Consider the following 45,817-nt stretch of genomic DNA (forward strand, 5'->3'; position numbering starts at 1 on the left):
GCGCCGAGACCGCCGACGCGGCCGCCCTCCAGGCAGAACGGGCTCGTGACGAAGCCCTCGAGCAGCTCCAGCAGGTCACCGCTCGCCGGGACGCGCTGCTCGCCGAGGTGCAGGCCGAGCGGGCGGAGGTGGCAGCTGGACGCGACGGTCTGGTCGGCGAGGTGGGGGCGGACCTGGTCGCTCTCTACGAGCGGATCCGAGCCCACAGCGGCACTGGCGCGGCCCCGCTGCAGGCCCGCCGCTGCGGAGGCTGTCACATGGAGCTCAACCCGGTGGTGCTGAGCAGGATCAAGGCCGCTGAGGAGGACGAGGTGCTGCGCTGTGAGGACTGCAGCCGGATCCTGGTCCGCACCGACGAGTCGGGGTCCTGAGGTGGGCCGGTCCCGCCGGCTCCTCGTCGAGGCGGACGGTGGGTCGCGTGGCAACCCGGGAGTTGCCGGCTACGGCGCGCTGGTGCGGGACGCGGGGTCCGGCAGGGTGCTCGCCGAGCGCGCCGCCCCCCTGGGGCGCGCGTCCAACAACGTCGCCGAGTACCAAGGCCTCATCGCCGGGCTGCAGGCCGTGCTCGACCTCGGTCTCGCGGACGGTGCCGAGGTCGCTGTCCGGATGGACTCCAAGCTCGTCGTGGAGCAGATGGCCGGGCGGTGGAAGATCAAGCACGAGGACATGCGACGCCTCGCGCTGCAGGCCAGGGACCTCGTGCGTCAGATCGAGGCGGCCGGTGGCGCGGTCTCCTGGACCTGGGTGCCACGGGCCGCCAACGGACCGGCGGACGCGCTGTCGAACGTCGGCATGGACGGGCGCACGGTGCATCACGACCACCGCGAGGACCTCGCGGAGAAGGACCCGCCGGACGGCGGCCCCGTCGCGGCGACCCCGACCTTCGGGGAGGGCCGCGCGCCGGTCGCCGATGTGGTGCTGTCGACAGAGACCACCCCGACCTTGGAGGGCTCCTGCCGCCTCGTGCTGGTGCGGCACGGGGTCACCGACTTCACGACGTCTCGGCGGCTGGACGGCCGCGGTGGCGCGGACCCCGAGCTCAACCGGCTGGGCCGGGCGCAGGCCGCGGCGGCGGCCGGTGCCGTGCGCGCCCTGCTCGAGCGTTCCGAGCAGGGACCGGTCAGCGTGATGACCTCTGAGCTGCGACGGGCTCGCCAGACCGGCGCGGCGCTGGCCCGCGAGCTGGGGGTTGAGCCGGAGACGGACCCGGACTGGGACGAGCAGGGCTTCGGCGACTGGGACGGTCTCACGATGGAGGAGCTGGCCCGCGACTTCCGCGAGGAGCTGCACCGCCTGCGGGTGGACGCCGACTACGCCAGGCCGGGCGGGGAGAGCCACCGGCAGCTGGCGGCGCGGGTCTCGGACGCCTTCGGCCGAGCGGTGCGTCGCGGGGGCACCGTGGTCGTGGCGACCCATCGCAAGCCCGTCATGTGCGTGCTGGCCCAGGTGCTCGGGATCGACCACGACCGGGTCTGGTCGGTCGCCACGGCACCCACGTCCCTGACCGCCTTCGAGGTCTGGCCGGACGGTGGCGTCCAGGTGGCCTTCGTGAACGACACCCACCACCTGCACGGCCTGGACGGCTCGTGACGCGCCGTTCGGCTGCCCGGGCAGGACGCCGCCCCACCCCGAGCACCGGAGGGCATGCGGCATACGACGGCCTGCAGGGTGTCACCAAGGCCGGGTTATGGTTGGCCCCGTCGTGTCACGGTCCGCGGCCCGCCCGCCCACGGCGCGCCGCACGAGCCTCCGCGACCCCGACCACCCTGCCCGCGACCGAGGACTGACATCGCATGCGCTACGCCGAATCCATCATCGACCTGGTGGGCCACACCCCCCTGGTCAAGCTCAACCACGTCACCGGTGACGTGCGGGCCACCGTGCTGGCGAAGGTCGAGTACCTCAACCCGGGTGGCTCGGTGAAGGACCGCATCGCGACGCGCATCATCGACGCCGCCGAGGCCGACGGGCTGCTCGGGCCCGGTGGCACGATCGTGGAGCCGACGAGCGGCAACACCGGGGTGGGGCTGGCGCTCGTGGCGCAGCAGCGCGGCTACCGCTGTGTGTTCGTGTGCCCGGACAAGGTCGGCGAGGACAAGCTCAACGTGCTGCGTGCCTACGGGGCCGAGGTCGTCGTCTGCCCCACGTCGGTCGCGCCGGACCACCCGGACTCCTACTACAGCGTGAGCGACCGGCTGGCCCGCGAGATCGAGGGCGCGTACAAGCCCAACCAGTACGAGAACCCGCACGGCCCGAGGAGCCACTACGAGACCACGGGGCCGGAGATCTGGGAGGACACCGAAGGGCGCGTCACGCACTTCGTGGCTGGTGTCGGCACGGGCGGCACGATCACCGGCACCGGGCGGTACCTCAAGGAGGTCTCCGGAGGCCGGGTGAGGGTCGTCGGTGCCGACCCGGAGGGCTCGGTCTACTCCGGTGGCACGGGACGGCCGTACCTGGTGGAGGGCGTCGGCGAGGACATCTGGCCCGGTGCGTACGACCCGTCGGTGCCGGACGAGATCGTCGCCGTGAGCGACGCCGAGTCCTTCGCGATGACCCGCCGGCTGGCCCGGGAGGAGGGGCTGCTGGTGGGGGGCTCCTGTGGCATGGCGGTCGTCGCCGCGCTGCGCGTCGCCCGTGACCTCGGCCCGGACGACGTCGTCGTGGTGATCCTGCCCGACGGCGGCCGTGGCTACCTCGGCAAGATCTTCAACGACACCTGGATGCGCAGCTACGGCTTCGTTCCGGCCTCGCAGGAGAAGACCGTGCGCGACGTCGTGAGCAGCAAGAGCGGCGACCTGCCGGCGCTCGTCCACGCCCACCCGACCGACACCGTGCGCGACGCCGTGTCGATGATGTCCCAGTACGGGGTCTCGCAGCTGCTCGTGCTCTCCGCCGAGCCACCCGTGGTGATGGGAGAGGTCGTGGGCGCGGTCAACGAGCGTGACCTTCTCGACGCGGTGTTCCACGGCGAGGTGCGGATGAGCGACACCGTCGCCACCGTGGTGGGCCCGCCGCTGGGGCTCATCGGGGTCGGTGAGACCGTGGCTGCGGCCCGCGAGGCCCTGGCCTCGACCGACGCCCTGCTCGTGACCGAGGACGGCAAGCCCGTGGCCGTCCTCACCCGACCCGACCTGCTGACCTTCCTCTCGGAGTGATCTGACATGACCGGTTTCGCCACCCGTGCCATCCACGCCGGACAGGCCTTCGACCCGACCACCGGGGCCGTGATCCCGCCCGTCTACCAGACCTCCACCTTCGTGCAGGAGCACGTCGGTGGTCTGCGGGCGGGCTACGAGTACGCCCGCGGCACCAACCCGACCCGTGACGCGCTGCAGGAGCTCATCGCCGACCTGGAAGGGGGCAGCCACGGGTTGTCCTTCGCCTCCGGGCTGGCTGCCGAGGACGCCGTGCTGCGCGGGCTGCTGCGTCCCGGAGACCACGTGCTGATGGGCAACGACGTCTACGGCGGCACACATCGGCTGGCCAACCGCATCCTCGCCCCGTGGGGCGTCGAGCTGAGCACCGTGGAGATGTCGGACGTCGACGCCGTGCGTGCGGCGATCCGACCCACTACCGCCATGCTGTGGCTCGAGACCCCCAGCAACCCGCTGATGAAGATCACCGACATCGAGGCCGTGGCGGCTCTCGGACACGAGCACGGCACGGTCGTGGTCGTCGACAACACCTTCGCCTCGCCGGCGCTGCAGAGGCCGCTCGCCCTGGGCGCCGACCTGGTCGTGCACTCGGCCACGAAGTACCTCGGCGGGCACTCGGACGTCCTGGGCGGTCTGGTCGCCACCGGCGACGCCGAGATCGCCGAGAAGGTGGGCTTCCTGCAGTTCGCGGCGGGAGCAGTCTCCGCTCCGTGGGAGGTGTTCCTCACCATCCGGGGCATCAAGACCCTGCAGATCCGCATGCGCCAGCACAGCGACAACGCCACCGCGGTCGCCGATGCCCTGCTGGGGCACCCGGCCGTGGAGCGGGTCTACTACCCGGGACTGCCCGAGCACCCCGGCCACGACGTGGCATCACGGCAGATGGAGCGCTTCGGCGGGATGGTCTCGCTCGCCCTGCACGGCGGTGCGCAGGCAGCACGGACGTTCGCCGAGTCGACATCGGTCTTCCAGCTCGCCGAGTCCCTCGGCGGCGTCGAGTCCCTGGTCAACTACCCGGCCGAGATGACCCACGCCTCGGTGCGCGGCACCGAGCTGGAGGTGCCGGACAACGTGATCCGGCTGTCCGTCGGCATCGAGGACGAGGCCGACCTGGTCGCCGACGTCCGCTCCGCGCTGGCGCGTCTGGCCTGACAGCCAGCCCCAGCGGCGCGCCGCCGGCGTCCGCAGACCCTCAGGCGCTGCGCGCTGTGGCGTCGAGCACCCACCCCGGTCGTCGCGGGCTCGGCGCCTCGAGCGCGACCTCGAAGTCCGGGCTCAGCAGGGCGGCCAGGGCCTGCGGCGTCCGCGGGTCGACCGCGGTCGTGCACAGCGCACGGGCGACCAGACCGCGGGTGTGCTTGGCCATGTGCGTCGCACCGGGCACACGCACCCTGACCCACCGGGCGGCCGGCTCGCCCTCCGGCACCCAGGCCGCCGCATACGTGCTCGACCGGCAGTCCACGACCAGGCCGCGCCCGACGAGCCCGGGGAGCACCGCCGCCAGGGGCCCGCGCCAGTGTCGGGCGAGCGGCCCGACACCGGGCAGGTTGACCGACATGGAGAGGCGGTAGGGCGCGACCCGGTCGGTGGTCCGCAGCGCTCCGTAGAGGGCAGAGACGACCAGGAGCCGACGGTGCGCACGGCGTCGGGCGCCGGCCTCGAGACCGGGCAGGTCGAGTGCGTCGTAGAGCACCCCGGTGTAGAGCTCGCTCACCCGCACGGCCGGTGCGGTGCGCAGCCGGGTGTTGCGAGCGACCTCCTCTGCGAGCGCAGGGCTCACGCCGAGCACGTGCGGCGCCTCGTCGGTCGCGCTCAGCCGGCCGACCGCGTCGACGACACCGCGGCGTGCCTGGGTGAGCTCGGGGAAGGACAGGCGGGACAGCTCCATCGGGGTGCCGCGGCGGCGGACGGTCTTGGTCTCGGAGGGGGGCAGCAGGATGAGCACGGTCGCAGCCTAGGTGGCCGGACCCCCAGGGTTGCTGCGTAGGGTGCCGTCCATGCTGGTCGACAGTGGTCTGCCGAGGGTGGTCGCGACGGACTGCGACGGGACCCTGCTGCGCAGCGACGGCACGGTCTCCGGACGCACCCGGCGTGCCCTGGCGCGCGCCGAGGAGGCCGGCATCACCGTGGTGCTGGTCACGGCACGGCCCCCGCGCTGGATGCACGAGCTCGCGGAGGTCGCCGGTGGCCACGGCGTGGTGCTGTGCGGCAACGGAGCCTTCACCTACGACCTGTCGCTGCGGGAGGTGACCTCGCACCGGCTGATGGACCCGCAGGTCGTGCTGGAGGTCGTGGCCGACCTGCGCTCGCAGCTGCCGGGGGTGACCTTCGCCCTGGAGAGCCTGCGTGGTTTCGCCCGCGAGCCCGACTTCGAGCGGGCCTCCGGCCGGCACGACGGACAGTGGCGGGTCGGACCGGTCGAGGAGCTCGTGGAGCACGCCCCCGGCAAGATCCTGGTCCGCCACCCGACCTGGGCCGTCGACGACCTGCACGACCGCGTCTCCGCGGTGGTGGCGCGGCGCGCCGAGGTGTCCCACTCCGGTGCCGTCGGCCTGGCCGAGCTGGGCCCGGCGGGGGTGACCAAGGGGCTGGCTCTGGCAACCTGGTGCACGGAGCAGGGGGTGAGGGCCGAGGAGGTCTGGGCGTTCGGTGACATGCCCAACGACCTGCCCATGCTGACGTGGGCCGGACGGTCGTTCGCCGTGGGCAACGCCCACCCCGCGGTGCACGCCGCGGCGACCGACCGGTGCCCCGCCAACGACGACGACGGCGTCGCGGTGACCCTGGAGATAGCACTTTCCCGGGTCTGACGCGCGGGACGCGCGCGGGACGAGCCGTCAGCGAGCGAGCCACCGGGTGTCGCGGACGTCACGGGACGGTCAGTGCGGTGGCACCCGGCCGCGACCGGCCTTCGTCTGCGACCGTCGCTTCTTGGCCTCCAGCCGTCGATGCTGGGACCCCCTGGTGGGGCGGGTCGGCCGTCGCGGGGGCGGCGGGGGTGCCAGTGCCTCTCGCAGCAGCGCAGCCAGGCGCTCCCTGGCCACCGCCCGGTTGCGCAGCTGCGAGCGTCGCTCCGAGGCGGCCACGGACAGCCGCCCGCCGACCAGGCGGTCGCCCAGCACGGCGAGGACCCGCTCCCGCTGGGCCGGCGTGAAGGCCGCCGACGCAGCCGGGTCGAACAACAGCTCGACCCGGCTGTCGGTCGTGTTGACGCCCTGCCCGCCCGGGCCGGCCGCACGGCTGAACCTCTCGACCAGCTCTCCGGCAGGCACGGTCAGCCCTCTCGGCAGGCCCGGGCCGGGTCGCAGCCGCAGGTCTCGCCCTGGCTCGGGGTTCACCTCCGGGTCAGCCGACCTCACGCAGGGTGCCGGAGGCGACGTCGTAGACGAAGCCGCGCACCGACTCCTTGTGCGGGATCGCGGGCTCGGCGTGGATGCGTGCGATGTTCTGCCGCACGTCCTCGTCGAGGTCGGTGAAGGCCTCCGCCGCCCAGGTGGGCTTGACCCCGGTGTCCTCGGCGATGGACTGCCGGAAACCGTCGTCGGCGAACGTGAGCATGCCGCAGTCGGTGTGGTGGATGAGCATGATCTCCGTGGTGCCGAGCAGGCGCTGGCTGATGGCCAGCGAGCGCAGCTCGTCCTGGGTCACCACGCCGCCGGCGTTGCGGATGACGTGGGCGTCACCCTCGGACAGGCCCAGCAGGCCGTAGACGTTGAGCCGGGCGTCCATACAGGCCACGACGGCGATCTGCCGTGCAGGCGGGAGGGGCAGGTCGCCCTTGTCGAAGGACGCGGCGTACTGCCGGGCCTGGGCGAGGAGCTCGTCGGTGACGGACATCGTGCCTTCTTTCGCAGGGGAGGGGCGCGGGGTGGGGACCCGGCTGGGTCAAGCATGACCGAACCGGCCTCGCGAGGTCGACCTGCGGTCCGGGCGTCCGCCCTGCACCGCGCAGGGGCTACCCCCCGTGGTGCCCCATGGGCTGCCCGGGCTGCACCGGCCCGATGCGGTAGGGCCGCATCATCTCGTTGTCCTCGTGCTCGAGGATGTGGCAGTGCCAGACGAACTGGCCGGGGGAGTCGAAGCGCATCCGGATGCGGGTGACCTCACCCGGGTAGGCGATGACGGTGTCCTTCCAGCCCAGCTCGCCGGCCTCGGGCCCTCGGACCTCCCCGTCGGCCACGACGCGCAGGTGGCCCATGCCCTCCTCGGTGACCGAGACGACCTGGCGTCCGAGGACCCGGAACATGACCTCGTGGACGTGGATCGGGTGGGCGTCCTCGGTGGTGTTGTAGACCTCCCAGGTCTCGACGGTGCCGACGTCGGGGTTCTCGCTCACCTCGTCGTGCCACAGGTGCGGGTGGACGAACCCGTCGTCGTCGACCGTGCCGAGGAGCGCTGCCACCGGGGCGTCGAGGCCCGGCTCCATCGACATCTCCTCCACCAGGGCGAGGCGCCGCACGGAGCCCGGTGGCAGGTCTGTCACCGTCGGCAGCTCGAGGAACTCCGGAGGTGTGCTGCGGTCCTGGCCCTGCCGCGGGACCACGCGGAGCTGCATGACCTGGCCGGTCGTGGCAGGGTCGGCCGCGTCGAAGTCCTCGTCCGGCTCGCCGCCGCCGAAGGGCTCGTCCGGGCCGAGGTTGCGCAGCACGTGCGCGCCGGTCGGCACCTGCGTGAAGTCCACGACGACGTCGGCCCGCTCGGCGGGTGAGAGCAGCAGCCGGCCGTCCGCTCCGGCGGCGGTGAGCGGCACCGGTGCGGCCAGGAAGCCGCCGTCCGAGCCGATCTGCCATGCCTGGGCCCCCGGGATGTCGCCGAAGGCCAGGATGAGGAAGCGCGAGTTGCAGCCGTTCAGCAGCCGGAAGCGGTAGCGCCGCTGCTCCACCTCCAGCGTGGGCCAGGTCGTGCCGTTGACGATGATGGCGTTGCCGAAGAACTCGGGGTTCCACACCGGCGGGATGTCGCCGGCGGGGATGTACGGCCCCGTGACCCCGTCGAAGAACTCCCGTGAGTCGGGGTAGAACAGCGAGCCGTCGGCGTTGAACGAGCGGTCCTGGATCGCCAGCGGGATCTCCCGGTAGCGACGGTTCGAGGGGTAGCGGTCGTTGCGTTCGGGGGCGGGGCCCGGCAGCACCGCGGGACGACCCGTTCGGGTGTCCCGGACGGCGTCGTCTCCGTCGGGACCACCGCGCACCAGGTAGAAGCCTGCGGGGCCTGCGTACACGTTCGCGCGCGTGATGCCCAGCGTGTGGTCGTGGTACCAGAGCGTGGCCGCCCGCTGGTCGTTCGGGTACTGGAAGGTGGCCCGGCCCGGGCCCCACTCCACCCCGTGCAGGTCGGCGGCCTTGCCGGCGAAGAAGTCGTACCAGGTGCCGCGGGTCGCGTAGTCCGCGGGGATGTCCACCGCGTCCGGCAGGTACCACGCCTCGGGGTAGCCGTCGCTCTCGTCACCGACACCCACCGCCCCGTGCACGTGCGTCACGACCGGGACGGGCCCGGTGTAGGCGCCCGGAGCCTCGGCGAAGGTCGGAGTGGAGTCCCGCCCGGCCTCACCACCACCGGGGTTGGCCCAGTGGAGGGTGGGGTCCAGGGGCAGCAGGTGAGGCAGCGCATGCCCCCCGTCGTCCACGAGGCCGTTGACCCAGGTGACACGCACCGGCCGGTCCCACCCGGCCTCGATGGTCAGGCTGGGCGCGTTGCTGATCTCCAGGTGCCTGAACTGCGGGTCGACCGGGCCGTAGCCCCACACGGTGGTGGCCGGCAGCGCCGGCGGCAGGACCTGCTGCGCGAACTGGCGCACCGCGATGACATAGTGCTCGATGTTCTTGCCCCCCCGGGAGGGGACCAGGGCGGTGCGCGGCATCACGGGCGGCACCAGGAGCGCCGCCGCATACTTCGGGATGGTGGCGGAGTCCATCGGCAGGCTCATGCCTGACTGGGACGGGACCTCGACCGCCACCGAGTCACCCCCGAGACGAGTGAGGAGGAAGAGCCCGAAACCGGCGCCGCCGGTCCGGAGGACAGTGCGGCGGCTGGGCCGGGTGGACCCGGGCATGCGGACGTCGTCGTCCATGATGAAGCCCCTTCGTTCACGGTGGTCCCCCGGCACTCTTCGACGACACCGCGTCGTGCTTCACCTGTCCAGGGACCTTCGGCCCTTGACATCAGGCGAAGGTGGTGAAGCCATGTGCCGGTGTCGCGCCTAGGCTGGCCGTCATGGCCCACCGAGCGACGACGATGCACACCGCACCGGACAGCCCAGGCGCCCGGCTCTCGGCGGTCTTCGCCCAGGTCCGTGCGGAGCTCGAGGTCCGGGAGGAGTTCCCCGAGCCGGTGCTCGCCGAGGCTCTCGCGGCGGTGGCTTCACCTGTGCTCCCCGAGCGTGACGCTACGGTCCTCGAGCTCGTCACCATCGACCCGCCGGGGTCGATGGACCTCGACCAGGCGCTCCACATCACGCGGGCCACCGACGCGGACGGGCCGGGCGCGGCATACCGGCTGCGCTATGCCATCGCCGACGTGCCTGCCTACGTGGCACCCGGGGGCGCCGTCGACGCCGAGGTCAGGCTGCGTGGCCAGACGATCTACTGCCCCGACATCCGGGTGCCCCTGCACCCGACAGTGATCAGCGAGGAGGCAGCGAGCCTGCTGCCCGGCCAGACGTGTCCGGCCTTCGTCTGGGACGTGCTGCTCGGCCCCGACGGCGAGCGGGTGGCGGCGCAGGTGTCCCGCGCCATGGTGCGCAGCGCGCGGCGGTACACGTATGCGGAGGTCCAGGAGCTCGTGGACGCCGGCACCGCGGAGGAGACCCTCCTGCTGCTGCGGGAGGTGGGACGGCTGCGCGTGCAACGGGAGTCGGAACGGGGTGGGGCCAGCCTGCCGATGCCCGAGCAGGAGGTGCACGAGCACGAGGGGGGCTACGCGGTGCGCCTGCGCCCGCTGCTGGAGGCGGAGGACTGGAACGCCCAGATCTCGCTGCTCACCGGCATGGTGGCCGCCGAGATCATGCTGGAGGGGGGTGTCGGGATCCTGCGCACCATGCCGCAGGCCGACGAGGGGGCGGTCCGTCGGTTCCGGCGTCAGGCGCGCGCCCTGGGGGTGCCCTGGCCGGAGGGGATGGCCTACAGGTGACTTCCTGCGCACCCTCGACCGGTCCGATCCGGCGCACCTGGCGGTCATCCACGACGCTACGGCACTGTTCCGCGGAGCGGGCTACACGCCCTTCGACGGGCGGGTGCCCGAGGAGACCGTGCAGGCAGCGATCGCCGCTCCCTACGCCCACGTCACGGCCCCCCTGCGCCGGCTGGTCGACCGGTTCGGGCTCGTCGTGTGCGAGGCGCTGTGCGCAGGGGAGGAGGTGCCGGGGTGGGCACGCCAGGCGCTGCCCGGGCTGTCCGAGGTGATGACGACCAGCGGCCGGCAGGCGGGCGCCGTCGAGCGGGCCTGCGTCGACGCCGTGGAGGCTGCGGTGCTGCAGCCGCTGGTCGGCGAGGTGTTCCCCGCCGTGGTCGTCGACTCCACCTCGCGAGGGCTGGTGGTCCAGGTGACCCATCCTGCGGTCACGGCTCACGCAGAGGGGCACGCCGAGCTGGGCGAGGAGGTCGAGGTCGAGCTCCTCGAGGCCGATCTCGAGGCCCGGCGGGTGCGGTTCGGCATCGTGCGGGGCGTATCCTGAGAGGTGTGGATGAGTCGGCCAGACGGCCGCGTCGAGGAGCCACCCGGGAGACCGGGTGACTGGCTCGCCGAGGAACGTCCGGGCTCCACAGGGCAAGGTGGTGGCCAACAGCCACCCGGGGCGACCCGCGGGACAGTGCCACAGAAAACAGACCGCCACCGGGCAACCGGTGGTGAGGGTGAAACGGTGGTGTAAGAGACCACCAGCACGCCAGGTGACTGGCGTGGCTCGGTAAACCCCACCTGGAGCAAGACCAGACAGCACGCGTTCGAGGGCGGCCCGCCCGAGCGTGCGGGTAGGTCGCTGGAGGTGTGCGGCAACGCACGTCGTAGATGGATGGCCGTCACCGTCGCAGTGCCGGCAACGGCGCGACGGCACAGAACCCGGCGTACCGGCCGACTCATCCACCAACCCCCGTCTGAACAGCGGAAACGCCGCTACAGCCCCGGGGTGGTCCGCAGGGGGTCCGCAACATATCCGAGGGCGAGGTCCACGGCCTCGCGGGTCCGGTCTTCAGAGTCCGGCCACAGGTGACTGTAGGTGTCTAGGGTCTCCGCCGCCGTTGCATGGCCGAGTCGCGACTGCACGACCTTGACGCTCTCGCCGTGTCTTATCAAGAGGGAGGCGTAGTAATGCCTCAGTGAGTGCATCGTCAGGGTCGATGGGACTCCCGCAGCCCTCCTCGCCTTGATCCATCGCTCGGAGAACGCTGACCGCTTCCACGGTGCACCACTTGGCCGGGTGAAGACCAAGCCCGTCTCTCCGGTCGGGAACCTTTGCAGGTGTGCCGCCAGTGCGTCCACCACAGTCTGAGGCAGGGGGATGGTGCGGACCGAGCTGGCTGTCTTGGGTGGACCGAACACACCACCGTCCACGATCTGCCGGTCGACGCGGACCGTGCGGCGCAGGAAGTCCACGCGATCAACGGTCAATCCGAAGATCTCCCCCTGGCGCATGCCCGTGCCTGCCCCAAGAATGAGCATTGCGCGCATCGCCTCTGGCACCGCGGCAACCATCGCCACGACCGATTCAGTCGACACCACCTCAATGCGCCGGGCTTCGCCCTTGGGCAGCCGCACACCTTGGCACGGTGAGACCGGGATGCGTCTATCGAGCACCGCTGCCTTGAAGATTCCCGATACGTAGCGCATCGCCACTCGCACCGTGGACGGTGCCAGCGTCATGCCCTTGACCATCGCCTGTACGTCGCTAGGCCGGATCGACTCGAGCGGCCGGTCCCCAATGACCGGGTAGACGTGCCGGGTCAGGACACCCTCGACCACGGTCGCCGTGCCGGGTCGGTGAACCTGGACCTTGCGCCACTCTTCGGAGTACTCGCGGAACGTCACTCGGCCGGCGCCAGGAGCCACGTAGGCCCCGGTCACGATGCTGGCTGTCGTCTCATCGAGCCATCGTTGCGCGTCGGTCTTCCGTGCGAAGTGCCGCGAGTGCTCGCGACCTGCGGAGTCTCGGTAGCGTGCCCTCCAAATGCCGCTAGGTCGCTTAGCGATGCTGGCCATCGGCTGCCTGCTTCTCCCTGTAGTTGCGCTGCTTCCGCGCATGACGTTGACGTTGACATTCGGCACGGGGACAGCAGCGGGTCTCTCCAAAGCGTAGGGGGCGGCCCGGGGTGTGTGGCCTGCGACAGAACTCGCAGACGAACAAGCTGTCCGGACCTGTGAGGCCCATACGAGCCATCGTGCCGAGGACGTACAGACCCGTGTTTGTCTTTGCGTGGACTCCGATCTGCGGGTGCTGCCTCTCTGCCGGCCACACGGTGCTTAGCGTGACTCCGCTCGAAGCCATGATCCCGCTGAGGCCCTCGCTCACCAGGTACCGCACCTGATCGGCGTTGAGGGTGGTGTCCTCTTCGTGTCCGGTGATCGATGAATCTACTGCGGGCGGCACGTCCATGCCGTCGCTGAGGTGAGGGATGAGAGGTAGTTGGTAGCTCCGCAGGTCTGCGACCGTGCGGCCGCGGACGGCTCTGGCACGCGCGAGTCGTTCGCTAGCTTCGCTCAGCGCGTCAAGGAAGTTGATCAGGCGTTCCACGTCGGCCAGACGCACGGCCAGTGAACCATGACGACCCGGCAGCCGAGCACGAGAGCAAGACATGCCCAAACAGGCGGGTTTAACGCCATGCAAGCGGTCGTAGAGGTGCGGCGCGAAGTGGAAACGCGGTAGTCCGTGCTCATGGCATAGCTCCGGCCTGCCGTACCGCTGAACATGAGCGCTCAGATGGGTAGCACGCTCCGCCGGTGACGGCAGGGTCGCGGCCTGCAGAAGGTCCTCCAGGATGTCGTCCAGTGAGACCTGCAGTCTGTGGATCTCTGTCGCTGGTCCCCACTCTGGATGCGCTAAGACATCTCTGGGCAGGACCGCCTCGCCGCGCCCTAGGCACTCGACCCACCAGTCGTCCCCAACCTGGACCGCGGTGGCCTCGGGGTAGCGCCAGGCCGGGTTCGCCAGGGGAAGGAAGCCCTGTGTCGCGCCCGTGTTCGCAAGCTCCATGAACCGCCCTCCGTGACCGCTGTGTGACCGGTGACGAGTTCTGATCCTCCCCCCGGTACTCAGACGCTGTCAATGGGCCTCAACCGGGGCCGCGACTGATGGAGGTTGGACATGGACAAGGAACTTCTCACCCTGTATGAGGTGGCTGAGCGTCTGGGTGTGCCCGCAGCCACTTTGCGGTGGTGGCGTCACGTCGGCACGGGGCCGCGCGGTTTTCGCGCTGGTCGGCGGGTGTACTACCGGCCCGTCGACGTGGACCGTTGGGTCGAGGAACAGTGGGCCCTGGAGAACGGGCGGGATGTCCAATGAGCAGCCCTGATCGTCCTGCGACAACTCAGCGCTCTCGGGCCAGGCTCGTTCCAGTTGCACCGTCGGAGCCCCGTTCTTCGGGAGTGGACGCATGAGCCCGACCAGACGGGATCTGCCGAGCCACACTCGATGGAGTTGGAACGGTGGCCTGAGGATCTATCTGGGCCAGGAGCCCCGCTCTGGTGATGTGGTGGTGTCCGGCCGAGGCGAGGTGTACCACCGTGGCCTCGACTGTCCCGCGCTGCTGCGCGGCCGGCAGAGAGCCGTCTCTCGAGGCTGGGGCAGTGGCGGATTCTATTCCGTCCCGCCATCGCTCGCGGCACGGTTCGTGGGACCTTGTCGAAGCTGCTGGACGGGCGAAGAGCAATGAGAGGACCCATCCGCGTGGACAACGCACCCAGACTGCTCGGGCTCAAGCCTCCGGCCGCGTCACCCGCCTCGCGCCTACTGAGCCACCGCAGTGCTATGGCGAGCGGTTGGCAGTACGACTCGGTCCGTGTCGGCGCACTGACACCGTGTCGGCTTCCTGCCCTGCCTGAGGTTGAGCAGGGTCCAGCTGCTCCTGGCGGGGCCTCGGGTCCTCGGGCGGGTGATCGTCTGTGAACCGGACCGAGGTTGCACCAGACGGTCGTTTGTCGATTCCTGATGTCAGAGGAGCAGACGTGGCGGACGCGGCGCTGCAGTACGCCCGGTGCGGCTGGTGGGTGGTCCCCGTAGCGGCGGGCTTGAAAGACCCCTCCTCAATTCTGGGGTCCGCGTGGGGTCGTTCGTCCTCGCGCGACCCCGGACAGATCCGAGCGTGGTTCGAGCAGTACCCGGACGCGGGAGTCGCCCTTGACCTCGGCAGGTCCGGGGCAGTGGCCTTCAACATCAACGATCCTGATCTTGCGCCCTACTTCGTGGTCGATCCGTTCGATGTGGGTGGCAGTTTTCAAAGGACGCGACCAGACGACCGCCGCTTCGTTAAGCCGGGGCATGCGGTCTACGCCCTACCGGATGGGATGCGCCTGCCCTCAGGGGTCTACGGACTCGGGCTGTACTGGGGGAACGTGCTCAGCGACGGTGCCAGCCTCATGGTGAGCCCCTCGCGGCACCCGGACGCTGAGGGGATCTACCAGTGGCAAACGGAAGGCGCGGTCCCGCAGCTAGATGATGAAGTCGCGGCCTGGCTGGAGCGACGACGCGACGAATCGGAGTCTGAGAAGCCTGAGGATCCCCAACCTCAGGCTCCGACGGAACCTGAGCGATCAGTGGTTGCCGAAGAGTCAGGCGCCATCGCTGACACCACCGACGACCTTCAGGATGAAGGGAGGGAACCGGAGCGCTCGAGCTGGGCACCTGTCGACCTCTCGTCGGTTGCTGAGGATGCGTCCGGCACGGTGGTACCCGCCTGGTGGACGCGCTCGGACGGGCCGAAGCTCATCTACCCCGGCATGGTTCACTCCGTCTTCGGCGAACCCGAGACGGGTAAGTCGTTGCTGATGCAGGCGCTGAGTGTCGAGGTGCTCAGCCTTGGCGGCCGGGTGTTGTACGTGGACTTCGAGTCCGATGCCAGATCGGTCACTGAGCGGCTGCGCCTGTTGGGTGCGGACACCGAACTCCTGGGACGAGCCTTCGTCTACGTGCGGCCCACCACCGGACACGAGACGCCGGCCGACCGGGCCCAGTGGGACGCGCTGCTGACCACTCAGTTCGACCTCGTTGTTCTGGACGGCATCACCGAAGCCTTCAGCCTCTTCGATGTGACCTCCACGGACAACGACGAGGTCACGACCTGGATGAGGGCCGTACCCAAGGCGGTGGCCGAGCGTACGTCAGCGGCTGTTGTCCTGGTGGACCATGTCGTCAAGAACCGTGAGGCTCAAGGGCGGTTCGCCATCGGTGCTCAGGCCAAGTTGATGGCCCTGACAGGCGCTGGCTACAGGCTGCACCTGCGCGAGTCCTTCGAACCCGGCACGAGTGGGCGGATAGCCCTCGAAGTCGTGAAGGACCGTCCGGGCCAGGTCCGCGCAGCTTCGGTGGCAGTAGACCGGTCAAACTCAAGGTACGCCGCCGACGCCATCGTGGACTCCACGTCAGGGTCGCTCAGCGTCGTTCTCGTGCCGCCCACAGGCTCGGAGCGCCGCGCACGGGGTGAGGAACCGGACCACCTCAAGGACCGCATCCGCCAGGCGGTCACCGCGCAACCAGGCATGTCGCAGACGGCGCTGTTCGACGCAGTAGGCGGCAACAAAGCCGCCTTCACGGGTGCTGTGAACGAGTTGCAGCAGGAGGGGGTGATCCGAGCCGATCGAAGCGGAAGGGCACTCTCATACCGGCTGACCGACAGCACTGAAGCATCCTCGACCGCGAACGCGACCGCGACCGATCCCCCCTTTAGGGATCGGTCGCGGTCGCGGTCAGCGACACGGCACGACGATGTCCCAAGGTTCGGGCGACTAGCGTCCTCGATGGACCCTGAGAGCGAAGACGACCGGTAGATCCGGGACTCTCGGCCCGACCCGACGTGGTCGCGGTTCGCATGCCACCATGAGCCATGGATCTGATGCTGAAGCGAGGCGAAAAGGTTGAGGTTAAGGACCGGCTCGTCACTGTCACCGACTTGGCGTATGAGTCGTTGCCCCGGGTCCGTGACCGGTTGATCGAGGTGGCCAAGGGGCGGGAAACGATCACGTACGGCGAGCTGCACGCAGACGTGAACCTTCGGTACCACCCGTCCGGCATGGGTCGACTCCTGGACCTGCTCTCGGAGGAGTGCCATCGACGCGGGGAACCTGATCTCGCCAGCATCGTCGTGAACGCCGCCACGGGTGAGGTTGGCGACGACTACGGGGGCGACCCCGTCTCTGAGCGCGAGGCCCTCTACCGACACTGGGCATAGTGGCTGTCACCTGGTCCCGCGAACCGGAAGTTCACCGAGTAGTCGGCATGCAGCCACGGAGGGGCCACCATGACTCTTGACGAGCTCCTGGACCGCGCGCTGCCGCTGAACCGCAAGGAGCGCTACTACACCGGCACCGTGCTCCCGGCGTTGCTGTGTGCGCACTCGATGTGTCATCTGTCCCGCCTCGGGAGGTCGGATCTGCTTGACCTGGGTGAACTCGACGTGCGAGCCGACCCCGATGACTGCACCGTGCTGTTCTTCACCGAGTACAGCCTGATCGAGTCTGCCGTCGGCAAGGCGGCCGAGCTCTTCCCGGGCATGACCGCGCTGGCCAAAGACACCCCGGACGTCGTCATCCTGGTCACCGAGCCTGAGCCGGTGCTCATCGCCCTCGAGGCCAAGATGTTCGACCGTCCCAGCAGTCCAGAGCTGCTCAAGCAACTCGCCGCGCAGAAGGCGCAGCTGGACGGTCTCTGCACGCACCTGGCCCGTCATCTGGACGTCCCGCGGGTGCGACTGGCGCACTGGGCACTGCTCCCGCGTGCCCTGGCCGACGCCATGCCCGACCTCGAAACCCCCGTCATCACCTGGGAGCAGATCCGCGATGCCTACGCCGACGTCGACCAGCACTACTTTCACGGCGTCCTGACCACCGCGCTGCGCCGGTACCCCGAGCTCGTGAGCAAGTGGGTCGGCTACCAAGACGGAGACCTGGCCGGCGCCAAGCTCGTCCAGCGCGCCCTCGCAGGCGACGACACCTGGCCCTACATGGGCGCCCAAGGCGGGGTGAAGGGTCAACGCGTCACCAAGAGCATCGCAGAAGGCACATGGTCCACGACCGTCTTCCAGTGCCGACACAAGCCTCTGCCTGGCAACAACAACTGGTTCGCTGTCGCGGACTTCATCACTACCCTGCGTGCTGCTGGTGTTGACGTCGACAGCCTGGCTCCCACGGCCAGCGACGAGGTGAGCGACCAAGGCAGCCGCACCGGCGTGATGGATCCTCAGGTGTGATGAGCGTGCCAACGTGGGTCTGTGCCCGGTCCGCCGCTGCACGGGCGACGCGGCACTGAACCCGTGCACTGACGGGACGTAGCGCACACGTCCCGGCGGCGCCTGGTGGCGCAGAACCTCTGCACGTCGGACACCTAGCCTGTCACCATGACGAGTGCGATCCGCCAGTTGCTGGACGAGCTCTCGTGGGAGGGCAACGCCATCAAGTACCGCGGAGCGCTCCAATGGTGAGAAGCCCGTCGGCGACAGATCGTTCAGGGAACTGGGACGCCGCGACAGATTGGAAGTATAGTGGCGCCTGCACGGAAGCCACTTATCCGAGAGGCTTCTTAGACCTGCAGGAACTGGTGGGGGCGAAACGGACTGACTAGATCCCGGCGATTTGGTGGCCACCTTCAGGCTTTCCTGCAGGTGACAGCCTCGCGAACCCGGTAGAGCGAGCCGGGGGGTAGCCAACTCACGCTGAGTTTGGGACACTACTAGATCTGTGAAAGTCACCTTTGTGGCTCATGCGGCAATGCCACCGGCCGCAAGGTGGCGCGGCCTGCAGCGAGTCCGCAGGGATGAAGCGATTCGCCTAGGGAGGCCCAAACGATGGGGGGATCACAGACGGCAGGACAAGAGGTGCTGCTCGTGCTCGCGCGCGAGGAGGTCGAGCGACAAATCCGGCGCGTGCTCTATAGGAACGGGGTCCCTGTCCTGTTTTCGCGCACCGGGATAGAGATCCCGATCGAGGGCGTAGACGACGTCACGGCCGATCTGTACCTGTCCGTCTCGTCCGTTTCCGTGCTGCTCCACGAGCCGGATGAGTTGACGCTGACAGCTCGGTTTCGCGGGTCAGCCGTCCACCTGAACCTTCCAGGTGGCGTCACGCGCCGATTCTGCGACCTAGCGGGAACGATCGAGGTGCGCTCGCCGATCTTCCTAGAGGGCGCGGATCGGGAGGTTGCGTTCGGGCTGTCCGGCGGTCTCGATGGCTCCGCGATGGACGTCTCAATCGACCTCAACGACGATGCCGTGCACGAGATCGATGCTACTTTGCGTCTCCTCTGCGCACTCCTGCCCGACTGCGAGCCCTCTGACCCCCTCACCTGGAAGGACGACGTCCGGGAGAGGGTGGAGGCGGCCGTGCCCGCGGCCCTGGTCGACGCAGACGGGGTGGCGTTCCGGGGAGGGCTCGACGTCTTGGAGCCCGACGCGAGGAGCCCCATAGTGCCGAAGGAACTCTGCGGGTTCAGGGTCAATCTTCCGTTCTTCAACACGGGCGAGTTGATTCTGGCGTTCAGGCTCGCCGACCCTACTTGCCCGGGTCAAGGATTGCCCGTCTCCGGGTTCACCGGGGGCAACGAGAGAGCAGCCCTCGCGGTCGCCAACGACTTCCTCTTCGGAGAGGTGGTGGGCCCCGCCGTGGCCGTCGGACTCCTCGGGGCGGTCGAGCGACCCGACGTCGGCGCATCACCCTGGTTCCGCACAGGCGTCGACGAGAACGGCGATTCGGACTTGCCGTGCGATCTCGCGCAGGCCGGTGCGCTGGTCCTGGAGCTCCAGGCCGCGGACCGGGCGCTCCAGGCCCGCAACGCGCCGCCGCCGCCCAATGCCATGACTCCAGCGGAGTTCATAGTCGCGCACGCGCTGCGGGCCCGAACCCTCGACCTGGTGCGTGGCCATACCGGAGCGTTTCTCGTCGACGAGCTGTGTAGGACACTGGCCGAGGACCTGAACCGGCTGCTCATTCGCTGCGACTGGTTGAGCGATGCGCGTTTCCCCGGCCGCTCGCGTGCTTCGGAGGTGTCGGCCGTGTGTGCCAGCATGGATGCCGACCAAGTCTTCCCGCGTACCGGGGACCCGTACTTCTGGTGGGATCTCGTTCTCGAGAATCGTCGGCTGCTCGACCTGGCGTTCCCGGCCGCGCTGGCGGCAACACTTGCTGTGCCTTCGGAGGACCGGCGCGCCACCGTGGACAGTTTCTTCGGGTGGAGCGACGAAACGAACGGCCGCTATCGTCTCAAGCGGCCTCTCGTGATCGCTGACGACCTGCCAGGTGTTGTCACGGGAGAGATCACCCTCACGTCCTTCGAGCTCTTCGAGAATGACGGGGAGATCCGCTTCGCGGGCGCGTTCAAAGGCAAGGCGTTCGGCAACGCGGTCATCCGCTTCGACGGAACGTTCGCAGGAGGGGCCGAGCTCTCTGCCAGCGGCGGGCAGCTGAGTACCGACATCGACGTGAGCGACCCTCAGGTCGACACGCAGTTGGGATGGCTGGCCTTCCTGGTGGCGACGCTGCTCGTCGGACTGCTCGGCGCCATGATCACCGGCGCCGTGACCCAGGCGGTACTGAATACGCTGCGCCCGCTCCTCGGGCGTACGATTGCGCGGCGGCTCACTAGAGAAGACCTGCCGGAAAGATCGGAGGGACTGCTGCTCCACCGTGTGACCCTGGACGATCTGGTGCTTGTCGGCGAGCTGGAGCAGCCGCGGGATCCCGAATTCGACGGGACACGGATCGGACGGAGAGCGTGGGAACTCGATCTCGACCTCAATCCGGACTCCTCACCCTGGAGCGGCCCTCCTCATGTCCCCGATGTCGTGCTCCGCGCGGGCGTGGCGCTAGAGGCCCGCGACGGAGCTGAGCTGATCGACTTCGGTTCGATCCCCGCCTGGCGGGCGCTGAATCTGGGCCACGTCGACGTCGTGCACCCGACGACGGCACAGCGGAGGCTCCCGTCGCTCGCCGTCGATGACATTCCCATGGACCGCTACGACTACGGGTCAGTGGTCTTTCCCGCCCGAACCGATGAGAACCTTACGAACCCGGTGTATCGGCTGTTCCCGATGCGTGTCCTCGGAGTCCGGACGGCGGCCGGGCGGCGAGCCATGCTGTGGCTGTGGCGCTGGCCGTCGGGTCACGTGAACTGCCTGTTCGAGGTTTACCGGCGTCGCGAGGACGGACGCGCCGAGATCGCTGGCAGAGTGACCCGTCATTGTCGCGAGCTCGACAGCGGCACCGACGACATCATGCTGCCGACACCTGTCCTCACGCCCTCTGGACTTGGATGGGGCATGGACGTCGAGATGCGACCCGCCGCGGCCGAGTGGCGCCAGTGCGTCTACACACACGACGGCATGCTTGAGGCCCGGGGCATAGCGCTTCCTGCACCGCTCACAGGTAGTTGGCGCGTGCTGAAGGACGGGGCGCTCGAGGACGGCTCGTGCTCGAGCCGGGACAACAAGGAGTGTGTGGCGCTGGTTCGAGGGGAGACGACGGAGATTGATCTCGCTCTCGTTGGCCCTGACGCGTCCCGCGCCGGGACGGGCACGGTGACGTTCACTGTTGCCGAGGACGGGATGAGCGTGCAGAGCGAGTCGTCGGAAGGCGCCGATGGGCGGTTCACGCTTATGCTCACGATCCGCGACGGAGGCTGCATGGAGCATGAGGCCGAGCGCGCGGTGAATTTGATCGGCGAGGATCGCGAGGAGCCGGGCCGGGAGGGACTCATCGAAGACCTGATGGAGTTTGAGCGCCTAATCGGCGGAGGACCGCAGGACTTCCCGCCTGCGCGCCCAGGGGCGGGACCCGATCCGGAGCCGGGGATGGAGGAGGTGCTTCGCGAGCAACTTCTTCCGACCGCGATGCCCCCACGGCGGTTCCTTGCCCAGCTTGAGGCCTTGGTAGCCGACCTGATAGCCGAGCCCAGCCGAGTGACACCGGAGGAGATTGAGAAAGGTCTGCGCCCCCTAATGCTGGAGGGCAGCTCAGTCCTGGAGTTGACTCTCGGTCAGGTCGAACGGCTGGCGGCAGGGGACGCCGTTGACGTGGAGCTGAGTGCCGAGTCCGTGCAGGCTGCCATAGCTGGGCGGGTGAGGCTTCGCTACGATTCGAAGGTGCTAGCCGGAGAACAGGTTGGCTCCTCAGCGCTGGGGCGTGCCCTTGACGATGCGTTCGCCGTGCTGACGCGGGGGCGCAAGCGGCCACCGTCGGGGCCGGCGCAGGACATGAGCGGCGAGTAGGCATGGCCAGTAGGCAATAGCAACCTGCCCCGGAGTTAGGGGGAAGTAGATGCATCAAGGACGGGACGTCGTCCGCCTCGTCCGCCACCCTGCAGTTGCCGGACCCAAGATGGGAGCAGACCTTCGGAGGCGCTGAAGCGGTTCACCCGCAAGGTTTGCCAGCGGATGAACCTCTGCTCGAGCTCGCGAGCCAGAGCCGCTCACGCGTCGAACTGCCTGACCCGATCCAAGCGTGCAAGCTCCAGTGTTGTCCGGCCCTCGAAGCGTCGTCGTAGGTCGGCCACCTCAAGGTACCGTCGCGCTAGCCCCACTGGACCGTTGAGCATCCCGAGGACCCGTGACAGGTGCTCACTCTTCGTAGGATCGGCAGCCAGCACAGAGTCGTGCAAAGCCGAGCGCGCCCACGGACGCCCGTGCGCGAGACCAGAATAGAGCCGCCAGTCCGCGAGGTACGACGTGCCGAATGCCTCGTCGATGCTTCGGATGATCTGCGTCGTCGAAGTCGTCACAAGAAAGCTCTGCGCGGGGAACTCCTTCCGCGCCGCCCGGCCATGCCTCTCACCAGTGAGCGTCGCCCCCATCTGGAGCATGTCGTCCAGATCGTCAACCATGAGCGACACGTAGCGACGCTTTTGCAGCTCGACTTCGGGGAGCATCAGCCAGAGACCCGTTGCAAGGGACTCGATGGCCGTCCTAACAAGGGTTCCCTCGGCCGCACCACTGCTGTCGAACCGTCCGTCGTCCGAGAACGCAAGCGTGAGGATTGCGTCGTGCATGGCAGACGCGGACTGCGCGAGCATCGCGATGACCTCTGACCGGGTCTGGGCCCCCGGGACCAGACCAGCCCAGGCCTTGTCGACCCGACGTCCTTCGTCGTCCGACGGCTCCCACCCTGCCTCGGCCGCGGCCGCGAACCACACGGCAAAATCGAGGTCGTCGTGAAGTTCCATGCCGCGCACCGTACTACCGGGCACAGGCGCACCTGACAGGGTCCGCGCGCCAGCAGCTTTCGGTGCCCTGTTGGCGGCGTAGTCCCGAGACACTCTCGCACCGGTGGATCGAGGCACTCGTCAAGTCCGTTCGTGGTGCTTTGGGGCGTAGTTGGCGATGCGCTCGTTCCGTGCACTGATGAACGTCATCGACCGGTGCATGTACTCGCGGTACTCGTCCACACTCGCTGCGGGCAGCGGGTCGCCCCCGTAGTCGTCGAAGGCCTTAAGGAACTTCACTGATGAGTAGCGTTCGTCCACGAGGAAGTGGTCGACGTAGCCACGGAAGTCCTTGAAGAGGTCGAAGAAGTCGTCGTACCGCGCCAGCGTGGCAGCCAGTGGACTGTCCGTGCCCTCGTAGTGGCGGCGGATGCACTCGAGCGTGAGGTCGAAGCGGTCGCGGATCCTGGGATGGATTCCTCGGCTCTGGTTGATGGAGTGCCGCCACTTCCCGTCCACGCGGACCTGCGGGGGGAAGACGATGTATGCCCCGACCGTGCACCCCAGATCGTAGAGAGCCTTTACCTCCTCGGGTGGAACGTGGTGGAGGACCCCGACCAGACGAGCAGGTCGACGCTACATCGAGTAGGTGTGGGTGATGGCGTCGCTGCTCAGCCAGAACTCGCCGAGCTCAGACTTGTGATGCAGGCGAGCGTCCAGGTCGAAGGCTGCGCCGTTGGGCAGCGGCTTGCTCCACAGCAGCTGGTGGTACCGCCGCAGTGTCGCGCTGTGACTGTCGGGATCACGCCCGCCCGCCTCGGTCCGCACGTCGAAGGTCGTGTCGATGAGACTGCCGTGGGCCATGTCGACAGGCTAGGACGCTCCGTCGCCGACCGGGTGAGTCCAACGGTGCCCTCAGGGAGAGGATGGACTCCAGCTAGGGCTTCGTCGCGTTGGCTAGCTCAGCCATCGCGCCTCATCTCCGATGCGCTCGACTTGGCGCTTCACCGGCGTACTGCTGGCGGAGAGCGGAAAGCTGCCTGCGAAGCGGTGTTCTTGGGACCTTCGCCAGATTCAGGGGTGGGTCGAGCTGGGCGAGTACTGCGGTTTCGAGGTCGCCCAGGGTGTCGGCGTCCGCGATGGGGATCGCCACCACGCGTAGGTGGGCGTGCATCCATCGCGTGAGATCTGCTTCGTCGATGACGGACGAGCCATGGGCTCTTGCCAGAGCCGATCCGAGGCTTCGACGTAGTGTGGAGAACTCGTACCGGCTACCAAGGTGCATCGTGGCGATCCGACCCCACAGGGTGTTGGTCGATGAGGAACCGCCGCTCCGTGTTGCGCCTGCCAGCCCTGCGTAGACCAATCCGGCCTCGACCCCGTGTCTCAGCCCCTTGCTGAGATCCTCCGCTCCGGTCTCGTCGACCCACCAGCTGTACACCCCCGGAGATCGCAGACCCGAGCCCTTGGCCGCGAGGAAGTCACGCGGCGTCGCCGCGCGGGAGGGGTCGCGAAGTCGGGCTACGACATCGTGTTCGTGTTGCTGGTTGACACTGTGCTGCAGGTACCAGGCCAGCCGCCGGCCGAATGAGAGTCCTTTTAGTTGGTCGGTCACCACGGCACCCAGCGGCCCAACTGCGGTTTCAACTGGCTTGACGTACGCTGCGCCGGCGTGGATGTCGATCACCACGCCGCCCAGAGGACCAATCGCTCGTTGCAGGTGCGTCGCCACCTTCTGGCCCCAGTCGTGGCGATAGGTCTGGTCCATGTCGGGTAGGTAGCAGTCGTATGGCTCGAGCCATGCGTCAGGGCGGACGAGGCCGTGTTCGGCGGACAGGATGAACCACGGCAGCCCGGAGGTCGCGGCGTAGGCACGCATCTTGGCGAAGTAGTCCGAGGTGTAGAGATCCTTGGCGGGCGCCCCGTCGCTGCGCTTGCTTCTCACGCAGCCCACGAGCACAACGTCCGCTGGCGGGTTGGCTCGTCGGTGTGCGGCCCCTTCCGCGCGCCTGCGAGCCACCGGCCCGGTGCCGCTTGGTATGGGAGTGGTCGTGTTGCCCTTGCCGATGGGGAACCCCAGTCTTGCTAGCAGCCGTCGACTGTTCTGCGACTGGAAGTTGCTCCTGTCGAGTCCGGTGGTGAGCGCGATCACCTGCTTGACCGACCACCGGACCCCGTCGATCTCGACCCAGTACTGCTGGATCTGTTCAGGGTGTTGACGGGCGAGCTGGGCTCGCACGTCGTCCGCGGTCAGCTCGAACCGGTGACCCGCAAGCGTGAACAAGATGGCCGGTGCCCCACTCACCATGAACTCCCCTCCATGTTCACCGAGCGTGCGCCAGCAGGGTCCGCGCCCCAGGCTCGAAACGTCGGGAGACCAGGCCCGCCACACCAGTGCGAGCGCGAGCCGAAAGAGACGTATACCTCCGCGGGGGCGTCCGCAGGCTGATCGTCGACCGCGTTGCTCCCGTGGAGAGGACCACCACGGACAGGATAGATGCCTCGACGCTCCACCTTCTCACCCCGCGCGCTGCGGCGATCTTGTGGCCCCGAGCCGCCCCATGACCCCACTCCACTCCTCGGCACCCATGACCCACGTACCCCTTGCGAGGGCGTCCGTTCAGCGGCACCATCGACCAACGGTAGACGCGAAAGGGGAGCGTACCCTGGCTTGTTGCCCGTGCTGCCACGTTGCCGCTAGCCTCCACCCGTAGGAAGTCTTCAGACTTCACCGATGGCTGAGCGCTGTTTGGCGCGAACCACCGTGCCGGGCGGGATATGAGCCAGCCGAGCACGACGTCTCTCCCAAGGAACGTCGTGTCCGACGAATGCCTGAAGGTGCCGTACCTCACCCTGCACGCTGCCGAGTCTGCGCTGCGAGCCATCCAGCGACGCAGCAGGGTGCGCGAACGAAAGATTCCCAGTGGCACGTATCTGTGCTCTGGCTGCGGTCGCTGGCACGTGACGTCCAAGTCGAAGAGCCAAACGCCGCCCTGGTTGAAGCGAGCCTCGACGCGCTGATCGTGTCGCACCTGGCGCGCATGCGAGTCTGGCACCCGCGGGAGGGGCCACCGAGGGACGGCGAGCAGGCAACTCCCGCCAGCGTTAGTCGACCTGGATCTTGAGTGCATCGATGCGTCGGTTCCGGGCTTCGATGAACTCCATAGCGCTGTGCCTGTAGCTGGCGTACGTCTCAGCGTCGGTGGGGCGCGCCGAGGTCATGAAGTTGTCGAACGGCAGGTGGAAACGAACTTCGGCCGTGTCGTTGGTGACGAGGTCCTGCAGGTGGAAGAAGTCCACGTAGCCCTCGAAGTCCACAAAGAGGGCGAAGTACCGCTCGTACCGGCTGAGCACGTCGTCCAACGGGCTTGACTCGCTGACGTAGTGCCGGCGCACGCATTCAAGGGTGAGGTCGAGCCGGTCGGCGATCTTTCGGCGGAAGCCGCGGGCGCCGTTGATGGTCTGTTTCCCACCGACCCGGTTGGACGGCCACACCAGCATGCCGCCGATCGAGTACTGCAGGGTGCGGAACCGGCGCACGTCCTCCTCGGGGAGGGCTTCGATGATGCTGCGGGCGCTCTTGCCGAAGGTCGGGACCGCAGTGTCGCTCGCGAGCCGGAACCTCCCGAGGTCGGACTCATGCAGCAGGTAGGGGCGCCGCTTCGCCGTCGTGAGCTGGAACATCTGGCCAGAGGGCAACGGCCTGCTCCACAGCGCCTGGTGGTAGCGGCGAAGCGTGGGGCTGTGCGTGTCAGGGTCCTTGCCCTTGGGGGTGTCGTCCCTGAAGTCGAAGGAAGTGTCCAGGAGCATCGCGGCCTCCGTGCGTTGTAAGTTCCAGCACCATAGGGGACTCCACCGACACCCGCGCAGTCAGCGTCGCAGCCGTATCGTCAGTGGCGTCGGCCACCATTGGGAGACCGCCGACTGAGGGAGACATCGTGATCAGCGCACAGGCAGCGAAGAAGCAGGCGAATGCGCACCTGCGCGCCGAGGGGTCGCATCTGGTGGCGGCTCATGCCTCCAGGGACAAGGTGCACGGCGTCTGGGTGCTCGGTTACCGCGACCCAGACCAGCCGGAGGAGATGCTGATCGGTGGCGCGCTGGTCGTCACGGACGAAGGTGAGGTGCACACGATCGGATCGACGCCTGATGCTGTGGACGTTCTGATGCAGTCGCTGGGACGTGGCCACTTCGGGGGCGCGGACGACGTGTGGTCCCGCGAAGGCGAGAGCCTTGCGCTGTTGGCGGACGAGGATCCCGAGGAGGCCGCGGGTCTGGCGGCACTGGCCGCTTCGCGACGTCCGTGGCCAGGCGTGCTGGGCGAGGATCTCGAGAAGCCGTACTTCAAGGACCTGCTGCGGTTCGTCGAACGGGAGCGTCTCCGCGGTGCTGTCTACCCGTCGCCGGGCGATCTCTTCGCGGCGTTCCACCTGACCCCCTTCGAGAAGGTCAAGGTGGTCATCCTCGGACAGGACCCGTACCACCAGCCGGGTCAGGCCAACGGCTTGTGCTTCTCGGTCCCTCGGGACGTTCCCCGACTCCCGCCGTCCCTGCGGAACATCCACGCGGCGATGGTGCGGGACGGGTTCACCCCGCCGCCCCACGGAGACCTGACCGGATGGGCCCGACAGGGCGCCCTGCTGCTCAACACCGCACTGTCCGTGCGTGACTCCGAGGCAAACTCCCACGCCGAGCAGTGGCGTGAGTTCACTGATGCGGTAATCACCAAGCTCAGCGAGCGCCAACGTCCCGTCGTCTTCGTCCTCTGGGGCAAGACGGCTCAAAGCAAGCGGGACCTGATCAACGAGGACCGACATGAGGTCGTCACCGCCCCACACCCCGCCGCCCGGGGAGGCTCTCAGACCCAGTTCCGCGAGGCAGGGACCTTCAGTGGGGTCAACAGCCGACTCAAGGCCCTCCATGATGCACCTATCGAATGGGGCGAAGCCTAAGCCCCTCCAGCCGTCGACGTACCGACGTTTGGAACGCCCCAGGTGCGGCAGTAGCGGACGGGTCACCGTCCAATCGCTGAACCGGTCCGACTACGGGCTCCTTTGCGGAGGCGCTGATGCCTAGTACTTGGGTGAGGGTGGGTTTAGGTAGTCAGACGTTAATCATCGGAAAGTGATCACCGTTGTTTTAGCTCCCCCCACGAATGCCGGCTTCGATGACCTCTTCCTCATCAAGCCGATGCCCTGGCTTCGTTAGCTCCAAGCTGGCGAGATGCTTCTGGAGTTTCTTGGACATAGGAAGGAAGGTAGCGAAAGTGAGGCCGCCTGAGAAAACCGCCCCGGCGAGTGGGACAATCTTGGCAACGCCGCCTGCAAAGAGCTGCTTGGTCATGCGGACGCCCAACAAGGATGCAACTTTCTTGACCACCGGGTAGATAGCTCCCTGGGTCAGAGCCTTCTGCGGCAGCTTCTTCACTACCTGTCCTGCGATTATGGTGGACACCTTTGTCACGCTGGCTTGCGCCATTTGAACTCCGAACATGACCCCGACGAAAAGGGTCAGGATGCTCTTGGTAGCCTCATCGAGTTCTTCGTCGTCTTCGGCAAAGAGATCGGGCCAGCTGTAGATGTAGGCTAGTTTCTGTGCGATGCGAAGCGCGTGTCCGAAGTATTGAACGAGATCGGCTGGTATGGTGCCGATCATCGCGAACCCACCGGGTAGTCCCGCAAGAGAAGACATCCCGGTGACTTTGCCTGTCTCATACCTGATCGACGTATTGGCTGCTTCGGTGATGACTCTGAGTGGGATGCCTGCGGCGGCCGGACTGTAGGCGATGGCTTTCTGGATCTGTTCCTCGGAGCAGTACCGCTTTAGCGCTATCCGGAGATAAGTTCCTCGGTTTATTCTTACGCCGGGCATCTTCGCTGCAGCATCAAGCACTTGGGTGAACTTCGTTCCAGGGTTCTCGATCTCTTTGGTCGGGACATGAGGCCGATCATATCGGTAGCCTCCGAGAACTTGGGTGAGCATTGCGCGCTGTCCCATGGCGAGCCCGTGCTGTCGCCTGGGTCGGCAACCTTGGGCCCCCGCGCTAGCTAGGGCGTACGCGGCTCCCGGCCGCCCAGTTTGTACAGCGCCAGGTCTACGTCGCGGTTGGTCCAGTCCGGTCCCACCTGGGCACGAAGATGGTCGACCGTTTCCATGTAAGCGGGGTAGCTGTACCAGCGAGGGATGTTGCCGTCGAACAGGACGGACAGCCCGGCGCGTGCCCGCCGGTCATAAACCGCCATCCTTCGGGGAGCTGACGCGGTGAGAATGGCAGAGGCCACTGCGTGCCCGTGGCCACAGCCAGGGAGTTCGCCCAGGATGTCGCGGGCGGCGTCGGCGGCGCGAGCGAGGGTCACGGACTCATCAAGCGCTGCCTTTCGCGCGCGGGCGGTGATCGCTCGCACCTCAGTTTCGGGCGTGCCCATGAGTTTGGCCATCCACGGGGTGTTCGCCTGCAGTCGCTTCCACGCCACGAGGGCCCCGAGGTCAACCTTGCCCAGGGAGCCCGAGGTCTCGGCGCGGGCGGAAACTTCTAGCAGGACCTCGTCGTAGTGAGACGAAGCCTGCTCGTCGTATGCGGCCCTGGCGCTGCGCAACTGGTCAACGATGTCAGTCATTGGCCCAACGTACTATCCAACGCGATCACAGCGAGCCGCATTGCGGCTGGCCGCTCCGCCCCATCCGGCTCGCAAGCCATGGCGCCAACTCGAGCACGGTCAGGATATTGCTTCTGCTCTCGTCAGGACGCATCGTCGGCAAGAGCGTGCGACCACGCTCCTGGCGGCAGACATCCCAGGTTCTGGGACTGTCAAGCGGCGGTGTTCAGGTGCTGTTGCCAGGCGGTGTTCTCGTCGTAGAAGGTGCGGTCGCGCAGGCAGCCGCGGAGGATGCCGACCCAGCGGTTGGCGAGCTGACGTAGGGCGGCTTGGTGGCCGACGCCGCGTCTTCGGAGGGCCTTGTAGTAGGCGCGTGCGCCGGCGGAGCCGCGCATGGAGCAGAATGCCCACTGCTGCAGGGCGTCGCCGAGGCGGCGGTTGCGGGCGTACCTGGCGAGCACGACCCGTCTGGTCCCGGACGCTCTGGTGATGGGGGCGGTGCCGGCATAGGCTTTGCGGCCCTTGGCATCGGCGTACCGGTGCGGGTCGTCGCCGAACTCGCCGAGGATCCGGGCGCCGAGGATCACACCGAGCCCTGGCAGGCTGGTGTAGATGTCAGCGTCCCGGTGCCGGCCAAAATGCTCGGCCACCACCTGCCCGAGCCGCTCGATCTGGGTGTTCAGGACGGTGATGAGCGCGACCTCGGAGCTCACGATCGCGGCGTAGGCGTCCTGGATCGGACCGGGTTGCCGCAGCTCGGGGGCGGTCAGGACGTTCCGGATCGTCTCGGCACGGGCGGTCACGTCGCGCCGGTGGGCGGCGGTCAGCGCGCGGACGATCTTGGCGCGGGACAGCCTGGCGGCGCTGTCCGGGTCGGGTGCTTGGGCCAGCAGGACCAGGGTGTCCGGTTCATCCAGGTCCTCGAACGCGGTCAGGGCGGCGGGGAAGAAGTCCCGCAGTGCGGCGCGCAGGCGCAGCACGTGCCGGGTCCGGTCCCAGATCATCGACTGGTGGGCTCGGGCGGTGACCTTGACCGCCTCTCCGGTGGCGCTGTCGCCGGCGACCTGGCGGTGGTGGGCCCGGTCCAGGCGGACGATCTCGGCCAGCAGGTGCGCATCTGCGGTGTCCGACTTCGCCCCGGAGGTGGAGTGCCGCTCCCGGTACCGGGCGACGGACTTCGAGTTCAGCCCGTACACGGTGTACCCCGCCGTAACCAAGGCGCCGGCTACGGGCCGCGGTCGGTCTCGATCCCGACCAGCACCTGCGCGGCCGCCTCGGCCGGGTCCAGGTCCGCCCATTCCTCGGGGGCGTGCTCGGCGACCAGCGCGTGCAACCGCGTGATGCCGCCCAACCCCTCGGGCAGGCGTCTTCGCGCCAGGATCCGTCCCTGGTCGTCGACGAGCTCGACGTCGTGGTGGTCCTCGGCCCAGTCATCACCTACGAACAACATCGCCCAACCTCCTGCGCCTCGTTGCGATCCGTTGTAGCAGCGTGGAGGAGGACTCCCGGCGATCTAATGGTCAAGTGCTCACCCGAACGATCTGGGGGCACGTCATCCCAGCAGCGGTCACGCCTCCTCACGACCGGCGGGCGCACGGTCTGCCGCGAGACCTCAACGATCAGATGCGTGGAGTGCTGACCCGCCGGCCGCTACCGGAACCGAGCCTGCCAGAGGATCGGTACAACCCATTAGATCCGTGTGCGCACGCGCTCCCCGCTGGGCGCGCGTGAAGAGGTGTCGGGATCACCGATTAGGTTGGCGGTATGCAAGTCGCCCAGGTGTTCACGATGATGATCGAATCGCCCTTGGACGTGCCCGAGGCTCCTCAGGCGGTCTTCGACTCGCTTGCCGAGTGGAACGACGCCCATACCCGGAAACGGAACGTAGGTCTCCTGCGCGTTGAAGCCGGGATGGGTCTCTCATCGCTGGGCGAGGCTCACGGCCGGAACATCGGTGGTGTGAAGGCACGAATGAAGAGACTTGGACTTCATCAAGAGTGACATCGCAAGCGTAGTCGTTTAAAGCGGTCCGCTGATGGGACCGCATGGGGATCAGGGGTCGCTGGCGGCGTCCTCGAGCGGCTCAACTCCACCGACAGCCGCAGGCAGCCGTCAATCGTCGTCGGGGAGCTCAACCAGCGCCGAGTCCGACTTCAAGCCGACGAACTGGACCAACATGCCCATGCAGGGAAGCAGGCTCAGGACGCACCAGAGGGCGGGGAACGTCACCACCATCGCTGCAGCAGCCACAGTCAGCCGGGCTTCAGCGTCAGAAAGGAACACAGCTGGGGGCGGCAGGAGGGCCACAACGAAGCTCGCCAGGAGCCCGAGGACTGCGAGCGTTGCCGTGAAGAGAAAGGGCCGCAGGTATCGGATCGGGTCACGACCGATCCGATACAGGTTCCTCAGTAACTCCGGGTCCATGAAGGCCGCCTGTATCGCGGCGCCCGCCAAGACTGCTCCCAGGACTATGCCGAGCAGGGCTCCCGACAGCTCTTGGAGCACTTCTAACGACGACGGCGAGAAGTACACCCTTACTGCCGCGAGGACAGTGCCCAACAGCGCGAGGACGAAATCGAACTGCCGAAAGGAGTCCACGAACAGAGGACGAAGAGCGACATACAGATGCGACGTACCACTACGACTGAGCATTGGTGACCACCTCCGAGTCGAACATACGTCCGCCCACCGACAGTCTAGTCGCCCAGGTCCTGAGACCGAGCGGCGGCGTCGCGCAGGAACGAGAGGCGACCAGCAAGTTCGCGCAGCACAGCCTCTTGCACCTCGTCACGGTTCGCCGCTTCCACCTGGATGGTGTGGGCCCGCTCGTTCGAGTTGAACTTGGGCTTGGACCGGGCCGTTTCGCCCCGAGCCTCCATCCTCACGGTCAAGAAGCCTGTCTCCGTCCCATCGATCTTGGCCGCGAACTCCTCCGACTCTGTGTTCAGGTGCTCGCCCCGGTAGGCCGCAAACTCCTCAGTCTTGCGCTTGGCGCGCAGCTCTCGCATCTCCTCCCGGTCCTCGTCGATGTCGTTTCCCGGGTTGCTCAGTTTCACTGTGCGGATGAGTAGCTTGACCTCTGGATGCTGCTCAATCCACGCGTAGATGTCCTCCCTTGTGGCGATGAGGTCGACCTCCCACTCGTATCCCGGGAAGCCGACCTCTGCGACTGCGGCCTGCAGCACCATCTCGAAGCCTTTGCGGAACTGGTTCCGCTTCAACCGCGACGCCGTAGCGAAGGCGACCCACCTGTCGTGATCGCCCAGCGCGACGGCAAACGGGGCGATGGTTTGATCGGAGCCCGTGTCACGGTCTTCGGCCTCTCCCTTGGCCCAGCTACGAGACTCCTCGTCGAAGCTCATGTCCGTTCGTGGCTCGCTGTACCCGAGGATGCCAGTCAAGAATTGCCCGTCAGGCGTCACGGCGAAGTCCCCGGCGTGCCACGTCTTAGTCTCCTGCGTGCCCCGACCACGCTGCACCGCGCTGGTCAGACCGCTCTCAGCCAGAACCCTCATCTCGCGCGAGAAACTTGACTCTCCAGATAACGGTGTGTCGCTTGACCTGCGTCGGTTGATGCGCGCAAACACGATGGACTTCATCTGCCCCGATGGTGCCACCCTTCCCCCTTCTGTTCGCGGGCCTAGCGGTGTCCCAGCCCTACTCGTCACGAGGCCCGCCTTTGGCGCTCTCGTCCTCTCGGCCGCGCAGCTCGCGAGTCGCCTCGCCGCAAAAAGTACCAGGTCCTTCCGTTCCTGCGATGTGGGCTCGCGGTCCATCCCGAACCTAGCGCGGATAGCGGCTGGGCGAAGTTGTCACAGGAGGGTTCGCTTGGCACGCTGGCGGCTACCGGCTCGTGCGTCGCCTCGAGGTGGGGCTGCGCATGGTCGGTGTGGGTGAGGGCGGTCCGATCTTCGGGGGCCGGTGGATGAGCCCACAGGCGGTCCTCGTCGTCTCGTTCGCTCTCCAGCGGTGCTTCTGATTGCTTGGGCAGTCGTCGGGAACGCCTTGCGCCGCGGGGCGCTCGGTTTGGCTACGCTGGATCCGTGACCGCAGCGCTGCTCGGTTGCGCAGTCTTGTCTCCTGGTCGCGCACCATCGCCCCCGACAGCTCCGCTGTAAGGCCGGTCCGCTCCGCCAGCAGGCGCTGCCCCACACTGCCCGCGTGGGCCACCACGCCGACACCATCCGCAGAGAAGGACAACCCCGACGACCACGACGTGCACTTCACTTACCGAGTGCTTCCTGCTGGGCGGACCTGGGACCTTAGACAAGTCCAAGTCTTCCCTCATCAGGCAGCACTTCGGTGCTTCTACACACCGATCGCAGCGCCACCCCGTGAACGATCCGGGCTAGAGTTCGCGTATGGCACCTGACGTTGACGAACTCCAGTATGCGCGAGCAACCCTTGAACTCTTCGACGATGTCGCGGTTCCGCTCTCGACCATCCTCCGTCGTTGTCTTCGATTGGCACACCTCCGTGGTGACTGGAAGGCTGTCACGTGGCTTGAGCTGGAGCAACATGAATTCGGGGGCGAAAAGCCTTACGATGATGGCCTAGCGGCCGATCTGCTCAGAGAGTTGGGGCGACACCCAGGCGATCCGGAACGAGTGGCGATTGTAGAGCAATTCATCAGTAGACGCACATTTGATTCGAAGTCCAACGCCGCGAAGGCGGGGCTTGTATCAGGTCACAGTGTCGAACTGCTCGAGCGGCACCTAAAACTCTTTGATCGAGAGATCAGAAACAGCGTTGATCAGGATGGAGGCACGTACTCGCAGCAAATGGATCGAGCAACAGCGCGCGTGAACCTCGAACAGAGGCGAGAGAGCGCGCGCAACACCTTAGCGAAGGTGCGGAACGCGGTCTACGCCTACCTCTTAAGGACGGAGCGCGAACTCGTATTTGTCGAGTTCAACGACGCCTTCTTCGCCAAGACGAAGGACCTCGTCGACCGTCAGCTGTCGATCGTGTCCGCTGAAGCGGTAGAGAGATTCAACTCTGCCTACCGACGCCTTCGGGACGGGGACGATGAGTCGCTATCCCAGGCTGCAGCGTCCTGCCGGCGCGTTCTCCACGCGTTAGCAGATGCGGTTTGTCCACCCCGCAGTGACCGACCCAAGGACGCTTCGGGAGTTGCAAGGGACCTTACGGCAGATAAGTATCGAAACCGCCTGATGTGGTTTGTCTATGAAACCTGTCCGCGGACCACGTTGCGTCCACTCCTCGATGTAGACATCAAGCTTATGTCTGATCGATTGGAGGCCATCGATGCCCTCAGCAGCAAAGGCGTTCACGACGTAGTGTCGGCGCAAGAGGCCGAGGCGTTGGCAAGCCATGTATACCTGCTAGCTGCCGAGATTCTGAACTTGCATGAACGCTACGCCGGTGCCGTCCAGTGAAGCGGTCCAGCAGCACGTCTGCGCACCGCTGCCACAGCGCTTCGCATGGTGGCAAAGGCAACACGATGGACAAGATCATCCACCGGGAGGTGGCCAATGCGAAGTGTAGCTCGATCGCGTAATGCGCAAACGTACACATGGCGTTCATTAGCAAAACGCCAAAGATGCGCGAGGCGGTGAGCCGTAGGGCGCATGGGACTTCAATCTGGACCAGTACGAGTCGTACGTCGATTCGCCGAAGGGTGGATTTGTGACTGGCGATCGTTCAATAAGGGCTCTCCGTAGTTGAGCGGGCCAATGGACGTGCTCAACGACCGACCTGCGGACGTTCATGCGACATCCGCTTATCGGCGCTGTGGCAGTGCTGTCACGCCTGCTTGGGGCGTGTCGCCGAAACGTCCGATCCGACTCTCGGCAGAGTCGTGATGTCACGACCGTCATGGCCGCCGTTGCCTCGGGCGGCCGCCTCCTCAGCAGAGTCGGGCGCTAGTGCACCTGGTGGAAGCGCGAGATGCCAGGGCTCACGCGGCGCCTCTGCGGACGTGAGACGCGAGGCTCCCAGACATGCGAAATGAGTCCCAGGGCCCACCGCGCCAGGGAGGCGCGGTGGGCCGGAGGGGGTGGATCGTCAGGACCTGTGAGGGGTGCTCGACTGCATCATCGTCAGCGGGCCAGTGCTCTGGAGCGCGCGATACACCGAGGCGCGGGAGACGCCGAGGACTCTGGCGATCGTGATGGCGTGCTGGCCGCTGTCGTACATCTGCTGTGCCACCTGGAGCTTCTCAGGTGTCCACACGGTGGGTCTGCCGCCTTTGCGGCCGCGAGCCCGAGCGGCTGCGAGGCCGGCGTGGGTTCGCTCGCGGATGAGGTCGCGTTCGAACTCGGCGAGGGCACCGAAGACGTGGAAGAACAGTCTGCCTCCGGGTGTGGAGGTGTCGATGCTCTCGGTGAGGCTGCGGAACGCCACCCCGCGTGCCTGCAGGTCCTGGATGGTGTCGATGAGGTGGCGCAGGCTGCGGCCGAGCCGGTCGAGTCGCCAGACGACGACGGTGTCTCCGGGGCGCAGGTGCTCGAGCAGGGCGTCGAGCTGTGGGCGGTGCTGCAGGGACCCGGAGGCCTTGTCGACGAAGATGCGGCCGCACCCGGCAGCGGTCAGGGCGTCCACTTGGAGGGCTTCGTCCTGCTCGAGGGTGGAGACGCGGGCGTAGCCGAGCAGGTATTGCTGGCGGGGTGTCTCGGTACTCATGGGGTGGGTCCTTTCTGCGACGTTGATTCTGGACACGGGTTCTGGAGCAGCAGAACGCCCCGCAGCCGGGTTGGCTGCGGGGCGTCTCACATACGGTCGTTTCTGGGATTCGTCGCCCAGTGAGCAGCGATGATCCGGTGCGTGGCAGGTTTGGTCTCTTGACGAGCACTCCACCACCCCCACCTCCGTTCCTTGCGATGGAACGGCACGTTCAACAAGCTGTCGCACGCCTGGGCGGGTGAGGCGTCCGACTTCACTCCGCTGCTAGCTGAGCAACTGGACGAGATAGAGATGGAGAGCGCGATCGGGGTCGACTTGGCGTCCTCGGGTCAATCCCCTCAAGGATGTGACAGGGAAGCCCCGCGCTGGAGAAGGTGGACAGGACTCCAACGCGGGGCCGGGGCAGCCGAGCACTCAGACGGCGACGCCCCTGTCCCAGGTGGATCAGATTGCCATAGGGGACGGTCCCGCGCCAGAACCCCCCTGCAGCTGCCCTGGCACGGGACCTCGCGTCCCCTGACGGACGCACCTGTCAGGCTACTGTCGGCCGGAGTGCCTGCCTAGGGCATAGGGGCGTCCCGTGCCAGGCGGTCGGGGGGGTCCCACTGGCACGGGACGTCGCGACAATAACGGACCGTCGCATTCCCGTACAAGGCAACACAGCACAGGTCAACCGGCGCGCACCGCTGAAGGGGCTGGAGGTTTGGCGGCCCCGCGCCAGCGAACCGTGCAAGCGCCCCAGCGCGGGGCCATGTTGGGACACAGCGAAGGAGGAGCGTCCCAGTGCCCTCAATGATGGTGGCCGGGCAACGACCCTGCAAGTTTGGCCTGGCGCGGTCCTACGGACGCACTGGGCGGGCTCACCCGGAAGGAAGGTCCCGCGCTGGTGCGTCGAAGCGGACGCGGCCCAGCGCGGGACCCGGAGCTGCCGCTATTCCACACCGCAGACCCACAATGCGGCTCGCTCCTACCCTGTGCATCCACACTGACACGGGGTCAGGCGCTTCGCCAGGCGGTCAGCCACAACCCTGGACTAGAGTCCCGATCACGGTTCCGGGACCCTTCGCGCGGAGGTGTGTCCCGTTGAGCTGAGGCCCCGGCAGGCGCTCGACGGCTCTGCCGGGGCCGCCCTACGTCCCGACCGCTGGGATAGTGCCCCACAGGGAGGGGCCCCGCGCTGGTGCAGGGGAACAGCGCGGGGACCCCGGGGCGGTCGAGCACTCTCGCCCGGGTGCGACACCCCTACCCCCAAGATCCACAGTCCCATGGGTGCCAGAAGAGTGCCACGCGGCGAGCCACACCCGAAGGTCCCGCACTGGAGACTCGTGGACAGGGCTCCAGCGCGGGACCCGGGGCACAGCGCGCCCACACGAAGCGGGTGCACTCGGATGGTGCCCCTACCCCCGAGATATCACGTTCCCACTACAGCTGTCCCCGCGCCATACCCCGGGGCGGATCAAGCGGTCCACCCCCGGTGGGGCTCTGCAGGGAGGCCCCGCGCTCAGGTGTCCCTGCAGCACGGGGCCGAGAGGGGCTAGTGCGCTCGGGGGGAATGCACTCGGATGCTGTGCCCCTCTCTTATCCTGCACTTGCACGCTCCCACAGGGGGCCAGCCCTACGCCATACCCCCCCGCCCGTAGGTCCGTTAGTAGCGCACGCGCGTGGCGAAGCCTCAACGGCCGTGGGGATAGGGAGGCACCTAGGTACCGAATCTTTACCTTTCTGACACCAATCTGTAATTCCTTGGGCAAGACAGGAGACTAGGAGTGCGGGTTAGATAGGCAGGACACGCATCCATCCATGCAGAGGGGTTGGTGGGCGTGCAGTCCCCCGGCGAACCAGGTCCGGCAGGCCTCTCGCCGGGGGCACCCCAACCCTGGCAGCGACCCAAGCCGGGCGCACTTGTGGCGACCCCCCCAAAGGCCGTGACACCCGTTCGCGCCCGAGCACGACCAGTGGCCCGCCCGCTGTAGCGGACAGGCTGGCCGTCTGACCCCTGGCAGGCCGTGCACTGCGCACCTGGGGTGCCTCACGCCCGTTCGTGAGGCTCTGGTCACCGGTTACCGGGAGCGTTCGTGTTGGTGGCGCAGACTGTGAAGGGCGAGTCCCGCAGTGGCGTTCAGTGGACATCCAGGCTTGACTCTGTCTGTGTCTGGATGGCTGGGGTCGCGGAGCGGAGCCAAGGCGTGCCGTCGTATGACCGCCGCTCTGGTGGTTGTGTCATGACCGGGGGCGAGGTCGACTCGGGGGTCAACAATGCTTGGGCGGAGTTGCAGCGAGCTAAGAAGCGCAAGCCAGTGACGGGCACGGTTGTGGAAGTGGTCAAGGGAGGTCTGATCGTCGACGTGGGGGTCCGTGCCTTTCTCCCGGGCTCGTGGCAACGTCGTCCTGTCTCGTAGGGACTGGCTTGAACACATCGCCCCGCAGAAGCGGGCGGCCTTCTTAACGCAGTTGCGACCGGGTGATGTGTGGCCGGCTATCGTCTTCGGGCTGCACCGCGACGGGGTGGTGGTCGAGTTCGGGGACTTCGCTGAGGGAGTCATCGAGTTGGCCGACCTGGGTGGTCACAAGGTGGATCACCCTGGTGAAGTCGTCGAAGTCGGTGACAGCATCTACGTGCGAGTGCTGAGCGTGGACACGGAGCGGCAGTTCGCTTCGCTGGCTCTGGAGCCGGAGCAGGACGAGACTCCGTGAGTCCAGTTCTTCATCCGTGATCCCGGAGCCTCGCCCGCTACATGCTCGCCCCAGCCGGTCTCACCCTCAAGGGCGGTACAGGTAGGACTCGCTTTCGTCGTAGCCGGATGGCTCCCCCAAAGGGGCCGGGTGGCTCGTTGGTGTCGGTGTCCTGCGAGGACGTCGACGACGGCTTCGACGGCCTTGACGCAGACCAGGATGACGGCGGCGAGCTCTCGGGCTTCCTCGAGGCCGGCGGTCGGGTCCCAGCCCCGTCGACGGAGTTCCCTCCAGGTGAAAAGACGGTGTGCCCCAGCCCGAGTCCTGGCGACGTCCGCGTGACTAGTGCTATGGGGAGTCTCAAGACGTGCCCCGGATGGACGATCCGCTCGTGGCGCCCGGTCGCGTATCCGGGCGCCGCGAGCAGTGCTGGGTCAGCGCCCTACGAGGAAGGCTGTCACGGAGCCGCTGAACGTGACGTCCGTGCCGGCCGGCAACCCGAACTCGGGGTCGTCCTCTGGCAAGGTGAACGTCTCGGTGAACGTGCATGTGACCGTGGGTCGGGGGTTGCGTTGCGCGACGTTTCCGCCGCCTTTGAGGTCCTCGTCGGGGAAGGTCTCCTCGTAGACGTCGCCGTCTGGGGTGACGGCCCGGAAGCCGAAGTCGCCGAAGGCGATCGGGACCAGCACGTTGGTTGACCCGACGATACGACCCGGCGTCCAGTTGCCGTTGCCGTTGACCACGATGTCGTAGCTGTGGCCGTTGTCGCAGACGAGGGGGATGATCTCTGGCTCGGGCGGGGCGGCGGTGGCGGCTCCGGTGCCGCCCACCATCAGCGCGGCTGCGAGCACTGGCCCGAGGATGGTCTTGCGCATGGGGTCTCTCTCCTTCTCCCCCGAGCCCGGCCAGGCCCGTTGCCCGGCCCAGTACCAAAAAATGTAGCGCCGGACGACCGCTGGCGCCGCTGGAAAGGACCGCGACCAATCAGGGAGTTCGAGACTCATGAGACTGGTCCGCGCGGAGACATGAATGGTGTTCAGCACGGTGGCGACCAGTGCTGCCTTGCGACGCCGTGTGGCTAGCGGTGACGGTCGGCTCTAGGGGTGCTGGCTGGGGACCTGGCGGGGCCTGCAACCCGTCTACTGATCAGGGCCGGTACAGGTAGGACTCGCTCTCGTCGTAGCCGGACGACTCGCCCCAGAGGGGGCGAGTGGCTCGTTGCTGTCTTTGCCCCGCGAGGACGTCCACGACGGCTTCGACAGCCTTGACGCAGACCAGGATGACTGCGGCGAGTTCGCGTGCTTCTTCCAGGCCGGCGGTGGCGGTCTCGGGTGCGCGGCGTTTCAGTTCGCTGTAAGCGACGACGGACAGGGCTGCGGCTGCGGCGGTGCAGATGACGATGAGCACGGTTGTCTCCCAAGTGGTGTGTGGTGGAGGGGTGGCCCGTCCCCCGGTACGGACGGGCCACCCCTGGGTGTGGCTGGTGGTGTCAGCGGACGGTGCGTCGGGCTCGTGCCTGTTCCTGCTGGTGGGCTCGGCGGGCTGCCCGGTTCATCGGGTCCCCGTTGGTGGACGCTGTGACGGGCTGCTCCACGGTGACCGCCTTGCCCTCCTGCTTCCGGGACGGTGGCTCTGTGGGACGGATGTCTGTCACCGTCGCCACTGCCGGCTCGGTCGGGGAGCCCTTGAGCACCGTGCGGACGCCCTGGTGCAGGCGCGGGTCGATCAGGAACGGCACGACCAATACTTCCAGGACCGCCCGGACCCAGACCGGGCCGACCAGGGCGTGCAGGAGCCGGTGGGCGACGACGGTGTGGCTGACCGGCCGGACCAGCTGGAGCGCGTCGGTCAGGACGGCCCGGGCGGTGTCGGTGGCCGGGCGGGTCTGGATGCCGAAGGCGACGAACCACAGGTAGGCGCCGGCCTTGCCCAGGCCGTCCCGGACCCGCAGGCCCGGTGTCCCCGCCCGGGCGAGCAGGGCGGACATGGAGACCCATGAATGCCGGGCGAGGTCGGCCACCGTGTGCCCGGACGCTCGGGTGATCCGGGTCACGGCAGTGGTCACCGGGGGGGTGCTGAGGACGGCCGCAGCCAGTGGGACGACCCCGACGCGGCGCACCAGGGTGAGCCCGCGGGCCAGGTGGGACCCCAGCCAGCCCAGGGCCGTGCTGTCCTGGACCTGGGTGAGCAGGGTGCGCCACTGGCGGACAACCCAGGTACGTGCGCTGCGGGGGAGTGCCTGGGCGGTGTCCCGTGCCCTCCGTGCGGTGGCGCGCAGGTGCAGCAGGGACGCGAAGCGTCCCTTGCTGGTGACGAGCGGGGGCTGCTCTGGGACGGCGTAGAGCGGTGGGTAGGTGGGTGCTGTGCTCATGGTGTGGTTCCTTCTCGGGTGGGGCCGCGCGATGGCGGCCGGTGTGTCCCTGCCCGGGGTGGGCAGGGGGTTCTTGGGGGGATGGACATGACGAAGGCCCGCCGCTGTCAGCGGCAGGCCTGGGGTGTTCCGGTAGGGCGGGGTGGTCCTAGGGGTGGGGGTGGATGCCGAGCTCGACGACCCGGACCAGGAGCTGGGCGAGCCGGTAATCCGGGTCCGCGCGCAGTGCCCGGTCCAGGGCGACGCGTGCGGTCGCGCCGTCGCCGCGCCACCAGGCCAGGGAGGCCAGGACGGTCAGGGACGGGGTAGCCATCGGGTCGGGCAGGCAGGAGCACAGCTCGACCAGCCGTGCCTGCCGGCGCCGGTGGACCACCCCCTCCGGCTCACGCGGGTCGGTAGCGGCGGTGGCCTCGCACGTGCTGGCCCACACCCGGTCGAGGTGTGCGGTGATGTCCCGGACGGTGTCGCTGACCAGGTCCGCGGGGAGCAGTCCTGGGGTGAGCCAGGCGACGAGCCCGTCGCGGACGGTGACGTCCTTGAGGGAGACCGCGGCCAGGGTGGCATCGATCGGGCTGACCGGTGCCGGCACCCTGTCAGGGGTCAGGATCCTGGCCCACGCGGCGAGCAGTTCGTCCTGGGAGTCGACGTCGCCACTGTCAGAGTCAGGGTCCACCGCCAGCAGGACGTCCACCAGGTCGGCGACAGCATCAGCGCGCGGGCCTGGTTCCACGGACCGGGCCAGGACGTCACGGTCACGGAGCGGGGTCATGCCGGCACCGACGAACTCCGCCGTGATGTGCGACGCGTCGACCGGGGCGGGCAGGGGCGTGCCCTCGGGCGGGCAGCACCCGGGGTCAGGACAGTCGACCGACCACCAGCGCCCGTCGCGGACCACGATACGGTCCAGCACAGTGATGTCCGTGTCCTGGTCCAGCAGCGCTGCCAGCGCCTCCAGGACGGGGCGACTGCTGTCGGGGGTGGACTCGTAGCCGAGCAGGATGACCTTGTGGGCGTCGCTGCTGCGGATCGTCGGCAGCAGGGCCCCGGCGGCACCGTGGGCGTGCGCAGGCGCGGGTAGGTCGATGCGCTGGGTGAGGACGAGCCTGTTGTCGTGCAGGCAGAGCACGACGGCACTGTCGGTGGGGTGGAATCCCAGGACGAACGGGACGGCGGCGAGGATGTCGTCGGGGCTGGTCAGGGTGATGGTGTCGGTGGTCATGGTGGCTCCTGGAAGTGGGCATGAAAAAAGGCCCGTCACCGGGTGGTGACGAGCCGTGCTGCTGAGGGGGTTTTTCCAGCCCCAATGGTGGGCGTGGTTATCCCGTTCCTCGTGGTATTGATTATACCCCAGTATGGCGCACCGGGAAAGGGCAGGGATGCAGCATCCTCCTATTCTTCGTGAGGCATCATGGAAACATGAATGCCGTAGCCGCAAGTGACGGGTATGACGTCGTTGATCTCCCGCGTGTGGAGGGTCGCCACCGCAATCGGGCTCTCGCCCATGCGCGGGCCAACCGTGCGCTGGCGATGCGCGCGCAGGGGATGACGTACCAGGAGATCGCCGACGAGCTGGGCTACAGCAACCGGGGAGCCGTCCACCACGTCATCCACCGGGCATTGCAGCGCCAGGCCACCGAAGCGGCTGAGGAACTGCGCTACCTTGAGAACACCCGCCTCGATGCCCTCCAGCAGTCGCTCTGGGGCGCTGCGATGGATGGAGACGTCGAGGCCGCCACCGCGATCGTCCGCATCATCGCGGCACGCGTCCGCCTGAATGGACTCGCGGGTGCGGACATCAATGGTAGGTCCGCAGCCCCGGTTACGGTTGTGCAGCGCCGAAGCAACTGATGGGGGTGGCGTTGTCTTCGAGGGTTGTCTGGCGGACGGCTGCGGAGAGGCGGTGGCTGCAAACAGCAGTGGTGCCGACACAGAGATAATGGGGCTCTCGGATAAGGACGAGGCGCTCGACCGGGCGTGAGCGGTTGGGCTGGAACTCGAGGCGTTGCCATGGGCGGCGCCGCGTGCCACTCTGGCAGGACGAGAGAGGCGGCATCCCATGCCCGAGTTCATGGACGTTCACAGCGGAATGACCGGAGTCACGCCGGAAGCGCTCAACGAGGCGCACCAGGCTGACCTTGCGATCCAGGACGAGGAGCAGGTCACTTTCAAGCATGCCTGGGCGGACCCCGAGTCGGGCACCGTTTTCTGCCTGTCAGAAGCGCCCAGCGCCGAGGCCGTTCAACGCATCCACGAGCGGGCCGGCCACCCCGCCGACCACGTCTACGAGGTCCCGGTCCAGGCCTGAGCCCCGGGTTCCTAACAGACCTTCCTGCAGACGTCCGACTCTGCCGCTCGGAGGCAGGTGGTGGACGCGACGATGGGCCACCGTGGTGACGGTGGCCCATCGTCGCTCATGGATGGGTCAGACTCGGCGAGGCCGGGTCAGTTGTCGACCTCGAGCACGCCACAGACGGCCGGGTCGGTCGCCTCGGCGGGCAGGCTCGCGTCAAGCTCGCTGGCACCCGCGCCGTCGAAGTCGTATGTGCCGTTGCCGTTGTAGTCCACACCGTGGATGACCAGGACGCCCTCACCTTCGCGGATGGCGTCGGCGATCTGCTTTGGGCTCCCGCCACCACCGGCGTAGCCGGTGCCGGCGACGTTGGTGAAGTTGATGTTGTCGCGGCTGTAGTGGTACGAGCCGCCCTCGGAGACCGGGAAGCGAGCGACGTCCAGGAAGCTGGCGGGTGTGGTGTCACCGGTGGTGGTGAGCGAGACGACGACGGGTCCGTATGCCGGCACCCCTTCGACGGTGTTGATGCGCCCGTCGCCGTTCGCATCCAGGTCCAAACCTGGGCACTCGTTGAGGGCATCGTCGCCGTAGTGGATGTGCTGGGCGTGCGGGGCGTCCGGGCTCAGACCGTGGGCATGTACCTCGATGTGCTGAATCTTCTGGTTGCGCACGGTGGCGGTGGCGGTTCCTGATGCGCCCGAGCCGTTGAGCTCGTGCAAGTCCGCGCTGAGCATCACGGTCCTGTCGGCACCATTGCCGGATGGCTGCGGGTGGGCCGAGGCCGCCCCGGCCCCGAGTGCCGCTGAGGCGACCATCGCGAGAACCGAGGTGCCGAGGAAAGCTTGCCTGCGTCGATGCATGAGGAGCTCCTAGAGGTGTGCGACCAGGGAGACGATCTCGATGGTTGAGTGGTATTCGAGGCCGCTCGCCAAACGGATTGGGGGGCTCTTGATCCCCGCACCACGATGCGTCACGACCGAGACCGGCGACGCGGTCGCTGGGGATAGAGGCTCATCCGCACCGAGTGCACTACGCCTCTACGTCCCGCGCTCAGGTTCTCCTGCAGCGCGGGACCTTCCTGCTGAGCGCGACCGGGCGCCCCGTCAGGTCCACCCGGGGGTATGGCGCAGGGGAGGCTCTTGTGGGAGCTTCCGCTGGCGGGGCATCTTCTTGAGGTTGAGGGCCCCGCCGACCTCGCGTTGGAGTCCTGTCCACTTCTCCAGCGCGGGGCTTCCCTCACCCGGCCGGGCCAGGGGGCTTGCCTAGTGGTGTGGCGCGCTTCCGGCCCGCGTGGGACTGTGGAATCTCGGGGGGTAGGGGTGTCGCACCCGGGAGAGGGTGCTCGATGACCCCGGGGTCCCGCGCTGTGTTCCCCTGCACCAGCGCGGGGCCTCCCCGCCATGCGCCAGGGATGCTCCCACCCGGCACATGCGAATTGTTAGTCACTGAGTGCGGCTACAAGTGCGCACGGCATCGGGCTGGTCGTCCAACCTTCGCTTGTGGCCCTACTTCGGTAGGGCTGGAGCGTCGTGAAGCCCAGGTAGTGTGGCACGCGCGTTGCGGTCATGCCCCTGGTGGGACGTTGGCACCGGCCCTGTCTCGGGACCCCAGGTATCGGAGGCCGGATGCCCAGGAGATGCCGTTGAGCGCTGGATGCTTGCCCGGTGTGTCGCGGACCGAACAGTGTTGTTCATCTAAGGGGTGGCTGGAAATGCGGCGGAGATCACATTTTTCGCTTATGGTTTTCGAAGTACCGGGTGTAGCGGCGTGGCAAGTGCGCCTACCGGGACTCCAAGGAGCACACATGCGTAAGCCCATGGCGGTTGCCGCCGCCCTCGCCCTACCCGTTCTCTTTCCCGCAGCAGCGCTGGCCGACGCCCATGACGGCGCGGAGACCTACGTCGCGCAGCTCGGCGCGCTGAACAGCTCGGGTGCCAGCGGTACCGCTGAGGTCACCTTGGAGGGTGACCAGCTGACCGTGATGGTGACCGCGTCCGGTCTGCTGGCCGACCAGCCGCATGCCCAGCACATCCACTACCCGGAGGAAGGCGAGGGCAGCTGCCCGACCGGCGACGCCGACGAGGACGGTGACGGCTTCGTCAACACCTCAGAGGGTGCACCGTTCTACGGTGGCATCGTCGTGTCGCTGACCACCGAGGGCGACGTCACCCCGGACAGCGGCCTGGCGATCGACCGGTTCCCCACGGCCCCCGGTGGTGAGGTGATGTACGAGCGCACCTTCACCGTCCCCGAGGGCTTCGACGCCGCCGAGGACCTGACCGAGTCGGTCATCGTCGTGCACGGCATCGACGCCAACGACAACGGTGAGTACGACATGGACGGCGCCGGGGCCAGCGACCTGGACGAGTCCCTGCCGGCTGAGGCCACCAACCCGGCACTGTGTGGGGCGTTGAGCCCCGCGGGTGAGGGCGGGGTGCCCAGCGGCCTCGGTGGCAGCAACGGCATCGAGAACAGCGCACTGATGCTTGCCGGCGCAGGCAGCATCGCCGCCGCTGCCGGAGTCGTGCTCTACTCACGCCGCCGCAGCACCCAGGCCTGACCCCGTGGTGCCACCGGACGGGCACGTCCCGGACCCTGCGCCCGTGACGGCGCCAGCGGTCCAGGGCGGCCCGTCCGGGAAGCACCGCACCCGTGGCGGTCACCGGCGTCACGCAGCGACTTGGACAGCCAGCGCTCGAGCCGCACCGCCTGGTCCCCGGCCATCGGCCGCGGCGGCACGTTCATCTCGATGTTGTA

The 45,817-nt window shown here is 67.7% G+C and carries 38 protein-coding genes, 1 other RNA gene and 3 pseudogenes (1 of these 42 running past the window's edge); 21 read left to right on the forward strand and 21 right to left on the reverse strand.

The features are described 5' to 3' along the window. The 4 genes from LVO85_RS14855 to LVO85_RS14870 form a co-directional block, all read left to right on the forward strand. Window positions 1–371, forward strand: partial view of a zinc ribbon domain-containing protein gene (locus LVO85_RS14855; RefSeq protein WP_232748276.1) — the 3' portion only. It extends 367 nt beyond the left edge of the window; the window shows 371 of its 738 coding nt (coding positions 368–738); its start codon lies off the left edge, out of view; its stop codon occupies window positions 369–371. A gap of 1 nt (window position 372) precedes the next feature. Further along, entirely contained in the window at window positions 373–1,590 is a 1,218-nt protein-coding gene (locus LVO85_RS14860) for a bifunctional RNase H/acid phosphatase (protein WP_232748277.1), read from the forward strand. Between the two features lie 203 nt (window positions 1,591–1,793). After that, entirely contained in the window at window positions 1,794–3,158 is a 1,365-nt protein-coding gene (locus tag LVO85_RS14865) for a cystathionine beta-synthase (RefSeq protein WP_232748278.1), read from the forward strand. Window positions 3,159–3,164: 6 nt separating this feature from the next. After that, window positions 3,165–4,310 (forward strand): cystathionine gamma-synthase, encoded by a 1,146-nt coding sequence (locus LVO85_RS14870; RefSeq protein ID WP_232748279.1) that lies wholly within the window; start codon window positions 3,165–3,167, stop codon window positions 4,308–4,310. A gap of 40 nt (window positions 4,311–4,350) precedes the next feature. Here LVO85_RS14870 and LVO85_RS14875 read toward each other — a convergent pair whose 3' ends face one another. Next, entirely contained in the window at window positions 4,351–5,103 is a 753-nt protein-coding gene (locus LVO85_RS14875; protein WP_232748280.1) for a YaaA family protein, read from the reverse strand. 52 nt (window positions 5,104–5,155) lie between these two features. Between LVO85_RS14875 and LVO85_RS14880 the strand changes: the two genes are divergently transcribed. Continuing rightward, the gene (locus LVO85_RS14880; protein ID WP_232748281.1) at window positions 5,156–5,968 is read left to right on the forward strand and encodes an HAD family hydrolase; all 813 of its coding nucleotides are present in this window, start codon (window positions 5,156–5,158) and stop codon (window positions 5,966–5,968) included. Between the two features lie 69 nt (window positions 5,969–6,037). Here LVO85_RS14880 and arfB read toward each other — a convergent pair whose 3' ends face one another. The 3 genes from arfB to LVO85_RS14895 form a co-directional block, all read right to left on the reverse strand. Further along, entirely contained in the window at window positions 6,038–6,517 is a 480-nt protein-coding gene (gene arfB / locus LVO85_RS14885) for an alternative ribosome rescue aminoacyl-tRNA hydrolase ArfB (protein WP_232748282.1), read from the reverse strand. Next, window positions 6,504–6,995 carry a beta-class carbonic anhydrase gene (locus LVO85_RS14890; RefSeq protein WP_232748283.1) on the reverse strand — a complete coding sequence of 164 codons (492 nt, stop codon included), beginning with the start codon at window positions 6,993–6,995 and terminating at the stop codon, window positions 6,504–6,506. Before LVO85_RS14890 ends, arfB begins: the two co-directional genes overlap by 14 nt. Window positions 6,996–7,113: 118 nt before the next feature. Further along, window positions 7,114–9,228, reverse strand: a complete 2,115-nt coding sequence (locus LVO85_RS14895; RefSeq protein ID WP_232748284.1) for a multicopper oxidase family protein — start codon at window positions 9,226–9,228, stop codon at window positions 7,114–7,116. Between the two features lie 143 nt (window positions 9,229–9,371). Between LVO85_RS14895 and LVO85_RS17110 the strand changes: the two genes are divergently transcribed. From LVO85_RS17110 to rnpB, 3 genes are all read left to right on the forward strand, one after another. Next, window positions 9,372–10,286 (forward strand): RNB domain-containing ribonuclease, encoded by a 915-nt coding sequence (locus tag LVO85_RS17110; RefSeq protein WP_332875450.1) that lies wholly within the window; start codon window positions 9,372–9,374, stop codon window positions 10,284–10,286. A 103-nt stretch (window positions 10,287–10,389) separates the two neighbouring features. After that, window positions 10,390–10,830, forward strand: a complete 441-nt coding sequence (locus LVO85_RS17115) for a hypothetical protein (RefSeq protein ID WP_332875451.1) — start codon at window positions 10,390–10,392, stop codon at window positions 10,828–10,830. A 10-nt stretch (window positions 10,831–10,840) separates the two neighbouring features. Then, window positions 10,841–11,237: RNase P RNA component class A (gene rnpB, locus LVO85_RS14905), an RNA gene on the forward strand. 30 nt (window positions 11,238–11,267) lie between these two features. On the opposite strand, the gene LVO85_RS14910 is transcribed toward rnpB, so the two are convergent. Next, window positions 11,268–12,350 (reverse strand): tyrosine-type recombinase/integrase, encoded by a 1,083-nt coding sequence (locus LVO85_RS14910; RefSeq protein WP_232748285.1) that lies wholly within the window; start codon window positions 12,348–12,350, stop codon window positions 11,268–11,270. 1,102 nt (window positions 12,351–13,452) lie between these two features. On the opposite strand from LVO85_RS14910, the gene LVO85_RS14915 reads away from it, so the two are divergent. The 5 genes from LVO85_RS14915 to LVO85_RS14935 all read left to right on the forward strand — a co-directional run bounded on the left by LVO85_RS14915 (window position 13,453) and on the right by LVO85_RS14935 (window position 21,556). Further along, window positions 13,453–13,650, forward strand: a complete 198-nt coding sequence (locus LVO85_RS14915; RefSeq protein ID WP_232748286.1) for a helix-turn-helix transcriptional regulator — start codon at window positions 13,453–13,455, stop codon at window positions 13,648–13,650. Between the two features lie 662 nt (window positions 13,651–14,312). Further along, entirely contained in the window at window positions 14,313–16,130 is a 1,818-nt protein-coding gene (locus tag LVO85_RS14920; RefSeq protein WP_232748287.1) for an AAA family ATPase, read from the forward strand. A gap of 56 nt (window positions 16,131–16,186) precedes the next feature. Beyond that, complete coding sequence (locus LVO85_RS14925; RefSeq protein ID WP_232748288.1) at window positions 16,187–16,531, forward strand: hypothetical protein; 345 nt, start codon at window positions 16,187–16,189, stop codon at window positions 16,529–16,531. A gap of 69 nt (window positions 16,532–16,600) precedes the next feature. Next, window positions 16,601–17,548 (forward strand): hypothetical protein, encoded by a 948-nt coding sequence (locus LVO85_RS14930; protein WP_232748289.1) that lies wholly within the window; start codon window positions 16,601–16,603, stop codon window positions 17,546–17,548. A gap of 624 nt (window positions 17,549–18,172) precedes the next feature. Next, window positions 18,173–21,556, forward strand: a complete 3,384-nt coding sequence (locus LVO85_RS14935) for a hypothetical protein (protein WP_232748290.1) — start codon at window positions 18,173–18,175, stop codon at window positions 21,554–21,556. A gap of 200 nt (window positions 21,557–21,756) precedes the next feature. Here LVO85_RS14935 and LVO85_RS14940 read toward each other — a convergent pair whose 3' ends face one another. The 4 genes and pseudogenes from LVO85_RS14940 to LVO85_RS14960 form a co-directional block, all read right to left on the reverse strand. Then, window positions 21,757–22,506, reverse strand: a complete 750-nt coding sequence (locus LVO85_RS14940; RefSeq protein ID WP_232748291.1) for a hypothetical protein — start codon at window positions 22,504–22,506, stop codon at window positions 21,757–21,759. Between the two features lie 120 nt (window positions 22,507–22,626). After that, window positions 22,627–23,349 (reverse strand): annotated as a pseudogene (locus LVO85_RS17230) (DUF6994 family protein). A gap of 112 nt (window positions 23,350–23,461) precedes the next feature. Next, window positions 23,462–24,793, reverse strand: coding sequence for a DUF6884 domain-containing protein (locus LVO85_RS14955; RefSeq protein ID WP_232748294.1), 1,332 nt, complete (start codon window positions 24,791–24,793; stop codon window positions 23,462–23,464). A 797-nt stretch (window positions 24,794–25,590) separates the two neighbouring features. After that, window positions 25,591–26,295, reverse strand: coding sequence for a DUF6994 family protein (locus LVO85_RS14960; protein ID WP_232748295.1), 705 nt, complete (start codon window positions 26,293–26,295; stop codon window positions 25,591–25,593). Window positions 26,296–26,378: 83 nt separating this feature from the next. Here LVO85_RS14960 and ung point away from each other — a divergent pair, with 83 nt between their 5' ends. Beyond that, window positions 26,379–27,437: a uracil-DNA glycosylase gene (gene ung, locus LVO85_RS14965; protein WP_232748296.1), complete on the forward strand. Its 1,059-nt coding sequence runs from the start codon at window positions 26,379–26,381 to the stop codon at window positions 27,435–27,437. Window positions 27,438–27,624: 187 nt separating this feature from the next. Here ung and LVO85_RS14970 read toward each other — a convergent pair whose 3' ends face one another. The 3 genes and pseudogenes from LVO85_RS14970 to LVO85_RS14980 form a co-directional block, all read right to left on the reverse strand. Continuing rightward, on the reverse strand, window positions 27,625–28,482 hold the full coding sequence (locus tag LVO85_RS14970) for a hypothetical protein (RefSeq protein ID WP_232748297.1): 858 nt from the start codon (window positions 28,480–28,482) through the stop codon (window positions 27,625–27,627). 50 nt (window positions 28,483–28,532) lie between these two features. Beyond that, window positions 28,533–29,102, reverse strand: a complete 570-nt coding sequence (locus tag LVO85_RS14975; protein ID WP_232748298.1) for a hypothetical protein — start codon at window positions 29,100–29,102, stop codon at window positions 28,533–28,535. Window positions 29,103–29,293: 191 nt separating this feature from the next. After that, window positions 29,294–30,531, reverse strand: a pseudogene (locus LVO85_RS14980) (IS110 family RNA-guided transposase). Between the two features lie 314 nt (window positions 30,532–30,845). Between LVO85_RS14980 and LVO85_RS14985 the strand changes: the two are divergent. Then, the gene (locus LVO85_RS14985) at window positions 30,846–31,082 is read left to right on the forward strand and encodes a hypothetical protein (protein ID WP_232748299.1); all 237 of its coding nucleotides are present in this window, start codon (window positions 30,846–30,848) and stop codon (window positions 31,080–31,082) included. 111 nt (window positions 31,083–31,193) lie between these two features. On the opposite strand, the gene LVO85_RS14990 is transcribed toward LVO85_RS14985, so the two are convergent. Together LVO85_RS14990 and LVO85_RS14995 are read right to left on the reverse strand one after the other, a co-directional pair. Beyond that, the gene (locus LVO85_RS14990; protein ID WP_232748300.1) at window positions 31,194–31,679 is read right to left on the reverse strand and encodes a hypothetical protein; all 486 of its coding nucleotides are present in this window, start codon (window positions 31,677–31,679) and stop codon (window positions 31,194–31,196) included. 98 nt (window positions 31,680–31,777) lie between these two features. Next, complete coding sequence (locus LVO85_RS14995; RefSeq protein WP_232748301.1) at window positions 31,778–32,680, reverse strand: hypothetical protein; 903 nt, start codon at window positions 32,678–32,680, stop codon at window positions 31,778–31,780. 762 nt (window positions 32,681–33,442) lie between these two features. On the opposite strand from LVO85_RS14995, the gene LVO85_RS15000 reads away from it, so the two are divergent. Beyond that, a complete protein-coding gene (locus tag LVO85_RS15000) occupies window positions 33,443–34,480 on the forward strand; it encodes a hypothetical protein (RefSeq protein WP_232748302.1) in 1,038 nt (345 codons plus the stop codon). 628 nt (window positions 34,481–35,108) lie between these two features. Here LVO85_RS15000 and LVO85_RS15005 read toward each other — a convergent pair. Next, complete coding sequence (locus tag LVO85_RS15005; RefSeq protein ID WP_232748303.1) at window positions 35,109–35,726, reverse strand: recombinase family protein; 618 nt, start codon at window positions 35,724–35,726, stop codon at window positions 35,109–35,111. A 2,294-nt stretch (window positions 35,727–38,020) separates the two neighbouring features. On the opposite strand from LVO85_RS15005, the pseudogene LVO85_RS17270 reads away from it, so the two are divergent. Both LVO85_RS17270 and LVO85_RS15010 read left to right on the forward strand, forming a co-directional pair. Further along, window positions 38,021–38,101, forward strand: a pseudogene (locus LVO85_RS17270) (S1 RNA-binding domain-containing protein); the annotation flags it as partial. Between the two features lie 91 nt (window positions 38,102–38,192). After that, window positions 38,193–38,420, forward strand: coding sequence for a S1 RNA-binding domain-containing protein (locus LVO85_RS15010; protein ID WP_456299708.1), 228 nt, complete (start codon window positions 38,193–38,195; stop codon window positions 38,418–38,420). A 413-nt stretch (window positions 38,421–38,833) separates the two neighbouring features. Here the strand turns inward: LVO85_RS15010 and LVO85_RS15015 are convergent, their stop codons facing one another. From LVO85_RS15015 to LVO85_RS15030, 4 genes are all read right to left on the reverse strand, one after another. Continuing rightward, window positions 38,834–39,274, reverse strand: coding sequence for a hypothetical protein (locus LVO85_RS15015; RefSeq protein WP_232748305.1), 441 nt, complete (start codon window positions 39,272–39,274; stop codon window positions 38,834–38,836). Between the two features lie 271 nt (window positions 39,275–39,545). Beyond that, the gene (locus LVO85_RS15020; RefSeq protein ID WP_232748306.1) at window positions 39,546–39,806 is read right to left on the reverse strand and encodes a hypothetical protein; all 261 of its coding nucleotides are present in this window, start codon (window positions 39,804–39,806) and stop codon (window positions 39,546–39,548) included. Between the two features lie 82 nt (window positions 39,807–39,888). Beyond that, window positions 39,889–40,770 (reverse strand): hypothetical protein, encoded by an 882-nt coding sequence (locus LVO85_RS15025; RefSeq protein ID WP_232748307.1) that lies wholly within the window; start codon window positions 40,768–40,770, stop codon window positions 39,889–39,891. Window positions 40,771–40,918: 148 nt separating this feature from the next. Then, entirely contained in the window at window positions 40,919–41,989 is a 1,071-nt protein-coding gene (locus LVO85_RS15030) for a DUF4192 domain-containing protein (RefSeq protein ID WP_232748308.1), read from the reverse strand. A gap of 197 nt (window positions 41,990–42,186) precedes the next feature. Between LVO85_RS15030 and LVO85_RS15035 the strand changes: the two genes are divergently transcribed. Together LVO85_RS15035 and LVO85_RS15040 are read left to right on the forward strand one after the other, a co-directional pair. Further along, window positions 42,187–42,618, forward strand: coding sequence for a hypothetical protein (locus LVO85_RS15035; RefSeq protein ID WP_232748309.1), 432 nt, complete (start codon window positions 42,187–42,189; stop codon window positions 42,616–42,618). 208 nt (window positions 42,619–42,826) lie between these two features. Continuing rightward, entirely contained in the window at window positions 42,827–43,075 is a 249-nt protein-coding gene (locus tag LVO85_RS15040) for an SCO4226 family nickel-binding protein (RefSeq protein ID WP_232748310.1), read from the forward strand. A 137-nt stretch (window positions 43,076–43,212) separates the two neighbouring features. Here LVO85_RS15040 and LVO85_RS15045 read toward each other — a convergent pair whose 3' ends face one another. After that, the gene (locus tag LVO85_RS15045; protein ID WP_232748311.1) at window positions 43,213–43,794 is read right to left on the reverse strand and encodes a hypothetical protein; all 582 of its coding nucleotides are present in this window, start codon (window positions 43,792–43,794) and stop codon (window positions 43,213–43,215) included. Window positions 43,795–44,864: 1,070 nt separating this feature from the next. Here LVO85_RS15045 and LVO85_RS15050 point away from each other — a divergent pair. Then, window positions 44,865–45,620, forward strand: a complete 756-nt coding sequence (locus LVO85_RS15050; RefSeq protein WP_232748312.1) for a hypothetical protein — start codon at window positions 44,865–44,867, stop codon at window positions 45,618–45,620. Here the strand turns inward: LVO85_RS15050 and LVO85_RS15055 are convergent. Next, on the reverse strand, window positions 45,590–45,817 hold a 228-nt coding region (locus LVO85_RS15055; protein ID WP_232748313.1), incomplete at its 5' end, for a hypothetical protein. The two genes, LVO85_RS15050 and LVO85_RS15055, sit on opposite strands and share 31 nt — an antisense overlap.

The sequence above is a fragment of the Ornithinimicrobium sediminis genome (assembly GCF_021272345.1).
In the GTDB taxonomy this organism is placed as follows: Bacteria; Actinomycetota; Actinomycetes; order Actinomycetales; family Dermatophilaceae; genus Ornithinicoccus; species Ornithinicoccus sediminis_B.

Coding starts and splice junctions, on each gene's coding strand:
- LVO85_RS14865 (WP_232748278.1), top strand. CDS start 1,794: ATGCGCTACGCCGAATCCATCATCGACCTGGTGGGCCACACCCCCCTG.
- LVO85_RS14870 (WP_232748279.1), top strand. CDS start 3,165: ATGACCGGTTTCGCCACCCGTGCCATCCACGCCGGACAGGCCTTCGAC.
- LVO85_RS14880 (WP_232748281.1), top strand. CDS start 5,156: ATGCTGGTCGACAGTGGTCTGCCGAGGGTGGTCGCGACGGACTGCGAC.
- LVO85_RS14890 (WP_232748283.1), bottom strand. CDS start 6,995: ATGTCCGTCACCGACGAGCTCCTCGCCCAGGCCCGGCAGTACGCCGCG.
- LVO85_RS14895 (WP_232748284.1), bottom strand. CDS start 9,228: ATGGACGACGACGTCCGCATGCCCGGGTCCACCCGGCCCAGCCGCCGC.
- LVO85_RS17110 (WP_332875450.1), top strand. CDS start 9,372: ATGGCCCACCGAGCGACGACGATGCACACCGCACCGGACAGCCCAGGC.
- LVO85_RS14910 (WP_232748285.1), bottom strand. CDS start 12,350: ATGGCCAGCATCGCTAAGCGACCTAGCGGCATTTGGAGGGCACGCTAC.
- LVO85_RS14915 (WP_232748286.1), top strand. CDS start 13,453: ATGGACAAGGAACTTCTCACCCTGTATGAGGTGGCTGAGCGTCTGGGT.
- LVO85_RS14925 (WP_232748288.1), top strand. CDS start 16,187: ATGGATCTGATGCTGAAGCGAGGCGAAAAGGTTGAGGTTAAGGACCGG.
- LVO85_RS14930 (WP_232748289.1), top strand. CDS start 16,601: ATGACTCTTGACGAGCTCCTGGACCGCGCGCTGCCGCTGAACCGCAAG.
- LVO85_RS14940 (WP_232748291.1), bottom strand. CDS start 22,506: ATGGAACTTCACGACGACCTCGATTTTGCCGTGTGGTTCGCGGCCGCG.
- LVO85_RS14955 (WP_232748294.1), bottom strand. CDS start 24,793: ATGGTGAGTGGGGCACCGGCCATCTTGTTCACGCTTGCGGGTCACCGG.
- LVO85_RS14960 (WP_232748295.1), bottom strand. CDS start 26,295: ATGCTCCTGGACACTTCCTTCGACTTCAGGGACGACACCCCCAAGGGC.
- LVO85_RS14970 (WP_232748297.1), bottom strand. CDS start 28,482: ATGGGACAGCGCGCAATGCTCACCCAAGTTCTCGGAGGCTACCGATAT.
- LVO85_RS14975 (WP_232748298.1), bottom strand. CDS start 29,102: ATGACTGACATCGTTGACCAGTTGCGCAGCGCCAGGGCCGCATACGAC.
- LVO85_RS14985 (WP_232748299.1), top strand. CDS start 30,846: ATGCAAGTCGCCCAGGTGTTCACGATGATGATCGAATCGCCCTTGGAC.
- LVO85_RS14995 (WP_232748301.1), bottom strand. CDS start 32,680: ATGAAGTCCATCGTGTTTGCGCGCATCAACCGACGCAGGTCAAGCGAC.
- LVO85_RS15000 (WP_232748302.1), top strand. CDS start 33,443: ATGGCACCTGACGTTGACGAACTCCAGTATGCGCGAGCAACCCTTGAA.
- LVO85_RS15005 (WP_232748303.1), bottom strand. CDS start 35,726: ATGAGTACCGAGACACCCCGCCAGCAATACCTGCTCGGCTACGCCCGC.
- LVO85_RS15015 (WP_232748305.1), bottom strand. CDS start 39,274: ATGCGCAAGACCATCCTCGGGCCAGTGCTCGCAGCCGCGCTGATGGTG.
- LVO85_RS15025 (WP_232748307.1), bottom strand. CDS start 40,770: ATGAGCACAGCACCCACCTACCCACCGCTCTACGCCGTCCCAGAGCAG.
- LVO85_RS15030 (WP_232748308.1), bottom strand. CDS start 41,989: ATGACCACCGACACCATCACCCTGACCAGCCCCGACGACATCCTCGCC.
- LVO85_RS15035 (WP_232748309.1), top strand. CDS start 42,187: ATGAATGCCGTAGCCGCAAGTGACGGGTATGACGTCGTTGATCTCCCG.
- LVO85_RS15040 (WP_232748310.1), top strand. CDS start 42,827: ATGCCCGAGTTCATGGACGTTCACAGCGGAATGACCGGAGTCACGCCG.
- LVO85_RS15045 (WP_232748311.1), bottom strand. CDS start 43,794: ATGCTCAGCGCGGACTTGCACGAGCTCAACGGCTCGGGCGCATCAGGA.
- LVO85_RS15050 (WP_232748312.1), top strand. CDS start 44,865: ATGCGTAAGCCCATGGCGGTTGCCGCCGCCCTCGCCCTACCCGTTCTC.